The 57,671-nt window shown below is 42.5% G+C and carries 53 protein-coding genes (1 of these 53 running past the window's edge); 9 read left to right on the forward strand and 44 right to left on the reverse strand.

Annotated elements, in window-relative coordinates; genetic code table 11:
• Positions 1–260: 260 nt before the first annotated feature.
• The 5 genes from CSV79_RS08330 to CSV79_RS08350 form a co-directional block, all read right to left on the reverse strand.
• A complete protein-coding gene (locus CSV79_RS08330) occupies positions 261–1,511 on the reverse strand; it encodes a Y-family DNA polymerase (RefSeq protein ID WP_099688588.1) in 1,251 nt (416 codons plus the stop codon).
• Positions 1,512–1,728: 217 nt separating this feature from the next.
• A complete protein-coding gene (locus tag CSV79_RS08335; protein WP_099688589.1) occupies positions 1,729–2,814 on the reverse strand; it encodes a LolA family protein in 1,086 nt (361 codons plus the stop codon).
• A gap of 22 nt (positions 2,815–2,836) precedes the next feature.
• Positions 2,837–4,285: a sensor histidine kinase gene (locus CSV79_RS08340; RefSeq protein ID WP_099688590.1), complete on the reverse strand. Its 1,449-nt coding sequence runs from the start codon at positions 4,283–4,285 to the stop codon at positions 2,837–2,839.
• Positions 4,282–4,986 carry a response regulator transcription factor gene (locus CSV79_RS08345; protein ID WP_099688591.1) on the reverse strand — a complete coding sequence of 235 codons (705 nt, stop codon included), beginning with the start codon at positions 4,984–4,986 and terminating at the stop codon, positions 4,282–4,284. The genes CSV79_RS08340 and CSV79_RS08345 overlap by 4 nt, the downstream gene beginning before the upstream one ends.
• Before the next feature lie 316 nt (positions 4,987–5,302).
• A complete protein-coding gene (locus tag CSV79_RS08350; protein WP_099688592.1) occupies positions 5,303–6,265 on the reverse strand; it encodes a helix-turn-helix transcriptional regulator in 963 nt (320 codons plus the stop codon).
• Positions 6,266–6,366: 101 nt separating this feature from the next.
• Here CSV79_RS08350 and CSV79_RS08355 point away from each other — a divergent pair, with 101 nt between their 5' ends.
• Positions 6,367–6,846: a GyrI-like domain-containing protein gene (locus CSV79_RS08355; protein WP_099688593.1), complete on the forward strand. Its 480-nt coding sequence runs from the start codon at positions 6,367–6,369 to the stop codon at positions 6,844–6,846.
• 229 nt (positions 6,847–7,075) lie between these two features.
• Complete coding sequence (locus CSV79_RS08360; protein WP_099688594.1) at positions 7,076–7,531, forward strand: YoqH family protein; 456 nt, start codon at positions 7,076–7,078, stop codon at positions 7,529–7,531.
• 399 nt (positions 7,532–7,930) lie between these two features.
• On the opposite strand, the gene CSV79_RS08370 is transcribed toward CSV79_RS08360, so the two are convergent.
• The 7 genes from CSV79_RS08370 to CSV79_RS08400 all read right to left on the reverse strand — a co-directional run bounded on the left by CSV79_RS08370 (position 7,931) and on the right by CSV79_RS08400 (position 16,075).
• Positions 7,931–9,475, reverse strand: coding sequence for an acyl-CoA carboxylase subunit beta (locus CSV79_RS08370; protein ID WP_099688595.1), 1,545 nt, complete (start codon positions 9,473–9,475; stop codon positions 7,931–7,933).
• 26 nt (positions 9,476–9,501) lie between these two features.
• Positions 9,502–10,284 (reverse strand): enoyl-CoA hydratase, encoded by a 783-nt coding sequence (locus tag CSV79_RS08375; RefSeq protein ID WP_099688596.1) that lies wholly within the window; start codon positions 10,282–10,284, stop codon positions 9,502–9,504.
• Positions 10,285–10,297: 13 nt separating this feature from the next.
• Positions 10,298–11,203 carry a hydroxymethylglutaryl-CoA lyase gene (locus tag CSV79_RS08380; RefSeq protein ID WP_099688597.1) on the reverse strand — a complete coding sequence of 302 codons (906 nt, stop codon included), beginning with the start codon at positions 11,201–11,203 and terminating at the stop codon, positions 10,298–10,300.
• Between the two features lie 23 nt (positions 11,204–11,226).
• Positions 11,227–11,439, reverse strand: a complete 213-nt coding sequence (locus tag CSV79_RS08385) for an acetyl-CoA carboxylase biotin carboxyl carrier protein subunit (RefSeq protein ID WP_199171893.1) — start codon at positions 11,437–11,439, stop codon at positions 11,227–11,229.
• A gap of 17 nt (positions 11,440–11,456) precedes the next feature.
• Positions 11,457–12,824 (reverse strand): acetyl-CoA carboxylase biotin carboxylase subunit, encoded by a 1,368-nt coding sequence (locus CSV79_RS08390; RefSeq protein ID WP_099688599.1) that lies wholly within the window; start codon positions 12,822–12,824, stop codon positions 11,457–11,459.
• 101 nt (positions 12,825–12,925) lie between these two features.
• The gene (acs, locus tag CSV79_RS08395; protein WP_099688600.1) at positions 12,926–14,893 is read right to left on the reverse strand and encodes an acetate--CoA ligase; all 1,968 of its coding nucleotides are present in this window, start codon (positions 14,891–14,893) and stop codon (positions 12,926–12,928) included.
• Between the two features lie 42 nt (positions 14,894–14,935).
• On the reverse strand, positions 14,936–16,075 hold the full coding sequence (locus tag CSV79_RS08400; protein WP_099688601.1) for an acyl-CoA dehydrogenase: 1,140 nt from the start codon (positions 16,073–16,075) through the stop codon (positions 14,936–14,938).
• A 239-nt stretch (positions 16,076–16,314) separates the two neighbouring features.
• Here CSV79_RS08400 and CSV79_RS08405 point away from each other — a divergent pair, with 239 nt between their 5' ends.
• The gene (locus CSV79_RS08405) at positions 16,315–18,123 is read left to right on the forward strand and encodes a helix-turn-helix domain-containing protein (protein WP_099688602.1); all 1,809 of its coding nucleotides are present in this window, start codon (positions 16,315–16,317) and stop codon (positions 18,121–18,123) included.
• A 486-nt stretch (positions 18,124–18,609) separates the two neighbouring features.
• Here the strand turns inward: CSV79_RS08405 and CSV79_RS08410 are convergent, their stop codons facing one another.
• Together CSV79_RS08410 and CSV79_RS08415 are read right to left on the reverse strand one after the other, a co-directional pair.
• Complete coding sequence (locus CSV79_RS08410) at positions 18,610–19,023, reverse strand: pyridoxamine 5'-phosphate oxidase family protein (RefSeq protein ID WP_099688603.1); 414 nt, start codon at positions 19,021–19,023, stop codon at positions 18,610–18,612.
• 66 nt (positions 19,024–19,089) lie between these two features.
• Positions 19,090–19,842, reverse strand: a complete 753-nt coding sequence (locus CSV79_RS08415) for a DUF2087 domain-containing protein (protein ID WP_099688604.1) — start codon at positions 19,840–19,842, stop codon at positions 19,090–19,092.
• 263 nt (positions 19,843–20,105) lie between these two features.
• Here CSV79_RS08415 and CSV79_RS08420 point away from each other — a divergent pair, with 263 nt between their 5' ends.
• Positions 20,106–20,885, forward strand: a complete 780-nt coding sequence (locus CSV79_RS08420; RefSeq protein ID WP_099688605.1) for an NRDE family protein — start codon at positions 20,106–20,108, stop codon at positions 20,883–20,885.
• A 69-nt stretch (positions 20,886–20,954) separates the two neighbouring features.
• On the opposite strand, the gene CSV79_RS08425 is transcribed toward CSV79_RS08420, so the two are convergent.
• From CSV79_RS08425 to CSV79_RS08445, 5 genes are all read right to left on the reverse strand, one after another.
• On the reverse strand, positions 20,955–21,413 hold the full coding sequence (locus tag CSV79_RS08425; RefSeq protein ID WP_099688606.1) for a helix-turn-helix transcriptional regulator: 459 nt from the start codon (positions 21,411–21,413) through the stop codon (positions 20,955–20,957).
• A 194-nt stretch (positions 21,414–21,607) separates the two neighbouring features.
• Positions 21,608–23,065, reverse strand: a complete 1,458-nt coding sequence (locus CSV79_RS08430) for a carbon starvation CstA family protein (protein ID WP_099688607.1) — start codon at positions 23,063–23,065, stop codon at positions 21,608–21,610.
• 131 nt (positions 23,066–23,196) lie between these two features.
• Positions 23,197–23,922, reverse strand: a complete 726-nt coding sequence (locus CSV79_RS08435) for a LytR/AlgR family response regulator transcription factor (protein ID WP_099688608.1) — start codon at positions 23,920–23,922, stop codon at positions 23,197–23,199.
• On the reverse strand, positions 23,915–25,639 hold the full coding sequence (locus CSV79_RS08440) for a sensor histidine kinase (protein ID WP_099688609.1): 1,725 nt from the start codon (positions 25,637–25,639) through the stop codon (positions 23,915–23,917). Before CSV79_RS08440 ends, CSV79_RS08435 begins: the two co-directional genes overlap by 8 nt.
• Before the next feature lie 36 nt (positions 25,640–25,675).
• Positions 25,676–26,506 carry a squalene/phytoene synthase family protein gene (locus tag CSV79_RS08445; protein WP_099688610.1) on the reverse strand — a complete coding sequence of 277 codons (831 nt, stop codon included), beginning with the start codon at positions 26,504–26,506 and terminating at the stop codon, positions 25,676–25,678.
• Positions 26,507–26,933: 427 nt separating this feature from the next.
• Between CSV79_RS08445 and CSV79_RS08450 the strand changes: the two genes are divergently transcribed.
• Complete coding sequence (locus CSV79_RS08450) at positions 26,934–27,602, forward strand: hypothetical protein (protein ID WP_099688611.1); 669 nt, start codon at positions 26,934–26,936, stop codon at positions 27,600–27,602.
• A gap of 258 nt (positions 27,603–27,860) precedes the next feature.
• On the opposite strand, the gene CSV79_RS08455 is transcribed toward CSV79_RS08450, so the two are convergent.
• A complete protein-coding gene (locus CSV79_RS08455; RefSeq protein ID WP_099688612.1) occupies positions 27,861–28,436 on the reverse strand; it encodes a uracil-DNA glycosylase in 576 nt (191 codons plus the stop codon).
• A gap of 83 nt (positions 28,437–28,519) precedes the next feature.
• Positions 28,520–29,677 carry an Rpn family recombination-promoting nuclease/putative transposase gene (locus CSV79_RS08460; RefSeq protein ID WP_099688613.1) on the reverse strand — a complete coding sequence of 386 codons (1,158 nt, stop codon included), beginning with the start codon at positions 29,675–29,677 and terminating at the stop codon, positions 28,520–28,522.
• Between the two features lie 378 nt (positions 29,678–30,055).
• Here CSV79_RS08460 and CSV79_RS08465 point away from each other — a divergent pair, with 378 nt between their 5' ends.
• On the forward strand, positions 30,056–30,739 hold the full coding sequence (locus CSV79_RS08465; RefSeq protein WP_099688614.1) for an MOSC domain-containing protein: 684 nt from the start codon (positions 30,056–30,058) through the stop codon (positions 30,737–30,739).
• Positions 30,740–31,002: 263 nt separating this feature from the next.
• Positions 31,003–31,689 carry an urease accessory protein UreH domain-containing protein gene (locus CSV79_RS08470; RefSeq protein WP_099688615.1) on the forward strand — a complete coding sequence of 229 codons (687 nt, stop codon included), beginning with the start codon at positions 31,003–31,005 and terminating at the stop codon, positions 31,687–31,689.
• A gap of 432 nt (positions 31,690–32,121) precedes the next feature.
• Here CSV79_RS08470 and CSV79_RS08475 read toward each other — a convergent pair whose 3' ends face one another.
• From CSV79_RS08475 to CSV79_RS17090, 3 genes are all read right to left on the reverse strand, one after another.
• Complete coding sequence (locus CSV79_RS08475; protein ID WP_099688616.1) at positions 32,122–32,334, reverse strand: alpha/beta-type small acid-soluble spore protein; 213 nt, start codon at positions 32,332–32,334, stop codon at positions 32,122–32,124.
• A 207-nt stretch (positions 32,335–32,541) separates the two neighbouring features.
• Positions 32,542–32,871, reverse strand: coding sequence for a winged helix-turn-helix transcriptional regulator (locus tag CSV79_RS08480; protein ID WP_099688617.1), 330 nt, complete (start codon positions 32,869–32,871; stop codon positions 32,542–32,544).
• A 174-nt stretch (positions 32,872–33,045) separates the two neighbouring features.
• Complete coding sequence (locus tag CSV79_RS17090) at positions 33,046–33,300, reverse strand: uracil-DNA glycosylase family protein (protein ID WP_233201405.1); 255 nt, start codon at positions 33,298–33,300, stop codon at positions 33,046–33,048.
• Positions 33,301–33,989: 689 nt separating this feature from the next.
• On the opposite strand from CSV79_RS17090, the gene adhP reads away from it, so the two are divergent.
• A complete protein-coding gene (gene adhP, locus CSV79_RS08490; protein WP_099688651.1) occupies positions 33,990–35,003 on the forward strand; it encodes an alcohol dehydrogenase AdhP in 1,014 nt (337 codons plus the stop codon).
• Between the two features lie 143 nt (positions 35,004–35,146).
• On the opposite strand, the gene CSV79_RS08495 is transcribed toward adhP, so the two are convergent.
• The 20 genes from CSV79_RS08495 to CSV79_RS08590 all read right to left on the reverse strand — a co-directional run bounded on the left by CSV79_RS08495 (position 35,147) and on the right by CSV79_RS08590 (position 55,923).
• Positions 35,147–35,515 carry a spore germination protein GerW family protein gene (locus CSV79_RS08495; protein WP_099688618.1) on the reverse strand — a complete coding sequence of 123 codons (369 nt, stop codon included), beginning with the start codon at positions 35,513–35,515 and terminating at the stop codon, positions 35,147–35,149.
• Positions 35,516–35,682: 167 nt separating this feature from the next.
• Entirely contained in the window at positions 35,683–35,973 is a 291-nt protein-coding gene (qoxD, locus tag CSV79_RS08500; RefSeq protein ID WP_099688619.1) for a cytochrome aa3 quinol oxidase subunit IV, read from the reverse strand.
• 1 nt (position 35,974) lies between these two features.
• Positions 35,975–36,571: a cytochrome aa3 quinol oxidase subunit III gene (qoxC, locus tag CSV79_RS08505; protein WP_099688620.1), complete on the reverse strand. Its 597-nt coding sequence runs from the start codon at positions 36,569–36,571 to the stop codon at positions 35,975–35,977.
• Positions 36,568–38,514, reverse strand: a complete 1,947-nt coding sequence (gene qoxB, locus CSV79_RS08510) for a cytochrome aa3 quinol oxidase subunit I (protein ID WP_099688621.1) — start codon at positions 38,512–38,514, stop codon at positions 36,568–36,570. The genes qoxC and qoxB overlap by 4 nt, the downstream gene beginning before the upstream one ends.
• Before the next feature lie 32 nt (positions 38,515–38,546).
• Positions 38,547–39,419: a cytochrome aa3 quinol oxidase subunit II gene (qoxA, locus tag CSV79_RS08515; protein ID WP_199171894.1), complete on the reverse strand. Its 873-nt coding sequence runs from the start codon at positions 39,417–39,419 to the stop codon at positions 38,547–38,549.
• A gap of 449 nt (positions 39,420–39,868) precedes the next feature.
• On the reverse strand, positions 39,869–41,302 hold the full coding sequence (locus CSV79_RS08520) for an S-layer homology domain-containing protein (protein ID WP_099688622.1): 1,434 nt from the start codon (positions 41,300–41,302) through the stop codon (positions 39,869–39,871).
• A 399-nt stretch (positions 41,303–41,701) separates the two neighbouring features.
• Positions 41,702–42,400, reverse strand: a complete 699-nt coding sequence (locus CSV79_RS08525) for an ABC transporter ATP-binding protein (RefSeq protein ID WP_099688623.1) — start codon at positions 42,398–42,400, stop codon at positions 41,702–41,704.
• Positions 42,393–43,187 carry an ABC transporter ATP-binding protein gene (locus tag CSV79_RS08530; RefSeq protein WP_099688624.1) on the reverse strand — a complete coding sequence of 265 codons (795 nt, stop codon included), beginning with the start codon at positions 43,185–43,187 and terminating at the stop codon, positions 42,393–42,395. Before CSV79_RS08530 ends, CSV79_RS08525 begins: the two co-directional genes overlap by 8 nt.
• Complete coding sequence (locus CSV79_RS08535; RefSeq protein WP_099688625.1) at positions 43,180–44,220, reverse strand: branched-chain amino acid ABC transporter permease; 1,041 nt, start codon at positions 44,218–44,220, stop codon at positions 43,180–43,182. Before CSV79_RS08535 ends, CSV79_RS08530 begins: the two co-directional genes overlap by 8 nt.
• 13 nt (positions 44,221–44,233) lie before the next feature.
• Positions 44,234–45,100 carry a branched-chain amino acid ABC transporter permease gene (locus CSV79_RS08540; protein WP_099688626.1) on the reverse strand — a complete coding sequence of 289 codons (867 nt, stop codon included), beginning with the start codon at positions 45,098–45,100 and terminating at the stop codon, positions 44,234–44,236.
• A gap of 11 nt (positions 45,101–45,111) precedes the next feature.
• Positions 45,112–46,272 carry an ABC transporter substrate-binding protein gene (locus tag CSV79_RS08545; protein ID WP_099688627.1) on the reverse strand — a complete coding sequence of 387 codons (1,161 nt, stop codon included), beginning with the start codon at positions 46,270–46,272 and terminating at the stop codon, positions 45,112–45,114.
• Positions 46,273–46,683: 411 nt separating this feature from the next.
• On the reverse strand, positions 46,684–48,102 hold the full coding sequence (locus CSV79_RS08550; protein WP_099688628.1) for an aspartate ammonia-lyase: 1,419 nt from the start codon (positions 48,100–48,102) through the stop codon (positions 46,684–46,686).
• Positions 48,103–48,191: 89 nt separating this feature from the next.
• Positions 48,192–49,436 carry a Zn-dependent hydrolase gene (locus CSV79_RS08555; RefSeq protein ID WP_233201406.1) on the reverse strand — a complete coding sequence of 415 codons (1,245 nt, stop codon included), beginning with the start codon at positions 49,434–49,436 and terminating at the stop codon, positions 48,192–48,194.
• A gap of 12 nt (positions 49,437–49,448) precedes the next feature.
• Complete coding sequence (locus CSV79_RS08560; RefSeq protein WP_233201407.1) at positions 49,449–50,981, reverse strand: sodium:solute symporter family protein; 1,533 nt, start codon at positions 50,979–50,981, stop codon at positions 49,449–49,451.
• A gap of 4 nt (positions 50,982–50,985) precedes the next feature.
• Positions 50,986–51,198, reverse strand: coding sequence for a hypothetical protein (locus tag CSV79_RS08565; RefSeq protein ID WP_099688630.1), 213 nt, complete (start codon positions 51,196–51,198; stop codon positions 50,986–50,988).
• A 198-nt stretch (positions 51,199–51,396) separates the two neighbouring features.
• Complete coding sequence (locus CSV79_RS08570) at positions 51,397–52,080, reverse strand: DUF1028 domain-containing protein (RefSeq protein WP_099688631.1); 684 nt, start codon at positions 52,078–52,080, stop codon at positions 51,397–51,399.
• A 46-nt stretch (positions 52,081–52,126) separates the two neighbouring features.
• The gene (locus CSV79_RS08575) at positions 52,127–52,579 is read right to left on the reverse strand and encodes a RidA family protein (protein ID WP_099688632.1); all 453 of its coding nucleotides are present in this window, start codon (positions 52,577–52,579) and stop codon (positions 52,127–52,129) included.
• Entirely contained in the window at positions 52,576–53,178 is a 603-nt protein-coding gene (locus tag CSV79_RS08580; protein WP_099688633.1) for an FAD synthetase, read from the reverse strand. Before CSV79_RS08580 ends, CSV79_RS08575 begins: the two co-directional genes overlap by 4 nt.
• Before the next feature lie 71 nt (positions 53,179–53,249).
• Positions 53,250–54,710 (reverse strand): 4-hydroxyphenylacetate 3-hydroxylase family protein, encoded by a 1,461-nt coding sequence (locus CSV79_RS08585; protein ID WP_099688634.1) that lies wholly within the window; start codon positions 54,708–54,710, stop codon positions 53,250–53,252.
• Positions 54,711–54,747: 37 nt separating this feature from the next.
• Positions 54,748–55,923: a flavin reductase gene (locus tag CSV79_RS08590; protein ID WP_099688635.1), complete on the reverse strand. Its 1,176-nt coding sequence runs from the start codon at positions 55,921–55,923 to the stop codon at positions 54,748–54,750.
• 707 nt (positions 55,924–56,630) lie between these two features.
• Between CSV79_RS08590 and CSV79_RS08595 the strand changes: the two genes are divergently transcribed.
• Positions 56,631–57,671 carry the 5' portion of an amidohydrolase gene (locus CSV79_RS08595; RefSeq protein ID WP_099688636.1) on the forward strand. It continues 291 nt past the right edge of the window, so the window shows 1,041 of its 1,332 coding nt (coding positions 1–1,041); its start codon is at positions 56,631–56,633; its stop codon lies beyond the right edge, outside the window.

The following is a 57,671-nucleotide window of genomic DNA, read 5'->3' on the forward strand; positions in this document are numbered from 1 at the left end:
GACTCCGGGAGGATCAGCGGGACAGGTGAAACACCTAGCGAGCGAAGCGAGGAGTGTGGTTCACCGCCCGCCCTCCGGAACGCGTCCGGCTGCAGCGCAGATCAACGGCTTAGAACCACTATCCCGTTAACGGGTGCGATTATTGAACAGCCTTCATCAACTAAAGTGGACACTAGATGAAGGAGATTGGCGAAAAAAGGACTTATTTTCAGGTCCTTTTTTCTTATTTAATCTTTTATCAAAATATCATCTAACAAAGCCTATTTATAATGTCCACCGATTAACTTGCTTCGTCTCGCAGCGGTTCCGCCACGTGTAAGGGAAACTGCACGCAAAATAGCGGTAGAACCATACGTTTGGCGAAGTTCATCCATTACTTGACCGAGTTTCTGTTGTTTCCAGTCTGTTGGTTCAAATAGATTCAACTGGAAACTGTTCGCTTCTTCCAAATTGGAAAGATTAACGGAAATGTGGCGAACCGGCCGCCCGTCATGAAACGTCTCAAATAATTCCAAGCACACACGATAGATCGCCAATGTTTCATTCGTCGCTTCGGGGATTGTCTTTCTACGCTGAAATCCGCCACCGTGCACATGCTTCGAATAGCCAAACGACAGCTGAATCGTCCGTGCTCTCTTTTTCGCCAAACGCGCACGCATCGCCGCATCTTCGCACATTTCAAGAACAACTGCCAGAATTTCATCAGTCGTTACATAGTCACGAAGCAACGTCTGCCCTTTGCCATAACTGACCTGACCATCGATTAAGACAGATCCAAGCGTAGAGTAATCGATGCCATGCGCATGATAATATAGCTGATTGCCCATCACGCCAAACTTTTTCTCCAGTCGCTCAAGTGAAGCATGCGCGATATCGCCTACTGAATAAATTCCCATATCTTCTAATGTCCGCTCCACTTTCCGTCCAATGCCCCACATTTTTCGAAGGGGCGAAACAGGCCACAGTTTTTCGGGAACATCTTCATACGTCCAATGCGCTATGCCTGTTTTCTTCGCTTCCAAATCAAGTGCCAGTTTCGACAGCAACATATTCGGCCCTATTCCACAAGCCGAGCGCAACTGAAACTGCCGATAAAGTTCGTCCTGTATGCGGTAAATCGTCTGTTCCAAAGGTCCCCATAACTTTTCCGTTCCTGTAAAATCCACAAAGCTTTCGTCGATGCTGTAGACGTGAATCGCTTCTTTCGGTACGTAGCGATTCAGTAGCTTCGTCAACTCCATCGAGACATCTATATAAAACTGCATTTTCGGCTCAATTAAATGAATGCTTGGATCGTCCGGGATTTCGTATAGTCGCATGCCCGTCTTGATGCCAAATTTCTCTTTCAGTGGCGGTGAAGCCGCAAGCACTACACCACCTTTGCGTTCAAGATCCCCAATAATCGCAATGGGTGTCTCCATCACATCAAGCCCTTCCATCGCGGCTGCACAACTCGCGTAAAAACTCCGCATGTCCAAACACGCAATCTGTCTATTCGGCAACTGTTTCATATGCCTTCCACCCTTCGTTAGAACAAGTGTTCTTGTGAATAGTATACCCGATAATCAGCTGTGTAATCAATGGAAATTCGAGGAGATAAAAGACAAATATACGTTGAAGCTTTGGGGTAGAATACACGAATTTTGAAATTTTGTTGTCATGATCAAGTAACTTGAACCCAAACTAAAACGGTTGTATCCACTAAATAGTAGACACAACCGTTAGATATCACTCCACCAATTCCATAGCACTAGCCCATTCAGTCACTTCTTCAAACGTCACTTCCGGATCATTCAGCAAAATAGAATAGCTCAAGCCATCTTCCTGCCAAAACAAACTTCGGAACCCTGCCATTTCAATCGTAGCCCCTTCCACTCCGCGAATCTCAACCGCCTTTTCACCTGGCATCTTTGAATCCGAATCATCTAGATCCGTCGGTGTTTTAAAGAATGAAAGAGACAACAGTGGTGCATCATCTTTCACATAGTTTATAGTAATCTCCACGCGATCTAGCGCATCTGTTAAGTCATTCATTTCGACCAATTCTATTTTCCTTCCTTGTTCTTCCGTGAAGTAAAGTACAGGTTGACCGACATGTTGTGCAGCTTCTTCTATAGATACTTCGGTTGATTGATTCATTTCATCCAAGTTTTGAATCTCAACACCTTCTGGAAGTTCTATCGTAAACGTATCATCCGGGAACTCTTTCCCAAATTCAATTTTTGTATACTCTATAGCGATTCTGTCGTCTCCCGAGGTAGAAATAGATTTTAAGACAAACCAATTCTCCTTATCCACACATAGTTCCTGATCGCCGAATAATGTATCTTTTTCATCGGCCTTCGCTACGAGGTGATAGGCTGTACGACCTGCGATTTTTTCTTCGTCGTCAATTGAAATCGTGTGCGTATCGCCGATGATCTTCAATAATTGTTTGGCTTGTTCCTTTGGTGAAGGTGCCATAGCCGCCAGCATTTCTCCATCTTCACTGACGAGCGCTTGATTCATACTTTCTTGATACATCGTCATCGTCTGACCATCATTGACTGTCACTCCGCGTGCTTCTGCGATACCACCATCCATATCCATTTTGAATTTCCCATCTTTCGTGCGCCATTCTTTGAAATGAAGTTCCTCTTCATCTACAATCATCGTCGCTTCCCCGTAATAGGACAACGGTTCTTCCGTTTCTTTCATCGCGTTATTGATCACTTGTTCCGGTGAATACTGATTGTCTTCTGTTGAACACGCGGCCAACCCTAGCGATAGAAAGGCAATCGCTACTCCACTCATCCATTTCTTTCGACTATTCATAACTCTCAACCTCTTTCTAGTTTTATAGAACTTTCGGTAACCGGCAAATAACACATGTGCCCACTGACTCTTTAGAAAATAACTGTACGTCTCCGTGATGTTTTTCCATTAGTTGTTTCGCGATACTTAACCCAAGGCCCGTACCGTGTGCAGTTTGTTTACTCCTTGCTTCATCAGCTTGGTAGAGCGGATTGAAGATCAAAGGAATCTGGTCGTCCGCAATCCCTTCCCCTTCATTTTGCACGATGACGTAGACGTTTCGTTCAAAATGAAACGTATAAGCAGATTGTACGAAATCGTATAGCCAATCCACATCTAGTGCAGATAAAGCCGCGAGCCAAATCCGCCCGTTTGTTTCGGTATGATAAATCGCATTGGTCATCAGATTATCGACTACACGCATAATCTGTTTCGGATTCACTGCGTACTCGCCCGTGACATTCGTTGTTGTTGCAAGTTGAATTCGTTTCTTCTGGCATAAAGGTTCATAACCCGAAACGAGCATGTCGAAAAATTCACTGCCATCTACTTCGGTGCATTTCATTTCATAAGCAGGCGACTGGAGAAGCGTGAACGTCAGCAAATCATCCAGCATTTGTTTCATAAAATTCGACTTTTCCATGATGACTTGATGATACTCACTTCTTTCCTCACTCGTCAGCTGTTCATTTAATTCCAGCGATTCAGCATAAGCACGAATGGACGTGAGCGGTGTTTTTAAATCATGGGAAATCGCCGCAATCATATATTCTTTTTCCTGTTGCTCCCGGTCAATCCGTTTTCTCGCTTCGAGTATGCTCTGCTGCATGTCATAAAAATGGGACTGTAGCTGACCGATTTCATCCGGACTCGTTGCTCGTTCTTTGACAGTGTGCCGTCCTTGCGCAAAAGCCGTCATATCGTTTTGTAAACTCGTCAATCTACGGTTTACTTTTCGATTTACGAATAGCGCAACCGCGACATACAGGCAGATTAGTAACGCGGCAAAGCCAACTAGTGTCCACGATGTCCTCTTGGATACAGCTTGCACCCACCCCTCACGAGCCAGTTCAACCTGATAAAATCCGATTAGCTTATTTTTCTCAAATACGGGCGCTTTGTAGCGGTGTGAACGGAATTCCTGACGCAATGCATACAAATCTTCATAGAGCACTTCCCGATTAATAGGAAGCGTCGCGGTCTGTACAGGATTTGAGGAATATAGCACCAATCCACTTTGATTAAACAGCTGAATCGAAACCTTATCATTTACAAGACGCTCCAACTCCTCACGTGTCCCACTGATTTCATAGAGCGACGGATCATCCAACACCCGTTGAATATTCTTCATCTCAACAGCCGTCGTAAAAAACTCTTTCACTTTCTGATCTTCATTGTAGTCATTGATCCAGGCGAATAATAGATACGCCAGGAGTAGCGGCAAAATCATGACGAGTAAATAAGAAGATAGTAACCACGTTTTCAGTTTCATAGACGTTCTCCGATAAATCGATAGCCTGTTCCCCACACCGTCTGAATGAAAAGTGGGGCTTTCACAGGATCTCCTAGTTTACTTCGTAGCGATTTGATATGAACTGTCACCGTATGCGCATCATCAGCATCCACTTGATTCCATACATGTTCATACAATTCCTTCTTGGAGAAAATTCGTTCCGAGTTACGCGCAAGCACCTTCAACAAGTCAAACTCTGTGGTTGTGAGCTTAATCTCTTTTTCTGCCTTCAGTACTTTTTGCTGATCCCAAAAGATTGTTAATTCCTCTGTGTATGCCGTTTTATTGTCGACAATAGAATCATTGCCATTATATCGCTTCCATCTTCTAAGTTGCGATTGAATGCGGGCACTTAACTCGACTAAACTAAACGGTTTTTCGACATAGTCATCTGCACCGAGCTGTAATCCTTCAACTTTATCTCGGTCTTCTCTTCTCGCACTGATGATAATAATCGGCAAATCACTTTCCCAGCGAATATTTTTGCATAATGTAAAACCATCCATTTCAGGAAGCATTAAATCCACAAGCACCAAATCATAACTCCCTTGCTGGAAATCTTCCCACCCTTCTAGACCCGTTGTGGCCCAAGTAACTTCATACCCTTCCGCACGCAACATATCTTGGATCACACGAGCAATTTCAGGATCATCCTCTACTACTAATAAACGTGCCGCCATGGTGAACGCCTCCTGTATTCATAATGTATCATGTAATCGTTTCGTTTCTTGAAAGTTTATAATTTCTTTACTATTCCTCTTATCTTATCGGAAGACGGCTTTGTGGGACAAGAATCATAGGAAAAAGCCCTAACGAGAAGAAATGTTTTCTTCTCGTTAGAGCTATTACTATTCTACTATTATAAAGGATACCTGCATTTATTCGCATATAGGTATTTCATTTACATTCAATAGCATGCCACTCTGGAGTTTTTTCATTACTAAAATATGAATAATTATGAAGTGTTCATTAAATGAACGTTAAGTCACTGCTAATTTAGTGGCGGTAGAAGAATAACCTCTCCCTTAGATTTTCTAAGACTTCTTCCGGCACCTTTGTGAATTTGATATCCTCTCCTAGGAATAGCAGCCAATTTGTTATATCATTCAATTCTTCGGGCATATTAACATGGATAAAAGTCTCCAGAATGGCTGTGGCTTGATAGGGATTCGTATAGGAGAGTGAAAAATTCAAAGGATGGTATTTTTTGAATTGGGCAATGGCTTTTGGACCAAATTCAATCACAAGGTTGATGGCCTCTACTTGCTTACTTAGTCTTTCTAGGACCATTTTTCGATTTACTCTTTGTTTTGTGGAGTATGGTTTTACGTCGGTGAGGTGGTCAACAGGAAACATTCTTCTCTTTTCTTTCTTTAAGTCAAATCCTTCAATATGCCATATGCTTTTTTCACGATAAAGTTGCAAGAGATACATTGGATAAGACTTTCTTGCTATCCCTTCTTCGACAGTAAGTAATAAATGGGGATCCACAATAAAAAGTTGGATTAGCTTTTCTAACATAGGGTGAGGAAGGTCTGACATATCAAGTAAATCAGGATTATTGGGATTGGTACCTTCGAAAAGCAAGAGTTGATTTAATAAAACTAGGGTATCTTGTTGGTTATCCGAGATAAGGCCTAGTAATTTCTCGGATAAAGATTGCCGACTTTTCAGATAGGGTAGTTGTTGATTTCTTGAGGCCATAAAGGCAATAAAAAGCGCTTTAACTTCATTATCAGTAAAGCGAATAGAAGGTAGGACAGAGTTATTCATGACAGAATATCCCCCATCCCTTCCAACCTCTGCTTGAAGTGGCATCCCCATCGCTTCAATTTCCCGGATATCCCTAATAGCGGTTGAACGAGAGATGTTAAATTCTTGCATTATTTCAGAGATTGTAAAGAAAGAGCGGTTATTGATATACCGCATAATGGTATTAATCCGTTCAACTTTTTTCATTGGCCCCTCCTAAACAGTATCAATTTTTGACATGGTTTAATGCTATCATAAACTTAACAAGAGAAAAACAAGTCTTTTGTTAAAAAAGGAGGAATTTTGAAATGGCAAACTATACTTTAGAAGAAAAGGACAGTTTTACTGTGTTAGGTTTTGGACTAGAGATTAAAAGCGATTACACAGACCAAGCGGGTATTAATAAAGAAAAAGCGGACTTTTGGCAAACCGTTACTCAAGATGGAAGGTTCGATCAACTAAAAACCGTTGCAACAAATGACTACATGTTTATTGTTAACGAAGCAGTGAATAATAAGATGATGCATTACGCTGGGGTTATGACGGAGAAATCTTTACCAGAGGCAACTAGACTTATCCAGTTTCCTAAAGGGGAATACATCGTTGTTAAGGGGGAAGCGAATACAGATGAAGAGTTAAGTAACAAGCTGACTGGCATTGCCTTTGGTGAAGTCCTGATGGAAGTAACGGATGTTTCTTATGTTGGCGGTCCAAATGCAGCGGTTCTGATGGGACGGGAAGACGGCTTAGTTTATGGTGAAATGTGGATCCCCGTTGTCAGAAAATAAATAGAGAAATGATAGCGTAGAATCTTTCTACTTGCTAAATGGATAATTTAAAAAGGACAGTATAAAACAGGCCACGAATGGTTTTTCTACCATTGAGTGGTCTGTTTTGTACTTTTGTTGGTTAAAGAAGATAAAGAAATAAGTTTTTTCAAAATAACAAACGATGAAAAAATAATAAGTAGTGTGTTTTAGGGAATAATGATATTAACAAATTTAAGGAGAATCAGAAATGAAAAAGTTACTCTTTAGCCTGATCTTCGTTTTAGTAATTCTTCCTTTACAACCACACTCCGAGAATAAAGTTGATGAGTTGCCACCTTGTTCAGCAATACTTGAACCAACAAAAAATATACCTAAAAATGCCAGAGGAGTAGCGCTGATTTATACTATTGAAAGAAAGTTCAATGATGAACGAACAAGTCTTAGTGTTCACGCACTTCATTTACCAAAACCATCTAGTTTCGGGGATTATGATGGGTATGAAGTATTAGCATATATTCCCGAGGAAATAACTTGGACCTTCTCTTTGTCCCCAATAACTAACTATGGGGAAACTACTTGGGTTGGGAATTTGGATGAAATTTCTCCTACGATGCGACCTACCCGTATCAAAGTTCGGACAATCAATACAGTAACAAAGAAAACGGGTCCTATTGTACTAGAAAAAATAGTAAAACCTTGTTGAACTAATGGATGCGATTGGGAAGTACACATTTTTACGTTTCGCCACGAGACGTATTTGAATACACCCGTCTTCCTTGGTCATCTTATTGATATTCCGAGACAATTTCCCCTTCATTTTTCTCGTGCGGATCATCTGCGGAAGGCATACGCTTGATGATAATAAATAAAGCTGCACAAACCTAATCGTAATGGATCAGCTCATTCCATTGAATTCTGAACAAGCCTTTAGTTGCGCTGTATCCGAGTTGTGCAATATCATCTGAGGCCGTGGCATATAAAAAACCCCAAATGGAGTCACTTTTTAAAGTGTCTATCATTTGGGGTTCAGTTCACGTTGACGCGGGAATCGTTCCCTCGGCCCTCTCAACAAAAAAGGTGACAGGGAGCCTGTCACCTTCTATCACACCGGATAAACCGGATGCTTGCGGTCTGTACACTGGATATATTTCGTCGCATACGCTTCGTAGCGAGTAATCAGCTCATCGCGCAGTGCGTCTGCCGGGACAATGCCGTCGATAATCATTTCGGAAGCTAAACGGTAAATGTCGATATCTTCGTTGTATTCGTTTCGCTTCTTTTCAATATAAGCTGCGCGCTCTTCTTCAGGTAGCGCGGCGATTTTGTTTGAGTAGACCGCGTTGACAGCTGCGTCCGGCCCCATGACCGCGATGGAAGCGGTTGGCAGCGCCAAACACGTGTCCGGTTCAAATGCCGGGCCTGCCATGGCGTACAACCCTGCGCCGTATGCTTTGCGGACGATGACGGAAATTTTCGGCACTGTCGCTTCTGACATCGCAAAAATCATTTTCGCCCCGTGGCGGATGATGCCTGCGCGTTCTACTTTTGTTCCGATCATGAATCCAGGCACGTCGACTAAGAACAGCAGCGGGATGTGGAATGCGTCGCAAAGGTTGATGAACTTTGCTGCCTTGTCGGCAGAGTCGTGGAATAGCACGCCACCTTTAACGCGCGGCTGGTTCGCGATAATGCCGACCGCTTTTCCGCCGATGCGCGCAAGGCCAGTAATGAGTTCGCCTGCAAACAGTTTCTTAATTTCAAAAAATGAATCTTCATCGATAATCCCTTTGATCAAGTCGTGCATATTAAACGGAGCGTTTTCATTTTTTGGAATAATTTCTTCCAGTGCCTTATCCAGCTGTTTCGGCCCCACTGCATCACGTACAGGCGGCTTTTCCGAGAAATTTGCCGGGAAATACGATAAATATCTCCGCGCCGCTGCGATTGCTTCTTCTTCGTTTTTCGCGAGCACATCGCCGCATCCTGAAGTTGTGCAGTGCATGCGCGCGCCGCCCATTTCTTCAAGCGTTACTTTTTCGCCGATAACCATTTCCGCCATGCGCGGCGATCCAAGGTACATCGAAGCGTTTTTGTCGACCATAATGACGATATCGCAAAACGCCGGGATATACGCGCCGCCAGCGGCTGATGGGCCGAACAAGACGCAGATTTGCGGAATGCGGCCGGATAATTTCACTTGGTTATGGAAAATTTTCCCTGCACCGCGACGACCCGGGAACATTTCGACTTGATCTGTAATCCGTGCGCCTGCCGAATCGACTAAATAAACGAGCGGCACATTCAATTTTTCAGCGGTTTCCTGGATGCGGATAATTTTTTCCACTGTTCGCGCGCCCCATGAGCCTGCTTTGATTGTGGAATCATTCGCCATGACACAAACAACTTGGCCGTTAATCTTCCCCATGCCTGTTACAACACCGTCAGCAGGAAGATCGCCCACCATGCAGTTCGCGAATTGGCCGTCTTCGATTTCAATATCTGAATCGAATAATAATTTCAAGCGGTCTCTGACGAACATTTTCCCTTGTTCCGCATTTTTCTCTTGGTATTTCGGCGCGCCACCTTTTTTAATCTGCACTACCCTTTCATTCAATGCTTGCTGCAAAGATTTCGTATCCGTTGTCATAGTCTTGCCTCCCTTATGATCATTCATCATTCGCCAGTATATACAGGCTTGCGTTTTTCCTTGAATGCCTGCAGACCTTCGAGCCGGTCTTTTGATGGAATCGTCACTTCATAGGCAGTCTGTTCGATTGCGAGCCCTGTATGCAATTTGACGTCATAGCCGTGGTCGATCGCGAACTTCGCCTGCGCGACAGCAAGCGGACCGTTCGCTGCGATTTGTCCCGCGACAGCAAGCGCTTTATCCATCAGCTGATCAGGCGCCACAATGTATTCAACGAGCCCGATTTCCGATGCTTCTGCCGCTTTGACTCTGCGCGCTGTGAAAATAAGCTCTTTCGCCCGTCCTTTGCCGATCAATCTTGGCAGACGCTGCGTACCGCCAGCTCCCGGAATAATACCGAGCGAAGTTTCCGTCAATCCGAACGTTGCCGTCTCTGCTGCAATGCGGATGTCGCATGCCAGCGCCAGTTCTGTCCCACCGCCGAGCGCAACGCCGTTGACTGCGGCGATGACCGGCTGCGGCAGTAATTCAATTCCGTTAATCGTCTGGCGGATCAATGAAACCGTCTTGCGCACATCGACCGGATTCATTCCTGCGCGTTCTTTTAAATCAGCACCCGCACAAAAGGCTTTTTCACCGGCGCCCGTTATAATAACAGCGCGGATTTCCCGGTCGTAGCGGCATTCCATCAGCGCATCGTAAAGCCCGTTCAGCATCTCGACTGACAATGCATTCGCCGCTTCCGGACGATTCAATAAAATGACCGCAATTCCTTCGCTGCGCCTCTTTAATACCACTTTATTCTCCATTCACTCACGTCCTTCACTGATCATGCTTACCGGCAGCCTGCAAGCTTTTACTTGGAAGCGCCTGGCCGATTTTTTCTTGAATAAACGCGGACGCCATTAAAATTTTCTCTTCATCGACGCCGGTATGAATGCCCATGCCGTGCAGCATATACAATAAATCGTCTGTCACCGCGTTGCCTGAAGCACCCGGTGCGTACGGACAGCCGCCGAGCCCACCAACTGAACTGTCGAACACCGTAATGCCCATATCAAGCGACGCCAGGACATTCGCTAAAGCCGTCCCGCGTGTGTCATGGAAATGCATTGCCAATTTGTCTGCCGGAAAACGTTTCAGTAGCACGTCAAGCACTTCCTGGACTTGCCGCGGATTCGCAACACCGATCGTATCGCCCAGCGACAATTCGTCAATGCCCATGTCAAACAGCGACTCCGACACGCGGACGACCGCTTCCGTATCGACCGCGCCTTCGTATGGACAGCCGAACACTGTAGACACATAGCCTCTCGTCTTCTTGCCTATCGCATTCGCGTCTTGGACAATTTCTTTTAATACAGGCAGTGTATCCGTAATTGTTTTATTAATATTTTTCAAATTATGTGTTTCGCTCGCTGACATGAACACCGAAGCTTCATCGATATCCGCCGCCAAAGCCCGTTCAAGCCCTTGACGGTTCGGGACGAGCGCCGAGTAACAGACGCCCAGCTCCCGATGAATACCTGCCATCACTTCACCCGCGTCCGCAAGCGCTGGAATCCATTTCGGATTGACGAAAGACGTCACTTCAATCGATGTCAGGCCGCTTTTAGACAGCCCATTAATCCAAGCGATTTTGTCTTCTGTCGGAATGAAGATTTTTTCGTTCTGCAGTCCGTCGCGCGGTCCGACTTCTTTAATCGTAATCGTTTCAGGCCATTTCATCGTTTCATCTCCTTCTACAGGAATTATTCAATGATTGCGATGACGTCTCCTTCGTTGACGAATTCGCCTTCGTTCACTTTTACTTCTTTTATGAAGCCGTCAAAATCAGTAGCAATTGGTATTTCCATTTTCATAGATTCCAAGATGGCGATGTCTTGATCTTCTTCTACCTCGTCGCCTGCTTTCACGAGTACTTTCCAAACGTTTCCTGCCATACTTGCTGTAATTTCTGTCATAATAGTTCCTCCCAAAGTCATTTCGTCTGTTTGTGTTTTTTCTTTTTCTTCGTCAAATACTTTTCTACGAATTCCGTCGTCGTATCCCCAAAACGGAATGCTTCATGCGCTGCTACTTCCTGAAGCATCGGAATATTTGTCTTGATGCCTTCGATATGGTAGTTCAAGAGCGCTTCCTGCAGCCGGTCGATCGCTTCGTCGCGGTCTTTACCTTTGACGATGAGTTTTGCGATCATCGGGTCGTAAAACGGTGTGACGACCGACTCGCCGTGGACAGCCAATTCGTGGCGGATGCCCGGTCCTTCCGGTAGCTCCAGTTTCGTGATCTTCCCCGGTGATGGGAAAAATGTATTTGGATCTTCTGCGTAAATCCGCACTTCAATTGCGTGCCCATCGCGTTTGACGTCTTCCTGCGCAAATGAAAGTGTTTTCCCCGCTGCGATATCGAGCTGCTCTTTCACTAAGTCAAGCCCCGTAATTTCTTCCGTAATCGGGTGCTCTACTTGTAGCCGTGTATTCATTTCAAGAAAATAGAAGTTTTGATCTGCGTCGACTAAAAACTCGATTGTTCCGGCGTTTTTATAGCCGATGGACTTCGCCGCTTTAACCGCCGCTTCACCCATTTTTCTTCGTGTCTCTTCTGAAATGAATGAAGACGGTGCTTCTTCTACGACTTTTTGGTGGCGGCGTTGAATTGAACATTCGCGCTCCCATAAGTACACTAGATTTCCTTCATTGTCCGCTAAAATCTGGATTTCGATATGGCGCGGCTTTTCGATGAATTTTTCAATATACATCGCGCCGTCGCCGAAGAAATCAGCCGCTCGTTTTTGATTGCCTTCGAATGCTTTGCAGATTTCGTCGGCGCTGTAGACGACTTGCATACCGATTCCGCCACCGCCTGCAGACGCTTTCAGCATAACCGGATAGCCGATGCTTTCCGCCGCTTCGATCGCCTCTTCCGCGTCCGCAAGCGAACGGGTGACACCCGGCACGACTGGAACACCGGCTTTTTCCATCGCCTTGCGCGACGCAATTTTGCTGCCCATTTCAGAAATGACTTCAGGCGGAGGCCCGATGAACACGAATCCTTCTTCTTCGCAGCGGCGCGCGAATTCGGCATTTTCAGAAAGCAGACCATAGCCCGGGTGGATTGCTTCTGCTTTCGACTGATGCGCCGCTTCCAAAATTTTATCAATTTTCATATAACTTTCCGTTACACGCGGTCCGCCGAGCAAATATGCTTCATCCGCCTGCTTGACGTGGACAGCTTCCGCATCCGCTTCAGAATAGACACCGACCGTTTTAATGCCAAGTGCCCTGCATGTACGTATGACACGGGCCGCTATTTCCCCACGGTTCGCAATCAAAATCTTTTTAAACATGATGTTCACCCTTTCAATTTATCATGTAATCAAGCTTTCGTTTGTGCTTCAAGTTAGGAAAAAAGGAGGCCGGCCGCAAAAAGACCGGCTCCGCTGTTCATTTATTTGCCCACAGTTTTCGCTTCCACGGCGCTCTGAAGTTCCGCAACTGTCGACGGATCTTCAAGCCCCGTCACATCGCCCGCAACACTGCCTGTCGTAACGATTTCTTTAATCAAGCGGCGCATAATTTTTCCGCTCACCGTTTTCGGCAGAGAGTCGGTTATGACAATTTCTTTCGGCTGGGCAATTTTTCCGATCTGGCGGATGATGTTTTCTTTAATCCGCTCTGCGACTTCCTGCCCGTCTGCTACATTTTCAGAAAGGCGGACGAAAACGAAAGGCACTTCTCCTTTAATTTCATCCGGCACGCCAATGACCGCACATTCCGCTACGCCTGCACATTCGAGTACGGCGCTTTCCATTTCCATCGTGCTCAAACGGTGGCCTGCGACGTTGATTGCATCGTCGGAACGGCCTACTACCCAAATATATCCATCTTCATCGACCAGCGCGAGATCGCTTGCGTAGTAGCTGCCGCCGACTTGGCTGTAGTATGAACCATAGTAACGTTCCGGCTCTCTCCAAATCGTCCGGCACAGCATCGGGAACGGCTGTTTTATGATCAAGTTGCCGAGCTGCCCGGCTTTCACGGATTCGCCGGCTTCATTGACGACATCGAACACAGCGCCTAAAAACGGCGTGCCGGAAGAGCCCGGTTTCATCGGTGTCAGCCATGCTGCTCCTGCAATCGGCGAGCCGGCTGTTTCGGTCTGCCCCCAAGTGTTGTTAATATAGACTTTTTTCTTGCCGAGCACTTCATATGTCCAGTGCCACGTCTCCGCATCGAACGGCTCGCCGACGAGTGCGATTACGTCAAGGCATGATAAGTCAAACTGCTCGATCGGCTTCTGTCCCATGCTTTTCAACATGCGCAGCGCTGTCGGAGCGGTAAATAATTTATTGACACGGTATTTTTCAATGATTTGATAAAAACGTGTCTTCTCGGGATAATCGATCGCCCCTTCGTAAACGACTGTCGTGACGCCGTTCGCAAGAGATCCGACGATGCCCCAAATATGCATCGTCAGCCAGCCGATATCCGCCGTGCACCAAAATACGTCGTCATCGCGATGGTCGAGATGGTATTTTGCGTAGACATAGTTCTGCACGACGAATGCCGTCCCTGAATGCACGATTCCTTTTGGCTTGCCCGTCGTCCCGCTCGTATAGAAAACGATGCCGCTTTCATTCGCTTCAAGGCGCTCCGGTTCGCAATGGATGCTCGCTTTTTCCGTCAGCTCATGCCACCAATAATCGCGGCCTTCCTGCATATCAATATCAATACCCATGCGATTGACGACTATGACCGCTTCAACTGACGAAGTAGATGACGCCACTTGATCGACTTTTTCTTTCAAGCGGATTTCTTTGCCGCGGCGCACTGTCGCATCCGCTGTGACGATGACTTTCGGTTCAAAGCTAGCCAGCCGGTCGGACAAAGAATGCTCCGAATAGCCGGAAAAGACTGCGTTGTAAATCGCCCCAACACGGAAACACGCGAGCACCGCTATGACCGCTTCCGCCAAGTTCGGCAGATAAATTGCGACACAATCGCCTTTTTTCACACCGAATGAACGAAGCACATTGGAAAAACGGTTCACTTCCGCAAGAAGCATAGAATACGTGTAAAACTTCGAATCGCCGTTCTCGCTTTCCCAAATGAGCGCTGTCCGGTTACCGGCACCGTTATGTATATGCCGGTCGAGTAAATTGATACTTGGATTCGTAATGCCGTCAACGAAAAACTTGAAATCAGGGAGCGTGCCGCTGATTGTCTCTGTCCACGGTTCATACCATTCGAGCTCACGGGCCTGCTGATCCCAAAATGCAGCCGGATCTTCCTGAGACTGCCGGAGAAGTTCTTGGAAAACTTCTGCGCTTCCGATCGAAGTCGAGCGCGCCTTTTCTTCACTAGGATAAATAAGTTTACTATTCGCCGCTACTTGTAAAACTCGTTCAATATCCATTCAATCGCCCCTTTGTCAATTCATTGAAGACCCTTTCAAAAATCAGCAGCCGATCTGTTTCGCAATGACCATCCGCTGGACTTCGGACGTGCCTTCGCCGATTTCCAAAAGTTTCGCATCGCGGAAGAAACGCTCGACTTGGTATTCTTTAATATAGCCGTAGCCACCGTGAATCTGCACTGCTTGATCGCAGACACGCATGCACATTTCAGAAGCGAATAATTTCGCAAACGCCGCTTCTTTTTTGAATGGGCGGTCTTGATCTTTCAGCCACGCTGCTTTATACACCATATTGCGTGCCAGTTCGATATTCATCGCCATATCCGCGAGTTTGAACTGAATCGCCTGGAAGTTCGAAATGCTTCTGCCGAACTGCTTTCGCTCTTGCGCGTAATTCAGCGCCTTCTCGTACGCACCCTGCGCTACGCCGACAGCCATCGCGCCGATGCCGATCCGTCCACCGTCAAGCGTCGCTAAAAACTGTTTGTAACCGCTTCCAATTTCGCCGAGGAGATTTTCTTGTGGCACACGGACGTTTTCCAAAATCAATTCCGTCGTGTTAGAAGAATGAAGTCCCATTTTTTCATAGTTTGCGATGACCGTAAATCCTGGTGCATCAGTAGGCACGATAAATGCGCTGATGCCGTTCGTTCCTTTCGATCGATCTGTAATCGCCGTCACAGCAAGATGTTTCGCATAGCTCGCATTCGTAATGAAACATTTCGAACCGTTAATGACCCACTCATCGCCTTCAAGAACAGCTGTCGTTTCTGTACCTCCCGCATCCGATCCTGCATTCGGCTCCGTCAATCCAAACGCCCCGAACGATTCGCCCGTACAAATCGGCGTCAAATATTTCTCTTTTTGCTCCGGTGTGCCGAATAAATGAAGCGGCGCTCCGCCAAGAGAAATATGCGCAGAATACGTGATGCCTGTCGATGCGCAGACACGGCTCAATTCTTCCGTGACGATCGCAAAACTCGTCGTATCCGCTCCGCTACCGCCGTACTCTTCCGGGAAAGGCAGCCCCATCAAGCCAAGCACCGAAAACTTTTCAAAAATCTCTTTCGGGAATTCCCCTGTACGATCACGCTCATCCGCACCCGGCGCCACTTCCGCTTCCGCAAACTCGCGAACTAGCTTGCGCACCATTTGTTGTTCATCCGTCAAATCAAAATTCATATCCAATACCCTCCATTCCTCTTTTACATTCCGTCATTGCCGTAAATCGTTCTGCCAACACTCAAATTGCAAACGCCTTCATTTATCGATGTACTTTCAAACGACCCACTTTCATTTTATTTCCAACTCACCTATAATGATAAACAATATAAAAATTCAATTCTATGTGTAATTTTCCGAAAGAATTTGTGTGTTTTACACAAAAAATACAAAATACTATAGAGTTAGGATGATAGATTATGCAAGACACGTTAACTCGCAGGCAGCTCAAATCTCTTGTACATGTTTCCACCGTCATTAACTCTTCGTTAGATATCGAAACGATTTTCGATTTGATTATAGGTGAAGCAATTTCCGCAGTAGACGCAGCAGGAGGCGGTTCGATTTGGGTTTTCGACCAGCAGAAACAGCGCCTGGTGGCCAAATCCGCGCATGGCTTGTTTTATCCGCAAATCTTTAAATCGATTGAATTAAGCAGCGGCGAATCTATGACGGGCATGACGTTTCAAGCGGAAAAAGGGTTAGTGTTTAAAAACGAAGAAGAAATCAAACAGGCGCTCGATACACTCACTCCTTGCAACCGGACGCTGCTCGACGAATCAATTTCTAATAGTTTCCATTTCACTTCGGTCATTTCATCTCCGATTTTATTGAAAGGAACGTGCATCGGTGTCATTACGCTTGATTCATTCGATAAATCGCTTCATTTCAAAAAAGAGGATATGCAACTGTTAGAGGCGATCGCGCAGCAAGCCGCCATCGCGCTGGAAAAATCGAATATTTATGATAAAGAGAAAAAGACCGTCCAACTGTTGTCCCGCTCGATTGAAACGCAGCGCAACATCGCCAATCTCGTCGTCAACGGTGAAGGAATCCAGTCCATTATCAATTATATTTACAAAACGATCGGTGGGCATATTTTCTTATTCGATGAATTTGACGAACTGACCGCTTCTGCCTGCCGCGCGCCTGTTTCAGAAGAGATGAAAAGCGAACTGCTATGCTTTGCGAAACAGAACGACCAGTCGCTCAACAGCACGTACAGCATCTCTGAAATCACACTAGGCCTCGAAAACTATCAATTCATCGCGCTGTCGCTGCAATCGAAAAAGAAGCCGCTCGGCACGCTCATTATCATCTCAAAAGACCCAATCGAGGAAGCCGGTATCAACGTTCTTGAACACATCTGCACGGTTATCACGCTCAAGCTCGTCAAAAAACTAGCTGTCTACGAAACACAGCAGCGTCTCCAGGGCGAATTCGTGACAAAAATTTTATCCGGTCAGGCAATCGATGAAACATTAATGAAGCAGGCAAAAGATCTACAATTCGACTTGAACCGTAACTACATCGCCGTCAGCGTCAGTGTCGAAAACAAAGACAACTTGCAGCGCGGAGCTATCAGCGAAAACGTCATCAACAACCTGCTCCATATGACGAATAAAAACTTTCTGGGAAAGAACTCACAAGGCGCTGCGCTCATCGACCAAAACAAGCTTGCCGCCTTATTCTCCTACCCTACCAAACTGCAGGCAGCAAACCCGGCAGGCAGCATTAAACAACTCGCCTTGCACTTGCAGCAGGAAATCGAAAAAACATACAGTGAACTCGACATCACCATCGGCATCGGCAGAATGAAACCAAACCTTGCCGCCGCTCACGAATCGTTCAAAGAAGCTGAAAAATGCATCACATTCATGAAAAACTACCATTTCGAAGAACGTGCCCTGTCCTACACAGACCTCGGCATCCAGCGCTTCATCTTACGGAATTCAGAAGAAGAGCTGCTCGATTTCGTCCATGAAGTCATCGGCCCGCTCATTCAATACGAACAAGCCCGAAAAGGGGACTTGCTGCAAACACTACTTACCTATTTTCGTCAAAACCAAAACATCAAACGAACCGCCCTCGCCCTTCACGTCCACACAAACACGCTGAACTACCGCCTGAAACGGATTGAAGAAATTCTTTCAACCGATCTGACAGATGGCCAGCAATTATTTAACATTCAGCTGGCAGGGGATATTTACCACTGTATTAAACGGTGACACGGGGATAGGCTCCTTGTCACCGTTTTCATCCAAATAGCTGAAGTTCTTGTGCAACTTGCTTTATAGAGTACACACACTCGGCAACATCACCCTCGTAAAATTTTCTCCCGATTATTGTTTGATAAATCTCAGGCGTGCTAATCGCTCCAATCCGATATTTGCCTTGTCGAATAATGGTCTTTATAAATATTGAAATTCAGCTCTACTGTAATCAAGTCGTTTAGCGGCCTGATCCACTTTTTTCACTACAATGTTTCTTACACCCCTCTCTATATTTTATTTTCAATAAATAATAAACGCACTTAACCTAACAATCGCTAAATAAATGCGTTTAATTTATCATTACTACGCTTGGCCACTTTTAAGCCCCGGAAAACACGATAATGAATCGAAGCGGCATACCCTTGACTCTCCGCCCTTTTCTTACAAACTAAAAACAGCCAAACAAAATCGTTTGGCTGTTCCTATTTAATATATCCGCGATTACAATGAAATGTCCTGTGGCGGTTGCCCTGTTTTATTCATCAACCGAATCGCCTGTGGTTCAATCTTCAAAATAACTAAGTTCGGATCTTCTGGACCGTCGAACCAATGCTTCATCTGATCATTCCATATCTTCTTTTTCAACCCTTCATCCGAAGAAATGGAAACGCTGCCTGAATACTCAACAAATGCATCGCCGAATCCTTCGCCCTCATATCCAAGTAGAATATGCGTGTGCGGATTGTCTTTTAATTCATCGACCTTTTCCGTCTTTTTATTAGTCGCCGTATACAACGTCAAGCCATCATTCATAAATGTCATGTAGCGGCTATACGGTTTATTATTGTCCACCGTCGCCATCGTTCCTACCATACTTTCATCCAAGATTTTCTGTACAGTTTCTTTTGCAGACATAAAAGTTCCGCTCCTTTCGCGATTACTCTTACTCTTCCCAACTGCTCATTTTCTAAACATGACGAATCACTTCAACCAATATTGACTACCGTCGCGCGTATGACCGACTAAGGCATACTCAATTAACGACTTTTTCACTAAATCGACGTCTGCATAAACCGTTTGTAGAAGCTGTTCGATTTCCCGTTCGCTATACGTAATCTCGCCATTTAATCGTTTGGCAATTTCCTGCATGACGATCAATCGTTGTTTCTCTGTTGCCGGAAATTCATTCAACGGTCCCGCCACGCCGTCCGGAAAAAAGCGTTGTATAATTTCACGTTTCTCATTTTCTTCTAGACCCGATTCATCATGCAATAACTGGGCGGCTTTTTGAGGCGTTAAAAATGCCGACGTTTGCTCGTCTCGCTTCTTAATCAATTCCATCATAGCTAAAAACGTCTTCGCCTGACGTTCTTTTTCCTTCAACGCAAATCGATGATGTCGAACCGTCACCGCGCTGCCGATTTCTAACTCCTCTTGAATTTCCTTATCCGTTTTCCCTTGATAAAAGAGCCGCAGTAAATCTCCTTGGTGATCCGTCAGCCCCGTTAACTTCTTATCCAAATCAATCAAATAAGAAAATACGGATTGATGCGTATGCTCAATATGGACCCGCACAAACCGCTCCGCTTCATATAAAGCATTTTCATACGGATAAATAATTCCTTTTTCAATCGCTTTGTCGCATAATAAGCAACGATACGAATCTTTTTCTTCTATATACCCTTGCTTTAACTCATCCAAAGTAGCTTCCCAAAACCGTTCCGGAGTCTCCATGTTTACACATCCTATGTATAGTGTAGGTACTTATAAACAAAATATACTTTCGTTTGTTTGTTATCTACTATGATACCCCGTATATTTTGAATCTTCAATAGAGAAACAAACAAAGGGTTAATTTGTTTAATTAAAGACAAACAAGACGATGAATTGTTTATACTTATAGTTAGCAATCCGTATGAAACTCCAACACGCTGTACTCGCCTAACGATAAACCGCATGATACACTAGTGAAAATACATAGAAACGAGGCGCTCACGATGTGCTTACTAGCCTTTGAATTACAAAACCACCCAAACTATAAGCTCGTCCTTATGGCGAATCGGGACGAAGAATACAAACGCCCGACAGCTCCTGCTGCCTTCTGGTCTGACGATCCTACTATTCTAGCCGGACGCGACCTGGAACAACTAGGCACATGGCTCGGCATCAACAAACAAGGGAAAATTGCCGCGCTAACCAATTACAGAGACTTCACGCTACCGATTAAAGGTGAAAAATCACGCGGACATATTGTCTCTTCATTCCTACAATCAGACATCGCACCGCAAACCTTTATGGAAGAGTTACACGCCAACCAAGCGCAGTACACAGGTTTTAACGTACTCGCAGGATCGAGCGAGGAGCTATTCTATTACTCCAATCTCGAACAATCGATCAAACAAGTCACACCAGGAATACACGGACTGTGCAACGCCTTACTCGACACGCCATGGCCCAAAGTCGAAAAGTCCAAGACACTTTTACGCGCGTATATGAAACAAACAGAAACCGTCGATCCAGAAGTGTTATTTAGTTTCATGCAGCGCGCAGAAACATTTCCCGCAGAGCAACTACCAGATACTGGCGTCGGCAGTGAATTGGAGAGTTTACTGTCTTCTATATTCATCGCTTCAGAGGAATACGGCACACGTTGCACAACCGTTGTTACGATCGACAAAAACAACGATGTGTATTTTGAAGAGCGGACATTCAAGAACGGTATCTTCGCAAGCGCACAGAAATACGTATTTACGATCGAAAAACCAGCTAACTCCTAAAAAGAGTAGCTGGTTTTATTTGGTTTAAAACAGGTTTAAAGCCAAAAAACACAAACTATTTTCAAATAACTACATCATTATATCCATATACTTCTTAAATTCTAGCAAGGCTTTTTCTTTATCCGCAGTACTAAATAACCGCTGATTCCCTTCACCAACAATGCGATAATGTCCGCCAGCTGTGTGTTGCTGCAACTTATAGTGTTGCCATTGCCCCACATCTGTCCACCATGTAACCGCGCCACCCACAAGCATACGCCCGGAATGAATCTCAGGATGCACGGCCATCTCGACTAACTCAATCGGATCATCTCCCATAACCGAACGCAATAACGCACTTTCGCGATATATCGCACAAATCGCCACCGTAACTGTCCAACTCAACTCTTGGCGCCCTTTTTCCAACTGCACCAACGTCTTTTTCGACACACCTATACTATCCGCCATCTGATCTTGCGTATAGTTCATTTCGGTGCGGATTAACTTTAAGCGCGGAAGCACTAAATCAGTGATCTGTTGTTTATTCACTCATATACCACCCTTGCCCTAAAGTTGTATTATTACACTTTTATTGTATTAAGTTTATATTATGAACTAAAGTAATTTTTAAAGGATTACGAAATGAATCCTATGCTATACATAGTCTACCATAAATCTACAGTAAAAATCGACAAAAATCCCGTTGAACGATTACACGCTCAACGGGTTAGTCATATTGCTATTTAGATTGTACGAGTAGAATCCCATCCGGTAATATCTTCTTCCAATGGAATCTGTGCAGCACGAGCTTTCACTGCGGCGAAGAAGAATAATGTCACTAAGAAAATCGAGATCACGGTTGCGCCGATATAGGATACATTCATTGGTAAACCAAATCCAATCGCGGCATTCAATATATATGTTGTCGTAGCCATCAGCATGAATGTTCCAGGAATGAGAGCCACCCAGTAATTTTTGCCTGCAATGAATAGATACATTGCACCTACGAATAACGCAATGACAGCTGTTGATTGGTTCGCCCAAGAGAAGTATCTCCATAGCATGTTGAAGTCTACTTGTGTCAACGCAATCGAAATAGCGAACATCGGAAGGGCAATCCATAAACGACTTAAAACTTTCGCTTGTGGATACTTGATGTAATCCGCGATAATCATCCGCGCACTTCGGAATGCCGTGTCGCCAGATGTGATAGGTAGAATGATAACACCTAAAACTGCTAACGTTCCACCAACAGCACCTAGCATCAATGTAGACGCTTCGCTAACGATCAATGCCGGACCACCCGCAGCAAGTAATTCATTCAAACCGACTGGACCATTGAATAACGCCATACCAGCAGCTGCCCAAATCATCGCAACAATCGCTTCTGCAATCATCATGCCGTAGAAGATTTTGCGTCCTTGGTTTTCTTTCTGTGTCGTCCGAGAAATAATCGGTGACTGTGTCGCATGGAAGCCTGATAATGCACCACATGAAATCGTTAAAAATAATAGTGGGAAAATAGGTAATTTATCAGGATGTAGATTCGCAAACGTTAATTCAGGAATCGGTGCACCTGTAACTACCATCATGCCGCCAACTCCAAGCGCACTAATAATAAGCAATGCACCGAAGATTGGGTAGAAGCGTCCGATAATCTTATCAATCGGCAGCAACGTCGCTAAAATATAATAGATGAAAATAAGAGCTATAATAATACCCATCGCCATCCAGCCGTTCATTAAGTTGTACAGAAGGCCAGCTGGAGCGGACACGAATACCGTACCGACTAAGACTAATAAAAGAAGGGCAAACGCATTGACGATATGCTTCATCACTTTCCCTAGAAACTTTCCTGCGAGTTCCGGTAAATGTGCACCGCGGTTTCGGATGGAGATCATGCCCGTTAAATAGTCATGTACCGCACCTGCGAAGATCGCGCCAATGACGATCCAAATGAAAGCGACTGGACCATATAACGCACCCATAATCGGTCCAAAGATTGGTCCGACACCCGCGATATTCAGTAGCTGGATCAATGAGTTTTTACTTGTGCTCATCGGCACGTAATCTACTCCGTCGCCGCTTGTATAGGCCGGAGTCGCACGTTGTTCTTTCACACCGAACATTTTTTCAATATACTTGCCATACGTAAAATATCCTACGACTAATAAAACGATAGAAAATAAAAATGTAATCACAGCTTATTCCCCCCTTAAAATGATAACGCTTGCACTCATTATAAGGGAATAACTCGTTCGCTATGAGGTTTTCCCGCAACATGTCAAAATAGCAGAGTAAGATGCACTGCTAGACTGCTAACATGCAGCGGTCAACCTTCCAAACGGTGCCGCAATTCTTTGACATAGTTTCTACTGACTGGAAGCGGTTCTGAACGATTGAGTAGTTCGAGCTGATAGGCTCCGTTAAACCAAGGGGTTAAGCGGATAATATAGGCTAAGTTTACTAAAATACTTTTATGAATACGGAAAAATGAAAACGAAGTAAGTTTGCTTTCAAGTTCCTTTAACGTCATTCTCGTCTCGTACTCTCGCGTAAGGGATACAATTTTCGTCCATTTTTCCTCCCGATGAACAAATAAAATATCTTGTATCGGCACATAATGGATTTCTCCTTCTGTCTCCACCGGCAAGCGATCGATGCGCATCGGTTTTGTTTCGGTCGGCTGCAGTAGCGTACCTATGCGGGCAATCGTTTGACGCAATTGCTCTTCATCATACGGTTTGAGTAGATAATCCGTCGCGTGAATGCGAAAGGCTTCTGCCGCGAATTGTGGATACGCTGTCGCAAAAACGATAAACGGTACATTCTTTAGCGCACCGAGCGACTTTGCGACTTCCATGCCATCCACTTTCGGCATCTCAATATCAAGAAACACGACATCCGGCTGTAGCTGAATCGCTTTAACAATCGCAGCTTCACCAGAGTCCGCTTCTCCGATAATCTTCACCTCGTTAAATTGGCCTAATAAATAGATCAACTCTTCCCGTGCATAACGCTCGTCATCTACGACTAACGCACGAATCATTTCACTCATCATTCATAACCTCCGACTTCGGAATGTGAAACGAAATAGTCGTTCCTTCATCCGGTGCACTTTCAATCTCTATCCCCGTATCAAACGACATAATCAAGCGTCGATTGACGTTGAACAAACCTAATCCTGTCCCTTTTTCAGATACGACTTGCTCATTACCTACTAAAGGCAAGCGCTCCGAAGTAATCCCTTTCCCATTGTCCTTCACCGTAATCTCAATCGCCTGCCCACTATCTTTTATCGAAATATGGACGAGGGCATTCGTAGCTAGATCTTTAATGCCATGTGTAATCGCGTTCTCTACAATTGGTTGAAGGGTCAGTGGCGGGATTTTCTCACGCATAATCGTCGGATCCGCATCGATAGTGATCTTTAATTTATCAATGAAACGGGCTTCTTCAATCATTAAGTACGCTTCGACATGAGCGAGTTCCTGCTGCAACGTCACCATTTTCGCCGTCGTCCCTTCTAAATTTTGACGCAAGAAGTAGGACAGTGAAGATAATAGTTTACGCGCTTCATCGGGATTTGTCCGGATCAGTGAAATAATAATATTCATCGAATTAAATAAAAAATGCGGACTAATTTGTGCTTGTAACGCTTGGATTTCTGCTTCCTTCGCCAACTGATACGCACGATCTGCTTCTGCAATTTCTAATTGATTACTCAACAGTGCCGCGAGACCTGCGATCAATTCAATCGTTACATCGGTAATCGCTTGGCGTGATGGATAATACAGTTTCAACGTCCCAACCGTTTCAGACCGCGTCTTCAACGGTGCAATGACTACCGCACCAAATGAAGCGTGGTACAAATCTAACTCAAGCGCATCGGATACAACCAGTTCACCTTGCGCAATTACTTGTCGCGTAATCTCTGACTGAATAGGTCCACTGGCACGACCCGCAGGACCAATAAACGCCAGAATATCGGTTTTATTCGTCATCGCGACCGCATCTGGACGCAATTCATTGAGCAGGATTTTACATACTGCCTCCGCAGTTTCCTGTTTCATACCTGTCCGTAAATAACCAAGCGTCTGATCGGCAATACGCAATGATTTCTGCGCTTGCAGTGCTGTCGCCTTTTCTTGATCACCAATGACGTTATAGGCGATGAGCATGAACAATGCTGTACCTAACCCATTAGCAAGAATCATCGGCAAACCAATTGTCTGAACCAATGCAAGCGCTTTTGGGAATGGATCCGCAATAAATAAAATCAACAACATTTGCAGTGCTTCAGCTAGTGCACCAATTAAGAAAGCAGCGAGCGGACTCGTATGCTTGCCCTTCTTATAGAAGTAACCCGCCACAAACCCGGAAATAATCGTCGAAACCCCACAAGAAATCGCCGTGAATCCACCTAAAGACATCCGATGAATTCCCGCAATCAACCCCGCACCGATTCCTAGTCGATAGCCACCAAGTAATCCAGCAACTACGACACCAATGACGCGAGAATTCGCAATCGCTTCATCGGTAGTCAATTGCCACGACATATTTTCAAAATGAAGCGTCTGCATATCAAGCGCTACACCGAAATAGGTCCCGAAAATACCAAACAAACCGAAAAACAAAATGGCTGTGAGTTCTTGTCTACGATCTAATAAATCTTGATGAACCATGTTTTGGAAAAAGCGAAAACGAGTCAGAAGGAAAGCGACTGCCACAATCATCCCGACTCGTTCGAACATAATAATAAGCAAATCTACCATCGCAATCCTCCATCCATTCGAATATTAACTAGAGAACTACTGCCTCGCTTTATTAACGACCGCCAGCACTTCAAGTCGAGACATCTTCTCGCGTCCTTCTTTTAGCGCATCGAGTGTACCGTGTGCAAGTGCCAAAGGTATATTACAGAAATTCAGGATGGTCTTCGTCTGAATATCTTCAATATACTTATCAGCTAAAGCCAAGTTCTCTTCTGCATAACTAAACATTTCAGGCAATTTCCAATCATTCGGGAAGAAGTTTACGTCACGTACTGCGTCTTCTTTATAATTGCGCAAAATATTGACTGATTGCAAACCGCGGCCGAATCCAATCGCCAATTCTCTATCTGTTTCCGTACCATCATACCAGCGCCAAATGTCGGCTAACATGACGCCGACTAAACCTGCAACATAGTACGTGTAATCGTCGAGGTCTTCACGCGTCTCTACTACCCAACCCTTCCCTGCCCACTCCGCCATTCCTCTACCCATAATGGCAGTGGATTCTAGCACTTTGTTTGTAACAGTGCCGGGACAGAAGTCTACCCAGTCTGCTAGACGTAATGTAACTTCTGGAAGTTGGTCGCGGTACGGTGCGAATAGTTCGTCAAGTGCACCAGCGATTGGTTCTTCTGTTTGAATTTTATGTTCAAGAATATCGCTCACTTTATTGAGTAAGTCAATCACAATGGTCACATCTAGTTGTTCATGGTCTTCGATTTCGTCGATTGCGCGCATGCATAGATAGGCAGATGCGACAGCTTCTCTGACGTTTGGTTCAAGAAGTTTGATTGGAATATAGAATGTACGGCTTGTCTCTTTTAAGACTTTCATTGCTTCTTTTTGTAGTTTGGTATCGGTTTTCATTTGGGATTCCCTCCATCAATCAACACATACGTTGGTAAGTTATATAGAATGTGTTTATTATAGCATGAAGACGACTTACAAGGAAAAACGAGCTTATAACTTGGATAAATGAAAGCGCGTAAAAGTGACAAAAAGATGGGGATTGACAACTTCAAAGTATACGTTCGTCCAGAATAGGAGATGAAGCGTATCTATTTGGATAACGAGAGCTACTTTTTTGTCCTATTTCATTGCTTTAGTAAGCTTCTATCTTCATCGTTAAATTACCAGTTTTCAATGATTTTTTGAACCGTGTTGGAAGCAGATGCCTTCTTAAATAGGACGACTTTCTTTTTTTAAACCACATAAACCACAGGCCTACCAATGTGTACGTTAGCTTGAATACTATAGCTTTGAAAGACAAATAGTATTAAAGGAGAGAGATTGAATGAAAAAAGAAGTTCGCAATGAGGAAGTCCAGGAAGAAATGGGATTAGACTATATGGAAGTTGGGGTAAATCAAGTGGTTGCATGCGGTACAGTTAACAAAATCGTTCCTTTTTGTTGTGTGTCAAACGTACCAAATGGTTTTTCACTACCATCCACAATTCAGAGGCTTGATACTCGTTTGGCATATAATCAAGATGGGTTATGTGTTGATGTTGAAGAATGTACTGTTTCAACTTCAATTTGTGGAGTTTCCACTCCTATCCCCGTCTTTCAAGTTAGAGTAAGAGGATATATCCCTGTAATGTTTAACGTAGCCGTAACAACTCCATGCGGTATTGATAATGAACCTCCAGCTAACCCTCCTGGTTTACCTAGATGTACGCCGGGTGAATCAACAGGTAGTGCTTTCATCTGTTGTCATGATACAATTTTCGTTGATAATATCATTTTTTGTTCTGCTTCTGAAGATGAAGCCTATGCAGCAGCAGAAACAATCGCTTGTAATATAGCGGCAAATTGTATAACCATACGTTCGTTTAATGTACTGAAATCCTCAGTTTCTAGTTCGTTTACGTGTGGTAATGTAGGAAATACAGCTTGTACAAATAATGTCGCTCATTTTATTGGCTCGTTTGATCTTTCCAGTCTTCTTAATGTTTGCCCATAAGTTCCGAATAGGCAAATAAAAACCAAGTAAACAGGTTCCTATACTAGACAAGTTATAGAAATACCTGCGCAGGAAACTTTCGTGTCTGGATACACATTCACGATTATTTCCCACGCAGGTACTTTTACTCTTCATTCATGAAGCATTTTTCTTGGCATACCACCTGTGATTAATAGTTGATGTGAGTATGATGGATTCCATTATATAAAAAGAGCGTGCTTTCTAGGTTAGTAAGTTGCCTAGAGGATACGCTCTTTATTAGTGCATTTCACGAAACGCCTCCGCCACAAACGATAAATCCTCCTTAAACATAGCCGCTAGATTCGGCCGCCGCCTTACCGCAAGTGGATGATACGCCACAGTGGTTTGAAATCCCCTCACCTTATGCCATTCCCCGCGTAACCTCTTGACATCTACTTCAGGATTTTGAAAAAATGATTGAACCGCCACATTACCTAAACAAACGACAAGTGAAGGTTGTTGCTGTTGTAATTGCGCTTCTAGATGATGAATGCAAATCGACCGTACCTGCTCTTTATCATATGTACGAAGCGGTCGCCTTTTCAAAACATACGTCACATAAATCAACTCTTCATCCAAACCAACCGCGGATATAGCGTGTCGCAGCGTTTGCCTCGTTCCACAAACTATCCGGTTCCCTTCCCGATCTTCACGTGCACCCGGATTATCAAGAATGATCATAATCGGTGCTTTTGGATTTCCTTCCCCCCAAATCATTCGGGAACCTTGAAGGTACAGCCCACACTCTTGGCATGCTTGCTGACTTTCTGGCGTCGGATCTTCACGCCATCTTTCTGAACAACTAGAATTCATCACGTTCAGCCTCCTAGCTATTCAGTATTCCCTGCACCATTGCAAACATACTGGTAGACAATGAGATGGACATTCATTACTCGTCACGCATGATCCATGTCTGCTTGGATAGCGAGAATTACTTGCTGATCAAGTTCCATCGCTTCAGCGATCTTCTCCACTTCCACACCCATTGCTAAAAAATTACGAACGGTTTTAATTCTCTCTTCTTGAGCCATACGCTTTTCTTCTTGCACCTCACACGTCGCTTCTTGTACCTTCGAGTCTGCTTCTTGTACCTTCAAGTCTGCTTCTTGTACCTTCAAGTCTGCTTCTTGTGCCTTCAAGTCTGCTTCTTGTGCCTTCAAGTCTGCTTCTTGTGCCTTCAAGTCTGCTTCTTGTGCCTTCAAGTCTGCTTCTTGTGCCTTCAAGTCTGCTTCTTGTACCCTTAATTCTGCTTCTTTCATTCGCAATTCAGCCTCCCGCACAGCCGCCTCCTCATCTAGTACCCGCTTCAATCTAGATTCATATGCAAAAACTTCCGCCGGTGTGCCACTTAACGCTTCCCAACTTTCAAAAGCCGAACGAAGTGTTTCATCATTCATGGCGATTTCCTCCAATTCCTTAAAAATATCATCATAGACTTTCCCTTTCCGTTTATCCACAGTTCCAAGCAGTAACAACCACTTTGCCAACACATCGTCCCAAGGATTCAACTTCTCTTCTTTCCAATCACGTATCAATTTGTCCATTTCAATAAAATGAAATTCCATAATATTCGTCAACTTGAACCGTTCTTCATCTTCATATAAATGATACGTCGTATGAAACTTTTCGGTCTGATCGAACAGACCGAAATTCAAGATATTAATCGCAATGACAGGATTCAATTCCTTATAACCCATTCGATGTTTCATCGGCTTCCGATAGACATCCGCCCAATAATAAATAGAACGATTCACCATATCATATTTATTGGTAAACTGCATTTCGACATTGATCCATTCTCCTGCATCTGTCACAACTAATAAATCCAGCCGTGATTGCTTATCCTCTTCATGTTCCCCACCGGCCTCAGTCGTAGTGAACGAAATATCCTTGATCCGATTCCTACCTGTTCGCTTCAAGATTGCATTCAGAAAGACGACCGTAATTCTTTTATTGCGTTCAATTCCGAACAATTGCTTGAATGCATAATCTACTTTTAGGTCCATCAAACGTGCCAGTGGTAACCGTTTCAATACACGTGAATTAGAATCCATACGCTTCTACCTCGAATTCTGTTAATTTTATTGTATCATTTTTTTATTCCAGACGAGTGAATAACACTCGTTGTTTCCATGAGTGTAGTGGAGATGGATTCGATTCGTCAAAACAGGAAAATTCAATTTTTCGGGAGTGCAAAGTGGATAGGTATCACGCTGTGGTTTTTCAAAATTGAATTTAGTTGGTGTTTTAGAGGGTGATTTTCAATTTTTGTAGTTTTTTATTTTGGATACGTATTTCTGCAAATACTGGATTCAAATACTTCGTTTTCAGAGAATAGGTTCGCTCGTTTGGTTGCTAAGAAGGAGTAAAAACAAGGTTAATGGTACACTTGAATTCAAACAAAAAACGCAGAAATTTTGGAGGTGAATGCTATGAAAGGTTTTAAAATTCTTTCATTGAATGTAGGAACACCCAAAGATATGAACTTTGGAAAGAAATCCGTGACGACTGGATTTTTTAAAGAGCGAATACATGAACCAGTTTTTTTATCTGAAGTGAACTTCACGGGAGACGGTCAAGGGGATTTAGTGCATCACGGAGGTGTTCATAAAGCGGTTTGTGTCTATCCTTTTTCGCATTATGCCTATTGGGAAAGTACATTGGAAAGGAAACTTCCCTCCAGTGCATTTGGTGAAAATTTGACGTTGCAAGGATTGACAGAAGAGGACGTCTGTATTGGCGATTCATTTCAATTAGGTTCAGCAATTGTCCAAGTAAGCCAGCCGCGTCAGCCATGTTTTAAATTAGCGCTCGTCTATGAACGAAAAGACATGCCGCTTCTCGTACAAAACACGGGTTATACGGGATTCTATTTCCGTGTGCTACAAGAAGGAATCGTCTCTCCACTAGATACGTTACTTCCATTAACACGCCAAGCACAAGCGATTACGGTTGCCGAAGCGAATCGCTTGATGCATCATGATAAACAAAACGTTGACGGCATCCGTCGCTTACTAGAAGTAGATGAATTGTCTCCAAGCTGGCGTAAAACATTTGAGAAACGATTGGCTGGTCAGGAAGTGGATAGTAGTGAACGAATTTCTGGGGAAAAATAAGGTGTGTGATCAGAGGATTGTGCTAGTTCTTCATCGGGCCGCCATGCGATCTCACCGGTAGGAGCTATAACCTTCCTCCTTTGTAACTGCTGTATTCACTTAAACGAACTATTTCAGTACTCTTTTCGCTTCATCTCACCAGTGTATAAAGAAAAAATATTCTAACATCATGTAAATAAATTATGTTAGAATGTTAAAGTTCTATACACAGTTCAAATGGTGTTTAGAATCGCAACGTGTAGCGTATTTAAGGAGGTTTATTAATGGAGGTAGGTTTTCTATCTATACTATCTTTAGGATTTGTTCTTGGAATCAAACATGCAATTGAGCCAGACCATGTAATTGCTGTATCTACGATTGCTAGTCAAAGTAAAAAGTTATCACGTTCCTCGTTAGCTGGAGTATTTTGGGGCATTGGTCATACTGCAACATTATTTATTGTAGGTATTATCCTTATTTTTTTGAAAGGTGACATACCAGAGAAATGGGCTATGTCCTTAGAATTTTTAGTAGGAATAATGCTTGTTTATCTTGGTATTACAACTATCCTTTCTCTCAAAAAAATCCATACACATGGGCATGCTGGGGAAGAACATAAAGGCCAACATGGGCATAATCACCAACATAAAAACGTTTCATATGTAAAATCCATGTTGATTGGCTTGGTTCACGGTCTAGCGGGAAGTGGTGCTATGGTTCTACTAACGATGAGTACCGTTAAAAGCGCATGGGAAGGCGCAATTTATATCCTGATATTTGGTGCAGGAACAGTTATTGGTATGCTTTTCTTTACTACAATTATCGGGATTCCATTTGTATTTAGTGCTAAAAAGCTAAACCTAAATAAAACACTCACCCAAATTATTGGGGTAATAAGTGTATCGTTTGGGGTTTATTACATGTACAGCTTAGGGGTAGCAGAAGGATTATTTAAACTTTGGATACAATAGCATCAGTTTACTAACGCTTGATTTTTTCAAGTGTTTTTTTAACCAAATGAAATGTAATCTTAAGTGCAATAATTGTATTTTGTACGTAGTGTTGTTGACATTTTTCTATCTGAACAATCACTTTATAAGTAGGACCCGAAAGCACGTATTGAAGGCAATGCCGCGCCTGGAAACGGACAAGCTTCCGAACGCTGAAGTAGCAAAGGTAAAATCTTATTTATGTTAGAATCCTACGCAATGAATCAAGCTCAACTTATAGAACATGCCATCCTGACTTTTGTCGGAATGGCATGTTCTTTTGTAAAAACAACGTGTTCACTATTTGATGCTTACGTTGAGTTTAAAACAAGAAAATCCTCAAACCTAGAAATCAGGTTTGAGGATTCCTTTTCATTGACCAAACGGTATAATGCATAGCCGTTCAATGAAAACTTACTTTGTATAACCGTTCATTTGTTGTTGAGCCTGACGCACTAATCGCTTAGTTATTTCTCCGCCGACGGATCCGTTGGCACGCGATGTGGAATCAGGTCCAAGTTGTACGCCAAATTCAGATGCAATTTCTTCTTTCATTTGGTTAATTGCTTGTTGTACACCTGGAACTAAAAGTTGATTTGAGTTGTTACCACTGTTGTTGTTTGGCATGTCTTTCACCTCCTGTTACCTATAGAATGGTCATTTTTCAAAAAATCATGCAGATAAATTTTTCAATGGCAAATCGGTAATTAACATCATAGCAATAGCGATTACATATGTAGAAAACCTATAACGAAATTTTTAAAAAGTACCCCTACAAAAAAGCCTTGTGTTTGTTTTCCACATAGGTACCGTCTTCTTACCCTCCTCTTTTCTTTAGACAGCCACAGGCAAAATCACATAAATATTTGCCCCTAAGCCGCTTAACTCGGGTTTTACAAACGGGATCCGCTGAATGATGCGTAATTTCTCTAGCTTTCGGAGCGTCCGTCGCACAGTTGAATTCGACATTTTTAATTTTTTTTGCATCTCCTGATGACTTATATGTGCTGCTAAATAGTCAACGGAACAACTATGAAGCAATTCCAATACCGTGCGATCCGTTTTGTTAATAGCTCTCCAGTGCATATCGATATGCTCGTGTACTGCTGCATGTAGTTCTATTTGGTTTGTAAATCTTGCGTGCTTCGTTAAGTAGTGTGTCATTTAGAAAACCCCTTTTTCTTTCTATATAGAAGGTTAGGGGTAAAAAGTGGACAGAGTGAGAATAATAATTAAAGCTACCTGCGCAAGAAATTTTCGTGTTTGTTTAAACATTCACGTTTGTCCTTTACACAGGTAGATATAGTTGATAGTGTACAGTGGTATCCCAACTGCGCTTTATTTACGTTTACCATTAGATGTATCTACCTCACGAAACATCTCCGCCACAAACAATAAATCTTCCTCAAACAGAGGTGCTAAATTCGGCCGGTGCCTTACCGCAAGCGGATGATAGACAACAGCAGTTTGAAATCCTCTTATTTTATGCCACTGCCCACGTAATCCTTTGACATCCACTTCCGGATTTCGAAAAAACGATTGAACCGCTACATTTCCTAAACAGACTACGATAGAAGGTTGTTGCTGTTGCAATTAGACTTCTAGATGATGAATGCAGATGGAGTGAACTTACTCTTTATCGTATGTACGAAGCGGTCGCCTTTTCAGAACATAGGTCACATAAAGCAATTCTTCATCCAATCCAACTTTCGATACAGTCTTTCGCAACGTTTGCCGCGTTCCGCAAACTAGTGGATTCCCTTCTCCTCAAACCCTCCTAGATGCTTGCTGACTTTCTGGCGTCGGATCTTCTTGCCAACTTTCTGAACAACAAGCATTCATCACGTTCACCCTCCTATTCACTTAGCATTCCCTGCACACATGCAAACATACCGGCACGCAATGAAATGAAAAAAGCACGGAGACAGAAATCGCGTACACAAATGTCGATTTATGTATATTTTGGATAATAGTTTACAATTATTTAAAGCCTTGCTATACTCAGAGAGTCCTGTTTTGAGGGATAGTTAACAACGCTAGTGTCCAGCGTATAAAGCGCCCTTATTAAAAGGGTCCGCACGTCAAATGATTGGGAATGTTTAAGCTATCACGTTTGACGTAACATCATGATTGTTTTTCAAACAAACACCCTATAGTAACGCGCTTTCATAATCGGCATGCTTCTTGCACTATGTAAAGTTGTACACAAGAAAAGGGAGGAATCATTCATGAAATCAGCTATCGAAAGTAAGAACGCACAAGGAACAGTAGAACAAACGACTATGAAAGCAGCAATCATTAAGGAATTCCAAACGGAGTTACAAATCGAGGATACGCCAAAACCAATACCAGGTATCGGTCAAGCCCTAGTTAAATTGGAAGCTTGTGGCGTCTGTCATACTGATTTACATGCAATCAACGGCGACTGGCCTGTTAAACCAAAACTTCCCTTGATTCCAGGCCACGAAGGTGTCGGTGTGGTAGAAGCGATCGGACCGAATGTAACATCCGTGAAAGTTGGAGACCGTGTGGGGATTCCTTGGCTATACTCTGCATGTGGTGAGTGTGATTATTGTCTAGAAGGTAAAGAGACACTTTGTCACGCGCAAGAAAACGGTGGGTATTCAGTCGATGGTGGCTACGCGGAATATTGCCTCGCTGCTGCGGATTACGTAGCGAAAATTCCTGATAATTTAAGTTCTGTTGACGCAGCGCCGATTCTTTGTGCAGGTGTGACGACATATAAAGCGTTGAAAGTATCGGAAGCGAAGCCAGGAGACTGGGTTGCTATTTACGGTATCGGTGGACTAGGTCACGTCGCACTGCAATACGCTAAAGCGATGGGCTTCAATGTCATTGCCGTGGACATTGCAGATGAAAAGTTAGAACTTGCTAAGAAACTAGGAGCCGACATTACGATAAATGGCAAAAACCAAGATCCTGCCGAAGCGATTCAGCAACAAGTCGGTGGCGCACAAGCAGCTATCAGCGTCGCGGTTGCAAAAGTACCCTTTGAGCAAGCATACCGTTCCGTCAAGCGCGGAGGCACGTTGGTTGCAGTTGGACTGCCAAATGATGAATTACCAATTCCTATTTTCAACACAGTTTTGAACGCGGTCACAGTCAAAGGCTCTATCGTCGGTACGCGAATCGACATGAAAGAAGCACTGGATTTTGCTGCTCGCGGAAAAGTGAAAGCTCAAATCGAAACTGCTCCTCTTTCCGAAGTCAATACAGTGCTTGATAAAATGGCTAAAGGCCAAATTAACGGACGAATTGTTTTGACGTTTGATTGATCGTTGATGTAATTGGATAGATTCCCTTCTATTATATAGTTTCATAAAAAGGGCGTGTCTTCTAGGTTATTATACACTAGAGGACACGCTTTTAACGTTCTGATTTTTGTACAGCCAACCTTTGAATTTCACAAATCTATCGTTCATTTTCCCTTCCGAAGCGCCCATAATCCTAAAATACCACCAACCACCACTGTCCACACGGTTAGTTTTTTCGCATCCCGAGTAGGCTCAAACTTCACCTGGTCTGGTGTGATAACATATACGCCAACGGGTTTAATGGAAAAACTACCGCCACCACCTTCCCCACCGCTACCGTCACCACCACCGCCAACTGAATATTTAACTTTTGCCACAGGTACTACCTTTTGCAAACCATGTTCAATTGGTTCTCCGTATATAAGAGACACGTCTTTTTGGTTGGCAAATTTCTTAAAAATCGTTTTAAGGGATGTTTCAATATACTCTTTCTTCACAGCATTCCCGTTCGGATGTTCTTGTCTACTATTCATGTGCATTCCCTCCTTACCTTACTCATTCGCTTTTCATCCTAAATCACCTTCTATCTATATGCCTGAGTGAATCCAATCAGGCATTTCATACACAGAACGCTGTCCAATGAACTTTCCTATAAATCATCATTAGAAAAGCACCATGCGTTTGCATGGTGCTTTTTCATTCAAATCATTTGATATCCCCACATCATCGCAAACAGTGTACCAAATATGGTAACTAGGCCGACAAACAAGGCATAACCGATATTCGTAAGCAATGCAGATTTGTTTTCATTCTCATTTACGTGCATGAAGAGAAATAACTGCAATGCTGCTTGGATTAGTGCTGTCACACCTAATATCGTCATTCCCATCGTAAAAGATAGATGGAACTTGACAACAATAAGAGCAATTAGTGAAAGGAGTAAGGAGGAAACAAAACCAATCACATGTGGAACGGGAAACAGCTGTTTCATATTACATCATTCCTTTCAAATAGACGAAGCTGAAAATGAAGATCCAGACTACATCCAAGAAGTGCCAGTACAAGGAAAAGATAAATGATTTATTTGCCGTTTCCGGTGTCAACCCGCGTTTTTTGACTTGCATCAAGATCGCACTGCCCCACAGCAAACCGAATGTCACGTGCATCCCGTGTGTTCCCAACAAAGTGAATAAAGCGGATAGGAAGGCGCTCGTCTGCATAGTCGCACCTTCGTGTATATAGGTAACAAATTCTGTAATTTCCACACCTAAGAACACCAATCCTAAAAGAAGGGTAATTCCAAAGAACGTCATCATCGCTTTCTTATTCCCTAGTCGCATCGCGTGAACACCAAGTCCAATGGTAAAACTACTGGAAAGTAATACAATCGTCTCGATCATCACAGGGGTAAGTTCAAAAATATGACTACCTGCAGGCCCATTTCCGACGTTATGTTGCAACGTAAAGTAGACCGCAAAAAGTGTAGAGAACAATACGATTTCCGCACCCAAAAAGATCCAGAACCCTAAAATTTTCAGCCTGTTTTCTTCTGTACTATATTCAAGCGGCAAAGAGTGATCTATTTTCATTCCTTCTCACCTCTCAAAGCATTTTCAGTCCGTTCAATTTCCCCAACAGAGATATAGTGTCCGTGATCTTTTTCGAATGAACGATAAGCCATCGTTCCTAAGATGAACAGGCCTGCAATGATCGCAGGAATCCACCAGCTAAAGACCATGAAGAATCCAAAGAAAAAGAAGAACACACCCATGATGAACGGCTGACCATTATTGTTTGGCATATGAATAGGTTCATAATCGTCTTCATCAGTCAACGGTTTGCCCTCTTTTTTCGAGTACCAAAACGCATCTAATGTATCGATTACTGGTACTTTTGCAAAGTTATATTCCGGTACCGGACTAGGTGTACTCCATTCCAATGAACGAGCATCCCAAGGGTCACCAGTTACTTCACGTGGCTGATATCTTGTACTCCAATAAATATTGTAAACAAGCAAGATGAAACCAATCGTTAAGCCGAGCGCACCGACCATTGAAAGCATATTCAACGGACCGTAACCTGTACTTTCAGAATAGGTATACATTCTGCGCGTCATGCCGTTCAACCCGAGAATGAAAAGTGGGAAGAACGTGACATTGAATGAAATGGCGATAAACCAAAACGACCATTTACCAAGTCTTTCATTTAATTTAAAGCCAAATAGTTTCGGGAACCAATAATGGAAGCCTGCAATTACGGCAAATACCGTACCTGGAATCAATACATAATGGAAGTGAGCGACCAAGAACATCGTATTGTGATATTGATAGTCGGCACTCGCCATGGCTAGCATAACGCCCGTTACCCCACCAATGGTAAAGATCGGTATGAATGCAAGCGAATAAAGCATGGGCGTGGTAAAACTGATTTTCCCTTTCCGCAATGTGAAGAGCCAGTTAAATATTTTGACACCCGTAGGTATCGCAATCGCCATCGTCGTAATCGAGAACACGCTGTTGACCATGACACCATGTCCCATCGTATAGAAATGGTGAACCCATACAAGGAATGACAGTAAAGAAATAGCGACCATACTGTACACCATGGATTTATAACCATATAAATTTTTCTTTGCGAACGTCGCAATGATCTCGCTGTAAATACCGAACGCCGGCAAAATTACAATGTATACTTCCGGATGGCCCCATACCCAGAACAAGTTTGCCCAAAGCATGTCCATCCCGCCATTTTGCATCGCAAAGAACTGCGTCCCAAATTGACGGTCAAGCATCATCAGTGCAAGGGCTACTGTTAATACAGGGAAAGCGAAAACGATGATGATACTTGTGATCAAAATTGACCATGTAAACATCGGCATCTTCATTAACTTCATACCCGGTGCACGCATTTTCAAAATTGTTACGAGGAAGTTAATGCCCGTCATCAGCGTTCCTATTCCTGCAATTTGCAAGGCAAGTGAATAGTAGTTATTCCCGACAGTTGGGCTAAATTCTACACTAGCAAGTGGGAAATACGCCGTCCAACCCGCATCAGGAGATCCTCCGATAACGAATGAAATATTCAAGAGCATCGCTCCGAAGAAAAAGAGCCAGAAGCTGACGGCATTTAGACGTGGGAACGCCACATCACGCGCACCAATTTGAAGCGGAATTACAACGTTCATTAACCCAATAATGAAAGGCATCGCCATGAATAAAATCATAATAATTCCGTGTGTAGTGAAAATTTCATTGTAATGCTGTCCGTCAAGCAATCCATTATCTGGTATAGCCGTTTGGGCTCTCATTAACAGAGCATCCACGCCACCACGGAACAGCATGAGCAGGGCAGCAATAATATACATAACACCGATCTTTTTATGATCAACTGTAGTCAGCCAGTGACGCCACAAATATCCCCACTTTTTAAAGTATGTAAGACCTACTGGGATTGCGATGGATACGAGTACAATGCTTACCATCGCTGCGTAGATCATCGGCTCACCCGTGACAAAAAATTCATCCCATTTCATAGCTGTTGACTCCTTTCGAGGTTATAGTTCAATTACTGTTCACCATGCATGTCCATGTCATCCCCGTGATGATGTCCTGCGTGTTCTCCTTCAGGCGCTGGGCTGAACTGTAAATGTGTAGATGAATACGTTTTACGTCCCAATACACCAGGTTCAAGCAAGTGAGTAAACTCTTCTTCTGTTAATGTAGGTGCCGTATCTTTCACATCTTGCACCCATTCGTCATAATCTTTAGCAGTTAGAACTTGCGCCTCAAACTCCATATGCGCAAAGTCTTTCCCACTAAAGTTCGAGTTTTTCCCCATATACGATCCGGGTGTATCAGCCACTAGATGAATAGTAGTGACCATATCACTCATCGCGTATTTTTGACCGGCAAGCTGAGGAATCCATAAACTTGTGATCGGTCCATAAGAATACAGCTTAAATTCTATTGGACGGTCTTCTGGAATATTGACATAGTTTACTGTCTCAATCCCTTCTTCCGGATAGCTAAAGTGCCATTTCCAGTTAGAAGAAGATGCATAGACAATCAATGGTTTTTCATGTGCATAGGCTTTTGGTGTACTTTCTACATCTATAGTAGAGCGCACCGTTACGACAGATAAAATCACGACGATAATCACTGGAATGGTAATCCACGTAATTTCTAGCCATTTACTACCTTCTTCATATGGCGGCTCATACTCATCATCCGTTTTGGAGGCTCGGTATTTCACAAGCATAAACGTAAAAAGAACATAGACAACAAATAAAACCACCGCCATCACGATGATGGAAAAGATAATCGTATCTGAAATCGTTTTGGCCTGTGGTCCCTTGGTGTCAAAAATCAGCAACGGATTATCGCAACCGGATAAAATCATAACGAGAAAACTAGAAATTAATAACCACTTCTTTTTCAATGGGTACTCCCCTCTTTCTATTCGTATGTAAAGAGCTCACACTTCTTTTATTATTGTAAAATAATAAATCGAGTTACTGTTTATTACATTTAAAGTAAATGAGCGCTTTCGTGAAACCTATATTATTCTTCTCGTATGTAAAGGTCAACACTTAACAATCGTTGTCACAAAAGGTTCTTATAATCATTTTAAATATTAGAACCTTATTAAAATATTAGAATTTAACCCAAATATAAGGAAAAATGGATTGTGAATTAATTGTGAAATACTATATTTAAAACACGTATTACTTGACTTTTTTACAGAAAAAGGATTGAGTTTCACAAATAAAAGAATGTGTAGTCTGTTAATGAGGGGGAGGCTGAAGTATTTGAACGTCATACGAAAACCCTTCGAAACGAATCGAAGGGTTTTCGTATTTTGCTATTTATTTTATAGACGTTAGACGATTAAATATCCGTCGAATAGCCATCACTGTGTATTTCAATATTCATAATGGAGCCTATTTTACGAACATTAATCCTAAGGCCCGTTTGCTGGTAATATTCACTACGTTCCCCGCGCTCGAATTCAACCACGACCGAACCTACGTTATCGCCAGTGAGTCGTGCGGTAAACAAGTTGGTACTAGGATCTCTAGTGATCGTTGCAATCTGCTCATAATCTTTCGTTAGGATTTTATGTTTTCCTATATCGAAAGTCGTTCCTTGTGCATACGTCGCCATATGCTGTTCTTTTAACGTTGCCACTTCATAAAAAAACGTACTTGTAGGGTTCACTTCTATTCCATAGCGTATTTCTTCTCCGTCCGTCAAACGAATCGTCGCGATGTACTGACCCACCTCGTTCATTTGAATACATGTTCCGTAGCCACTTTTGCATGTTGAATACTCTACATTGTCAGATAGCTTCTTGCCATCCATTGTAGTAAGGGAAATGTTTTGTATATCTTGATCGATAGATATTCTTGCTTCTGTTGGAAAATAATCAGTCGTCTGTTCTAAAGTCAACTTCAACTCACCATTTACATCTGTGACTTTTACATAATACTTTTTAAAATTTTCAGGTTCGTTGCGATAGCCATACCCCAAGCTGATAGCACCCGTCCCTTCCTTCATCGGAATCAATTGGACTCGATCGCCTGTGTAGCCGTTTGGTGTATTCTTCCCGTTTAGGAGTACCGCTTGGAATACATCCGAATTCATCTGATTAGCGTTTATCCAATGGATCCGCTCCCACCCCAAATCACTCGGTTTGATCGTAACCATTGGTGTTTTCACTTCTTCAGCAGCTTTCATCATTTTAGCCGCTTGTCCTCTAGTGATCGGATGTTTTGGGCTGTATGTGTCTGGAGTCGTACCCGTCGTGATACCGAGTGTATAAATGATTAAAATATTATTCGCGTGTGAAGGATTCTTCACATCTGTGAATGGGTTTTTCATCGCTTGATAACGCGGCAGATCAAAAGCTTTCACTAAAATAGAAGCCATTTGTTCGCGAGTAATGGGATGATTAGGACCGTACCGCCCATCTTCGTAGCCACCAATTACATTTGCTTGCGCCAAGGCTGCGATTGCTTTGTAGTAACCATTTGCTGGTGTGATATCTGTAAATCCTGGGTTCCTAACATTCGTCGTGTCTAATTTCATCAGCTTTGTGATAATGGCAGCCGCTTGTCCGCGCGTGATGGAGTTGCTTGGCTTATACGTACCATCGGGGTAGCCACCGATTATGTTACGTTCTGCAAAATTATTCACCGCCTCCGCAAAGTGCTTCGTTGGTGGCACATCTGAAAATCGCTGTTCGCTTGCTGCTGTGCCAGATATAGGTAGGCTGCATGCGAGTACAAGTGCTCCTAGTACTGAACATAGTTTCTTCTTCATTTGATCTCTCCCTCTCTGAATCTGGTAGACATTCCTTCATTGGTATTGAAGTATCGTACAGACGGTAGATTTTAGGAAAAGTTTCAAATGATTTTAAACTTCTAGAAAAATATCATTACACAGTAACTAACTCACGAAACGTCGACGCCTAACTGCAAGCGGATGTTACGCAACAGCCGTTTGAAATCCTTTCACCTTATGTCATTCCCCAGGCAATCATTTCAGGATCAGTCTACCCCTTAAATCAAGGGTAGTAGTTTAGAGAGTTGATTACGTAATAAAAATAGTAAACTTGTAGTGCGCTTCCAAAAAAATAACCTCACATGCCGATTTCAGATCGACTTGCGAGGTTGCGATTCTATTAAAATATTCCTTCTACTATTTTAGCATGTTTGTCATTTAACCTAAGTAGGATTTTTGCACAATTTCCGTATCTTTCAATTCTTCCTTTGTCCCTTCACCTACGAGGCGTCCCGCCATCAAAACATACGCACGGTCACAGAAATCAATTGCCATTTCAGCATTTTGGTCGACTAGTAAAATGGTCGTTCCTCGCTGGTGCAGTTCTGTTATTTTTTCATACACTTCATAAACGAGCCTAGGTGATAATCCCATGGATGGCTCATCAAGCAATAATAGTTTTGGACTTACCATCATTGCCCGGGCAATTGCCAACATTTGTTGTTCTCCACCGGATAATAACCCAGCCATCTGATTTTTTCGATCTCTTAAAATGGGAAAGGGCTCCGACACTTCTTCAGCCATTTGTAATCGTTCTTTAGTACCTAGCGTATAGCCGCCTAAAAGTAAATTATCCCAAACAGATAAGTACGGAAATACTTGCCTTCCCTCAGGAACTAATGTCATCCCATGATTGACTAAACGAAAAGTTCTTGCGTTCGTAATCGTTTTGTCGGCCAATGTGATTTTTCCGCTTTTAGGACGAACTTCTCCCATAATACTTTTTAGAAGAGTGCTCTTACCCGCCCCATTTGCACCAATGACGGAAACCGCTTCCCGTTCTTTCACATGAATGTTCATATCTTCTAAAGCACACACTTGACCATAATACGTGTTTAACCCTTGTACTTTAAGCATCTACCTTCACCTTCCCCATATAGGCTTCAATAACTGCAGGGTGTTTTTGAATCACATCGGCAGTCCCTTCTACAAGCTTCTCCCCAAAGTTAATTACTGTAATATGGTCTGACAATGTGTTCACTAAGTTCATATCATGTGCAATAATCAGAATCGTAATGCCTTCATTATTTACAGCCGTAAATAAATCCATTAATTCCTTTGTTTCTTTTGGATTCATCCCTGCAGTCGGTTCATCGAGCAGTAAAAGTTGTGGTTGCGTTGCTAACGCCCTAGCAATTTCAACCCTTCTTTGATTACCGTATGACAACTGCGCTGCATACTCATCTCGCACATCCCATAGCCCTACGAATTTCAAGATCTCTTCAACACGTTGTTTAGCGACCCGTTCATTTTCCCTAAATGCTTTCGTTCGCAATAAGGCAGGAGCTAGCTTCGCGCCAGTTAATAAATAGGTTCCAATCAAAACTGTCTCGAAAACTGTCATATCCGGGAATAGGCGTATATTTTGAAAGGTTCTAGAAACACCATGCTTGGCAATCTGATCCGATCTCAATGAAGTGATATCCGTTGTAAAAAAACGTACCTCTCCTTCATCAGGAGGTATAATTCCGGTAATCAGGTTAAATAACGTACTCTTACCAGCCCCATTAGGACCTATGATGGCATGTATGTGGTTTTTTTTCACTGAGAAGGAAAGGTCATTTACTGCCTTGACCCCTCCAAAAGATTTGGAAAGGCCCGCTACGGTTAAGATCGCTGTATCCGTCAGATTCTTTTTATTCATAGCCTAACCCCTCTTTCTTTACATCTACAGTTGCTTTTCCACCTTTCAACTTCTTTAATAGGGCTCGTTTTTCAATTAATTTCCTATAAAAACTGATAATCCCCATAATGCCTCTTGGGAAAAACATCATCATGATGACAATTAGCAATCCATAGATCAGCATGCGTAACTCTGGTGCTGCACGTAATGCTTCAGAAAAGATTGTCAGAAGCGATGCCCCTAATACCGCACCGATGATTGATCCTTGTCCACCGATCATGACCATTGTTAAAATGGTGACGGACATTGTGAAGTTGAATGTCTCAGGACTAACAACATGAATGAAGTGGGCATATAATGTACCCGCGGCTCCACAATATGAAGCAGAAATAGTAAACATAATCACTTTCGTTCGAAATACTGGAATCCCCATTGACTGTGCAGCTAATTCATCATCCCGAATGGCTGTACAAGACCGTCCAAAACCAGAGTTGATCAGCAATTTCGTAATAATGATTGCTACAATTACAAAGAACAGTAACAGCGGGTAATAATCAGCGTACTGAGTAAATGAAAGTGTAAACAAACCAAAATTCATTTCGGGCGGTGGTGGAATCAATGCAATTCCCATCGGCCCTCCTGTCACGTCTGTCCAATTCAGAAAAACTAGCCAAATAATTGTTCCGAATGCGAGTGTAGCCATTACTAAGTATTCTTCAATCAGTTTTAGTCCAATAAATCCGATGATGAAGCCGATGATGGCAGTTGCCAAAATCGCGATTGGTAACGTAAGCCAAAAGGACAGACCGAGTTTTGTAGAAAATATAGCCGCTATATATGCACCTATTCCAAAAAATGCACCATGACCTATGGATACTTGACCTGTATAACCGACGAGTAAATCTAATCCTAGTACAAGAAGTATATAAATCAGGATTAGATTAATGACATACATAAAGTATGGATTCGTTATTCCGAGGGGGATCATAAGTAAGGCAAGTACTCCGATGAGCAATCCTAGCCTGCGATATCCCAACTTTCTGATATGTTCCATGTCCTCTACTCCTTTATACTTTTTCTGCTACGACTTTACCGAAGATTCCTTGTGGACGAGCCAGTAAAATGACTAATAAAATGACCATAGCAACCGCATCTCGATAGCCCGAAGAAATAAAGCCAGCAGCGAAACTCTCAAGCACACCTAGCATTAAACCCGCCACCATCGCACCAGGTATATTACCCATTCCACCCATAACGGATGCTGTAAAACCCTTAAGTCCAGCAAATACACCCATTGTTGGGTAGACAAGGAATACAGGACCGACGAGTATACCAGCAAGCGCACCAACGCCCGATCCAATGGCAAATGTAATCGAAATAACTTTGTTCGCATTTATACCCATCAATTCAGTCGCTTGAATGTTTTGGGATGCTGCTTGCACGGCTTTCCCCATTAATGTACGATTCATGAAAAACTCAAGAAGGAACATGACAATGATCGTTACAATAATGATGAAAATATAATGTTGATTGACCATCATCCCACCGATATTAATATTGTTTGAAAGAAAAGGAGAGGCTAGTCTTTCAGGTGAAGCCCCCCAGATCAGTTGTGCGGAGTTTTGTAGAACAATCGCAATACCGATAGCCGCAATAAGTAAGTTTAATTTTGGAGCGCTACGCATTTTCTTATAAACCAGTTTCTCCATTAAATAACCTAATAGAGCACCCGCCAACATACCACAAGTATAAGCCAACCAAACTGGAGCACCTAGGTACATAGTGGTAAGGGCAACAAATGCCCCTCCCATATATACCTCACCATGTGCAAAGTTGATGAATCGCAAGACATTCCAAACCATCGTATAGCCGATTGCCATTAATGCATAAACGCTTCCCAAGACAATCCCATTTATTAATTGATCGACAATCATAAATAATCACCCTATTCCTGGATTATTATAAACTTCTGGTCTTTCACTTGCATGATCATTGGGGCATTTGAGCGTTCGCCATCTTCGTCAAATTGAATTAATCCTGTCGTCCCTTCTAGCTGAATATTCGCCAATGCGTCACGGACCTTTTCAGGTGAATCTCCGCCCTCTTCAAAGGCTTTTGCAATAGTCATTGCAGCGTCATAGGCGATTGCTGTATTCGCTTCAGGCTGGATATTATTCTCTTCACTTAATTTAATAAATTCATTCATTGCCTCTGTATCCATTTCCATGTTAATCATAGATGCAAAGATATGATTTTCAACTGCATCTCCACCTAATTCAATCAACTGTTCAGAATACATTGAGTCATCAGGTGAGAAAAACTGAACATCTAATCCCGCTTGTTTTGCTTGTTGTGCAATTAAAGCCACTTCGTTGTAGAGACCTACAATCATCACGGCATCTGGTTTCAATTTTTTTATTTTAGATAATTGGGAAGAGAAGTTTTTATCCCCTGGGTTATATGTTTCCGTTGCAATAAACTCAACACCTAAAGATTCCGCTGCTTTTTTCGCAGACTCGGACATGGTGATTCCATAATCAGTATTTTCATACAGTGATGCAATTTTCTTGATTCCCTTTTCTTCAGTCATATATTTTAATGCTGCTGGCACATACACTTGACCAGTTAAGATGATACGGAATAAATAGTCATTATCTAAAGTAGTGAATTCCGGACTTGCTCCCATGTGAACATGAAGTGCCTTGGCATTTTTTGATACCTCTTGAGCCGCTAAAGTGGGTGATGAATTATAGCCGCCAATTATCGCTTTAACATTATCATTCATTATCATTTTGTTCACAACGGCAACTGCTTCTGATGGTGTCGCTTTATCATCCCCAACGACTAACTCCAACTTTTTGCCGTTTACTCCACCTTCTGCATTAACCTTTTTAAAAGCAAGATCAACCCCATTTTTCATATCTTGTCCATATTGGGCATTGTCCCCGGTCATTGGAGCTTGCAAACCCACTCGAATGGTTTCACCTTTGTCAGATGCTTCAGCTTTTGAAGATGTCCCTTCTTCCGATGAACACCCTGCTAGAATTAGTGTGAGTGCCATGAAGATAGCAATAAATCCATGGAACTTAGTTTTTCCGAATGTCATTTTCATTCCCCCTAGAATTATTTAAAACAATCTGGATTGCAAAAGTAGAACTTATCCGAAGCAAGTGGTAACATCGTTGATTTTTTGTATCCCTCCTTATTTCCTGCGTAATATTGCTAAAAAAAATTAAAGAAGATACCCACAGATTGTAAGCGCTTACCTCAATTGCTACACAATCAATTAGGAAATTATCCTCAAATAACCCTAAAATGAACTTACAACTACGAATATAGTGTTTTTTCTGATAATTGTCAATGTATTTTTCTTTATTTTATCAGAAAAGGTGAATATGATAGTATGTTATATTTTTATACAAAACCCACCAAAGTTCTACATTTTTATATACTCTTCGTCTTTTCTAAAAAAATCCCCACAAAGCAATTTCACATCGTTTTGCGGGGTGTTCTTATTTTATGATATGCCCACTGCTTTTTTTAGTAGAGCTGAACCGGCAATGCCGGGTTCAGTCATTTCCTTTGCATCCAAAATGATATCAAGTTCTTCTGAGGTCAGATATCCATGACGTATACAAATCGACCGTACTGACTGCCCAGTAACAAGTGCTTCCTTCGCAACTTTAGATGCAATTTCATAACTGACGTGCGGATTGATTGCAGTTACAATCCCAACACTTGATTCTACTAACTCTTTACAACGTTCAACATTTGCCGTAATTCCTTTAATTGCATACTCCGATAGTACACCTACACCATTTGTAAGCATCGTGAGGGATTTTAATAAATTTGATACAATAACTGGTCCCATCACATTAAGTTCTAATTGACCTGCTTCAGAAGCTAGCGAAATGGTATGGTCATTTCCGATAACCTGGAATGATATCTGATTAATGACTTCTGGAATAACAGGGTTCACTTTTCCTGGCATGATGGATGAACCTGGTTGTCTGGCAGGTAAATTAATTTCATTGAATCCGGTTAACGGGCCAGATGATAGTAAACGTAAATCATTTGCAATTTTGGATAGATTGATAGCTAGGATTTTCAAAGCAGAAGAGATTTCTGTATAACGATCTGTATTTTGTGTAATATCCACTAAGTTCTCTGCTTTTTCCAATGGATAGTTTGTTTCTTCTATTAAATACTCCATCACTTTTTCGCGATAATCAATTCTAGCATTCAGACCCGTTCCTATCGCAGTTGCCCCAATACTAATTTTATTTAACTGCCGTACAGATTGTTCAATACGATGTATATCGCGTTGGATGACACAGGCATAAGCACCAAATTCTTGACCCAATCGTATGGGGATGGCATCTTGCAAATGCGTGCGCCCCATTTTGATAACGTTTTCAAACTCCTCTTCTTTAATGACTAACTGTTCATGCAAGGCGTTCAAACCTGCGCATAAGCCTTTTGCTAATTTTAGCAAGGTAAGATGGACTGCTGTGGGGATAACATCATTTGTTGACTGGGACATATTGACATGAGAGTTTGGGCTAACAGAGACATTTGAACTTTTCAATATCTCCATTGCACGATTGGCAAGTACCTCATTAACATTCATATTCAATGAAGTGCCAGCACCTCCCTGAATCGTATCCACTACAATCTGATTATTCCACATACCCAATTCCATTTCCTGAGCGGACTTTCCAATGGCTACTGCGATGGATTTATCCAACAGTCCTATCTCCGCATTGGCTTTAGCAGCAACTTTTTTAATGATTGCTATAGATCGAATCAATTCAGGATGTGGTTTCTCCCCCGTAATCGGAAAGTTATCTAGGGCTCTAGCTGTTTGTATACCATAATAAGCGTTTGCAGGAATCTGTTTCTCTCCTAAAGAATCACTTTCTATACGATATTTCACATCTATCCATCCCTTTCTAGATTGATTTCAACAATTGATTATCTATGGTGAATCAGAGCATCTGTTCACCACAAGCGAAACCAGATCATTTAATCCATCTGCTGATCAATCGCAAGAATACCATGTAACATGACATCACTCGCAATTTTAATATCTTCGGGTGTACTGTATTCTTCGGGACAATGACTCTTCCCATCGATACTTTTCACAAAAATCATCGCCGATTTCGAAATGAGGGACATATGGGCAGCATCATGTACCGCCATGCTCGGCAACGTCATATAAGGAACAGACATTCGCCCTGTAGATTCTTGTAAAATAGAGACAATTTCTTCATCCAACATAGTAGGCTTTTGCTGCTGTAAAATGGATTGGCTCATTTTCACTTCACGTCGTTGCGTCACTTCATTCCACTTCGTTTCAATCTTGTCTACTACTTGGTCCATACGCTCTTGGCATTCTCCCCTAATCTCCAGTACGAAATCTACTTGGCCGGGAACGATATTTACAGCATTCGGCAATACGTCCAATTTTCCTACCGTACCAACTAGATCCGTTTCATCTTCTCCGCAAATCTGTTCCACTGCAAGAATCATCTCACTAACAGCGGCGAGTGCATCGTGACGATGTGGCATCATAGTCGTTCCCGAATGATTTGCTTCACCGATTACGGTTACTTTACTTCTGTAAACGCCGACCAGACTGTTAATGATTGCCACTGATTTATTATTTGACTCCAAGCGCTTTCCTTGTTCGATATGCATCTCCACGAAGACTCTCTTCTCTTCATGCATCGATGCCATTTCATGTATCCGTTCGATATCCCCATCTACTTTCTGCAAAGCATCACTTAATAGAAGACCTGTGGAATCAGTAGCCATACGTAGTTCATCCCCTGACAGTTTACCAACAAATGCACGGCTTCCTAGCGTGGATAAACCAAAGTCATTTGACTCTTCTGCAGTGAAAGAGACGATTTCCAAGTCGTGATCTAAAGTTATATCGTTTTCGATTATGGTTCGAATAATCTCTTTTGCAACAAGTGTACCAAGGGCCCCATCATATTTCCCACCGTTCGGAACTGTGTCCAAATGAGATCCAATGACTATACTTCCTTTTTTCTTTCCATTTCCTTTTAACTTTCCCCAGATATTCGCAATGCCATCAATTGTTATGTCTAACCCTAGATCTTGTAACTCTTTAATGAAGCGTATCCGAACTTCCAAATCTGCCGGTGAAAAACTTGGTCGTGTAATTCCACCACGTTCATCACGACCATATTCTGCATAGCTATCAAGATCATTAACTAATCGCGGCAACTGAATCTGTACCATTATTTGTCCTCCCTATGACTGATAAGTATCTATCGACGCGTCAGGTGTCATACTGTGGTCTTTCGTTTGTTTTGTCTTTTTTTGATCATTCACATAACTTTCAACTACAGAACTTGTGTCTGGTTTTGTCACATAACTGATCCCGACCATTACTATCGTATTAGCAATTAAACCAATAAGGCCAGGATGTATTTCAAACGGTGTAGTCGACGCAAATAATTGGAAGTATAAATTGACCGCGAAGCCCACTATTATACCTGTAAATACACCTTTAGTAGTCACGCGTTTCCAATACAATGCACTTAGCACACCTGGCGTAAACTGAATGATCGAACCATAGGCCCCTAATAATAAAGCTACTACGCCTTGCCCGCCGAATACCGCGATACAATATGCCAGAGCCCCAATCAGTACTACAGCACTTCGCATAATCAATAGCGTCACTTTATCTGATAAATTCGGAAACATGTTTTTAATAACGCCATCTGTAAATTCCATTGATGCACTATGTGTAATGACATCAGCACTCGACATCGCTGCGGCTAATGCTGCTGCACCTACAAGGCCATATAGCCAGCCTGGCAAGGATAAAAATGTCGTAATGAGGTAAGGCAATATTTGATCGGATGCACCAACTGCAGCAATATCAACAACCCCAACTGCGGCAAATCCTGCAAGTAATAATGGGATAATTAACAAGGCAAATAACGGATAAGCGATGACCGTCTTTTTTATCGTCACTGCATTTGATGAATAAGATCTTGCGAACATATGCGGCCACATAAGAAACCCGATGACGGAAACTAATATGACCGAAGTAAAGGCAGTAGTGGACATTGTTGAACCCTCTACTCCAATACGCAGGAAATCAGGATCAGCTGCTGCAAGTTTTGAAAACATTTCGCTCGTCGTCCCGTGCATTTTCTTTACAATCATGATTCCTACAACCCAAGATACCGTAATCATTAATGCTCCTTGGAACACGTCAGACCAAGCGGCTGCACGTAATCCGCCTGTTGCCACATACGTAACTACAATAGCGTAAGCAACCAAAGCTCCAAACCAAAAAGCAATTCTGCCTTCCGTCATGATATTGAAAATAATAGCCATTCCCCGTAATTGTGTAGCTAAATACTGAATACAAGCAAAGAAGGCAATGAATCCTACAAGAATGCCAAGTGCTTTACTTCGAAAGCGTGTCTGTAGAAAACCGACCAACGAATAGAGATTGAATTTACGTCCAATTCTTCCGATCTTTGGACCGAGAATATACCAAGGCAAAAGCGAAAATGCTAAATATGCCAGTATGTAAAATGCAGGAGCTCCACGTGTAAATGCCCATCCTGGTGCACCTAAAAATGAAAAGGCGCTAAAAATGGCACCCCCCATTAAGAACCACGTTAAGAATAACCCTAAACCTCTACCTGCAGTAGTAAATTCTTCTAATGAAGCTTTGTTCGTACCTCTACCGGCCAATACACCTACAATAAGTGCAATAGCTAAATACAACACCATAATTAACATCGATATTTGCCAATGTTCCATATACTTATACCTCCTCTTTATCTGGGTCGATGAAATATAGAATGAGGACTGCTATAAAAGTAATGACAATCCATAATATGATCCAGAAAAAACTGTATGGAAGCCCCAGTATTAATGGATATGCTTTATTACCAATGGTAAATATCGGAAACAGAACCGTCGAAAACAACAATGTGCTAATAATGATGTAGTACGTACGAAAACTTCGAACACTCATATATGCCACCTCTTTGTATCGTATTGATTGTTACATCAGAATCTTTTAACTTACTCCTGATACAACAAGAATTATCGCTGATTCCATGCTACTTTACATGATTATTTCTACACTATTACGGGCATCTGTAAAAAAAATATGTAGCCTTAGATTGTTATGTCTATGACTACATATGTTATTTACTGTTAATCTTGTAAATTATTCATCGCCTAGAACGCCATATGACGGAGCAATTTCGGGTGTGATTGCTCTTATTCGATACTCTTCAGCTTGTGGGCCATAAATTTCCCACGCTCTTTTCAAATCCTCAAGTGGTTGGTCACTGTAATCCACTCGTAAATCTACAAATGGGAAAGCATCCTCTTGATAAACTAATAAACCGATGGAATGTTCTTGATCCAGTTCTCCACCCATTTCAAACCCTTTAGAAATAGCAGCAATTAACCGGTCGGCCAACGTGCCTGATGCGTCCAAAAAGGTTTTACCCATCTGTTCTGGAATGTCAGGATCACTTAATAAATTCCCGATACTTGCAACGTTTTTAGCGGCAAATTCTCCATGCACCCCTAAAGCTTTATTACCTGTAAAAACGGCCGAGTTCCCGCTAGCATCAACGACGGCTAATTGACGATATTCTCTGAAGGGTGTCGTTTCCTTCATTGCATTAATTGCTGATTCCGCGTCAAAACCATTTTCCAATACGTTCAAACCGATATTGGCTAATCTTGGGTCCGTCACGTTTTGCGTTAAAATCGCTCCAACGCCTTGCTTCGCCCACGGACATCTTGCACCTACAGAGGGACTGCTCGATGTAACAATAACCCCTAGTGCGCCTGTTTCCTCACATCGACCTGCGACTGAAAATGTATTCGTAAATTTCATGATTACCCTCCATTACATCTTGTTCAATAGTTTTCTTGCCTATTATTTATTCGCTAATAACTGCTTCAACGTCAATTTCCATCAACATTTCCGGCATTGCAAATCCGCTAACAATAAGTCCCGTACTACATGGATAGACATCTTTGAAATGCTCAGCGATGACCGGATATACTTTGCTGCGGTCCTCACGCTTCAAAATATAAACTGTCATTTTACAAATATCCTTAACCGATCCACCGGCCTCTTCAATTAACTGCTTTACACAGCGGCAAGCCATATCTGTCTGTGCAGCTACATCATCAATGCCGTGGAAGTTACCTTCTAAATCGAAGCCTGTTTGACCACGAAGAAAAATACGATTACCTGCGCGGACAGCCATACTTAGCTCATTGACAATATGGTGTTCAGGCTTTCCTAGATCTGAAGGATAATATTCATCCGTTTTAAACTTTCTGAAACGTTGGATCTCCACTTTTTTTGTATCTTCATAAATTGTCATTTGTATCTTCCTCCACTTTTTAAGGTATTTGTAACTAATCTTTTCTCGTTCTGTTGAACAATTGGCTTAAGATGATTCCACCCTAGTAACCGATTGGCTTCATCAACTTCTCCTTTTAAGAATAATTCACGAATACGTGTAGATGAAATGGTTTTTCCTGCACTACACAGCACCGGATCCAAAATGAACACTTCAAAATACTTTCGTAATGTATTCACATCACCTTCACGTCCTCTTCCAAAACGAAAATCATGCCCCTCGAAAATTTCCACTGGATTTAAATTTATCAATTCCTGTAGAAATCGCTCAACACCCTGTGATATATAATCCGCATTGAATTGCGCAACAACCACGTGATCTACACCCAACTTTTCAAGCATTGCTAATTTCTCAGGCAGTGAAGTTAGTAATTTCACATGCTGGAAGAAAACTTTTGGCGGCGGGTCGAATGTATACACGACAAGTGGCACACCCAATTCCACAGCCTGCTTACGAGCTTGCTTCACTAATGTTTGGTGGCCAATATGTAGTCCATCTAACGCACCGATAGTTAGGACACACTCCGAAAGCTTTAATGTTTTGGATTTATGAACTTGCATGTATGACACCTCTTCCCTTTAGTTTTTCTTACACTAGTTGTGCTGTCCCACACTCGCGGGACAGCATATCATTAGGGTTGGAGTACTAATGAAGACGATAGGTTCGCTGCTTTCATCACCATTTCACGATTTGGAGTCAAATCGTAATTGTTAAAGACGGCTGCATGTTGCGCGAATGGCGGACTTTGTGCAAACAATTCAAATGTAATTTGGTGACCTGCATAGGACGAGTTCAGCATGTCTCGTGCAAAGTAAAGCAATTTCGCACGTTCTTCTGCACTCCACTCACCAACAGAATAAAATCTATCAATATATTCCTTGATTTGTGGATCCTTCATAGTTTCCATGTCAGGTGTCACAGCCAATTGTCCACCTACCAACTCACGTGCCAAATGGGCCATTTCAGGGAAATGTTTTAGTGCAAACACACGACCTGTATATAGAAGAGACTGGTTTGGCATCATTAATCCGCCTGATGATAATTGTGCTTCCGAAACAGCAGCTGTCAGGTGGGCATTAATCGTTTCACGATAGTTGATCAGCTCGGAAAGTTTTTGCTGAACTGCGGGGATCTTCGTCAGACCCGTTTGTTCGACATTTAGTAATGCAGCACCAATTAGATAATCCGCTCTTCTTAAAATTCGTAGTACATAGTTGTAAGAAGAATAACGGTGTACCGTTTCACGAATATATTTCGCTGACTCCAAATTACGGTGGAATAACACATTCTCCCAAGGTATTAGCACGTCATCAAAAATCAACAACGTATCAATCTCTTCAAACTTACTAGACAATGGATAGTTTACTGGATCTTTTCCAGCTCCAACAGGAGATCGGCAAATATGTTTCAAACCTGGGGATCCCATATCACAAATGAATCCAACTGCATAGTTTTCCATATTGACACTGGAATTTGACCAGTTGGAAATCGTCGGTTTTACGAATGCTTGGTGTGCATAAGCAGCGGCTGTTTCAAACTTTGCACCACGCACGACAATTCCTTTATCATTTTCAGCTACGATATGGAGAAGTGTTCCACCATCTTCACCGTTGATTAACTTACTGCGGTCTCCTTTTGGGTCCGTGTTGGCTGAAACGTGGAATAAATCTTCTTTCGCCACACGCGCAACATGATGTTTAATATTTTGTGCATAAGTCGGGTCAATTTCATTCAAACGGTCTTGTGCGTCATATAGTGACCACATTTCACCAATTGTTTCATCCCCTACACGGTAGACAACACCACCAAGATCGTCCAAAACGGTTTCTACATACGTACGAATACCTTTTAGATCATCCTTTGTTTTTGGTAGTTTAAATGCACGGCAAATTTCATCACCATCTGAAAGCTTAACAGTCAATTTGTCCTTGTACTTCGCTTCATGGTTCATATCATACATACGCGCTTTTACATCGATGATTGGCTTGAATGCCGGATGATTTGCAATGTCATATACTCTTTCTCCGTCAATATATACTTCTCTGCCATCATTAAGTGATCTGCGGTAATCGTCTCCTGTTAATAAAGCCATTTAAATTCCTCCCTGGGTATCTGATTTTAAAGTGTAATTAAATACTGCCACCTGCGTGACTAATAATGTATTTACCTAGTTTTTTTGCTTCTTCTGTATGCTGTTTGACAATAGATTTAGCTGCTTCCTTATCTCCTGCTTCATACGCTTTCAATAACGCTACATGATCATCGGCCAGTTTATTCAGCTCTTCTCGTGCAGTACTACTATTTTCTTCAAATGCTACTCGCAAAGCACTGCTCATAACCGCTTCAGCCGTCAGGCGACGATAGGAGTCTAGCAAAGTAGCATTATTCGTTAAAGCAATCGTATAATCATGGAGCGAAATATTCGCCTCGATATATTTGTCAATATCTGTAATCCCATTTTCTTTATCTGCTAACGTTTCTTCTACACGACTTCTGAAATCAGACAGTTCCTTAGTAGTTAGATTGCCAACTGTCTTTTCAATCGCCGCAACTTCTAGTGCACAACGTGTTTCCAAAGCTTCCGTTAACATCTCAATACTGAGCGGAGTAACGGAGAAATCGCCAGTTTCACTTCGTTTAATTAATCCTTCGCCTTCTAATTTGGTAAGGGCGTAATAGATTACTTGTCTTGGAACTTCTAATGTTTCTGTCAAACTCGCAACACTGAATGGCTCCTTTAGTTGGAAATCTCTTTTTAACACTTTACTTCGTAGATCTAAATAAACCATTTCATCATTGTGTGAAATGAAGCGCCCGAACTTTCCACGGTAGTAGGTTAATGGATTACGTTCTTCAGAATCTGCATGTATAACTTCTGCGAGGAACACAGAATGTGTACCGCCTGTCACTTCTTGTACGACCCTGCACTCCAGATGAGCAAGTGTATCTTTTAAAATTGGCTCACCCAGTTTTCCTTCAACCGTTTCAATACCTTTGAATTTGTCTGATGACGGTCTAGCAAACTGTAATGCAATGTCTCCCTGATCTTCATGCAGTATGTTCACACCAAAAACCTTTGCTTCCGAAATTGCATTACAAGTTCCAGTCGCTTGGTTGATACAAACTAACAACATGGGAGGATCAACCGATAATGAGGAAACCGCACTTGCTGTCACCCCGTAATTGACCCCTTCATGCTTCGTTGTAATTACCGTAACACCGCTAGTAAAATGTCCGATCACGTCCCGAAAGACTAAGTTATCGACCTTTTCTAGCTTTCCGTTTCCACTAATTTTTGTTCCCATCTTAATCCCTCCTAAACTAATATACGGACATAATCCTTAATTAGTCCTTTATTGGCTAAAAAAATATAAAGTCTACATCTCTCTTTAAAAGTAAAGCGGATCGGGTTTCCTCAATGTGGAATAATTACCGTATAACGCCTTAAAAATAATATACTGATTACTTAAAATATTGTCAACAGTTATTTTAGTTTTTTTACTTTTAGATTCCACTAATAGCGAGCTTATTTGAAAACGGTTTCATTTATTCCCAAAATCAATAGGATAATTCAAACGATTCTATTTACAATTGTAAATAATATCATATGACACAATGAGTTTTGACTAGTATACATTCACCCCTTAAAAGCCAATGTCCTTAAGTAGACCGTATAATGGTCATAAAATAGAGAACTTTTAAACTGGCCAATTGAATAAATACCAGTCACTGAACTCTCTTGTTACTAATATACAATACTATTTTTAATTGTCAACAACTTTTCACATAATTAAGAAAATTATATTAATACAAATAAACATACAGTTACCAACAATTCTTTTTCCCCTTAACAGACTAGTCCAAGTAATTATTTTCATTTGATTCTTATAGTATCTTACGTGTATTCTTGTAGTAATGCGAATGTCCTTTTTACAACTATTAAGGAATTCACCTTAAATAATAGTAAAAAAATGGATACGGATTGCTTGCAAATGATGAATGGAGGGTATCTATGAATAATCGACTTTCGGAAATGGTTGAGGACATAAAGGATCTATTGATTGAATGGCGTCGTGATTTCCATACATACGCCGAAGCTGGATGGGTTGAATTTCGGACAGCTTCTCTGATTGCCTCACGACTATCTACTTGGGGGTATGAAGTACGTGCAGGACGTGAGGTAATGGATGAAAGTACACGAATGGGCGTTCCTGACCAAGCCTATTTGGAACAACAATTTGATCGAGCCCTTCAACAAGGGGCTGATACAGAATGGGTTTCACAATTACGCTTTGGCTTTACTGGCGTTGTCGGCACTTTAGATACAGGTAGGCCGGGTCCAACCATTGGATTACGTTTTGATATGGATGCCCTAGACCTGCAAGAGTCCTTTGATGAAAGTCATTTTCCAGTAAAGGAAAAGTTCACTTCCGTTAACAACCGAATGATGCATGCGTGCGGTCATGATGCACATATGGCAATAGGACTTGGCATCGCTTCCCTTTTAGCCGAATTAAAGACTAGTTTGAACGGTAAATTTAAACTTATTTTTCAACCTGCTGAAGAAGGAGTTCGTGGAGCAAAGTCGATGGTTGAAGCTGGAGTTGTTGACGACGTAGATATTTTCATTTCCCAACATATTGGTCTTGGTGCTGAACTAGGTGAATTCGTTTGCAGTGATCTAGGATTTCTAGCCACTACAAAATTGAATGTTAGTTTTCTAGGAAAAGCCGCACATGCTGGAGCAAATCCTGAAGAAGGCAAAAATGCTTTATTAGCCGCAGCAACAGCGACCTTAAATATGCATGCCATCTCTCCCCACAGTTCAGGAGAATCACGAATCAATGTTGGGGTTTTACACGCAGGCACCGGACGCAATATTATTCCAAATAAGGCAGACCTTCAAGTAGAAACTCGTGGCGCAACAACAGAAATAAATGAATATATGTATGAACGCATGAGAAAAATCGTGCAGGCTGCCGGAGATATGTATGAGGTCGAAACGAATATAGAAGAAGTCGGGTCAGCACCAACATGTACACCTAGTGAACAT

This window comes from Sporosarcina sp. P13, assembly GCF_002743055.1.
GTDB lineage: Bacteria > Bacillota > Bacilli > Bacillales_A > Planococcaceae > Sporosarcina.

Excerpts from the sequence above, each read along its gene's own strand:
- CSV79_RS08330 (WP_099688588.1), bottom strand. The coding sequence starts at position 1,511 with ATGAAACAGTTGCCGAATAGACAGATTGCGTGTTTGGACATGCGGAGT.
- CSV79_RS08335 (WP_099688589.1), bottom strand. The coding sequence starts at position 2,814 with ATGAATAGTCGAAAGAAATGGATGAGTGGAGTAGCGATTGCCTTTCTA.
- CSV79_RS08340 (WP_099688590.1), bottom strand. The coding sequence starts at position 4,285 with ATGAAACTGAAAACGTGGTTACTATCTTCTTATTTACTCGTCATGATT.
- CSV79_RS08345 (WP_099688591.1), bottom strand. The coding sequence starts at position 4,986 with ATGGCGGCACGTTTATTAGTAGTAGAGGATGATCCTGAAATTGCTCGT.
- CSV79_RS08350 (WP_099688592.1), bottom strand. The coding sequence starts at position 6,265 with ATGAAAAAAGTTGAACGGATTAATACCATTATGCGGTATATCAATAAC.
- CSV79_RS08355 (WP_099688593.1), top strand. The coding sequence starts at position 6,367 with ATGGCAAACTATACTTTAGAAGAAAAGGACAGTTTTACTGTGTTAGGT.
- CSV79_RS08360 (WP_099688594.1), top strand. The coding sequence starts at position 7,076 with ATGAAAAAGTTACTCTTTAGCCTGATCTTCGTTTTAGTAATTCTTCCT.
- CSV79_RS08370 (WP_099688595.1), bottom strand. The coding sequence starts at position 9,475 with ATGACAACGGATACGAAATCTTTGCAGCAAGCATTGAATGAAAGGGTA.
- CSV79_RS08375 (WP_099688596.1), bottom strand. The coding sequence starts at position 10,284 with ATGGAGAATAAAGTGGTATTAAAGAGGCGCAGCGAAGGAATTGCGGTC.
- CSV79_RS08380 (WP_099688597.1), bottom strand. The coding sequence starts at position 11,203 with ATGAAATGGCCTGAAACGATTACGATTAAAGAAGTCGGACCGCGCGAC.
- CSV79_RS08385 (WP_199171893.1), bottom strand. The coding sequence starts at position 11,439 with ATGACAGAAATTACAGCAAGTATGGCAGGAAACGTTTGGAAAGTACTC.
- CSV79_RS08390 (WP_099688599.1), bottom strand. The coding sequence starts at position 12,824 with ATGTTTAAAAAGATTTTGATTGCGAACCGTGGGGAAATAGCGGCCCGT.
- acs (WP_099688600.1), bottom strand. The coding sequence starts at position 14,893 with ATGGATATTGAACGAGTTTTACAAGTAGCGGCGAATAGTAAACTTATT.
- CSV79_RS08400 (WP_099688601.1), bottom strand. The coding sequence starts at position 16,075 with ATGAATTTTGATTTGACGGATGAACAACAAATGGTGCGCAAGCTAGTT.
- CSV79_RS08405 (WP_099688602.1), top strand. The coding sequence starts at position 16,315 with ATGCAAGACACGTTAACTCGCAGGCAGCTCAAATCTCTTGTACATGTT.
- CSV79_RS08410 (WP_099688603.1), bottom strand. The coding sequence starts at position 19,023 with ATGTCTGCAAAAGAAACTGTACAGAAAATCTTGGATGAAAGTATGGTA.
- CSV79_RS08415 (WP_099688604.1), bottom strand. The coding sequence starts at position 19,842 with ATGGAGACTCCGGAACGGTTTTGGGAAGCTACTTTGGATGAGTTAAAG.
- CSV79_RS08420 (WP_099688605.1), top strand. The coding sequence starts at position 20,106 with ATGTGCTTACTAGCCTTTGAATTACAAAACCACCCAAACTATAAGCTC.
- CSV79_RS08435 (WP_099688608.1), bottom strand. The coding sequence starts at position 23,922 with ATGAGTGAAATGATTCGTGCGTTAGTCGTAGATGACGAGCGTTATGCA.
- CSV79_RS08440 (WP_099688609.1), bottom strand. The coding sequence starts at position 25,639 with ATGGTAGATTTGCTTATTATTATGTTCGAACGAGTCGGGATGATTGTG.
- CSV79_RS08445 (WP_099688610.1), bottom strand. The coding sequence starts at position 26,506 with ATGAAAACCGATACCAAACTACAAAAAGAAGCAATGAAAGTCTTAAAA.
- CSV79_RS08450 (WP_099688611.1), top strand. The coding sequence starts at position 26,934 with ATGAAAAAAGAAGTTCGCAATGAGGAAGTCCAGGAAGAAATGGGATTA.
- CSV79_RS08455 (WP_099688612.1), bottom strand. The coding sequence starts at position 28,436 with ATGAATTCTAGTTGTTCAGAAAGATGGCGTGAAGATCCGACGCCAGAA.
- CSV79_RS08460 (WP_099688613.1), bottom strand. The coding sequence starts at position 29,677 with ATGGATTCTAATTCACGTGTATTGAAACGGTTACCACTGGCACGTTTG.
- CSV79_RS08465 (WP_099688614.1), top strand. The coding sequence starts at position 30,056 with ATGAAAGGTTTTAAAATTCTTTCATTGAATGTAGGAACACCCAAAGAT.
- CSV79_RS08470 (WP_099688615.1), top strand. The coding sequence starts at position 31,003 with ATGGAGGTAGGTTTTCTATCTATACTATCTTTAGGATTTGTTCTTGGA.
- CSV79_RS08475 (WP_099688616.1), bottom strand. The coding sequence starts at position 32,334 with ATGCCAAACAACAACAGTGGTAACAACTCAAATCAACTTTTAGTTCCA.
- CSV79_RS08480 (WP_099688617.1), bottom strand. The coding sequence starts at position 32,871 with ATGACACACTACTTAACGAAGCACGCAAGATTTACAAACCAAATAGAA.
- adhP (WP_099688651.1), top strand. The coding sequence starts at position 33,990 with ATGAAAGCAGCAATCATTAAGGAATTCCAAACGGAGTTACAAATCGAG.
- CSV79_RS08495 (WP_099688618.1), bottom strand. The coding sequence starts at position 35,515 with ATGAATAGTAGACAAGAACATCCGAACGGGAATGCTGTGAAGAAAGAG.
- qoxD (WP_099688619.1), bottom strand. The coding sequence starts at position 35,973 with ATGAAACAGCTGTTTCCCGTTCCACATGTGATTGGTTTTGTTTCCTCC.
- qoxC (WP_099688620.1), bottom strand. The coding sequence starts at position 36,571 with ATGAAAATAGATCACTCTTTGCCGCTTGAATATAGTACAGAAGAAAAC.
- qoxB (WP_099688621.1), bottom strand. The coding sequence starts at position 38,514 with ATGAAATGGGATGAATTTTTTGTCACGGGTGAGCCGATGATCTACGCA.
- CSV79_RS08520 (WP_099688622.1), bottom strand. The coding sequence starts at position 41,302 with ATGAAGAAGAAACTATGTTCAGTACTAGGAGCACTTGTACTCGCATGC.
- CSV79_RS08525 (WP_099688623.1), bottom strand. The coding sequence starts at position 42,400 with ATGCTTAAAGTACAAGGGTTAAACACGTATTATGGTCAAGTGTGTGCT.
- CSV79_RS08530 (WP_099688624.1), bottom strand. The coding sequence starts at position 43,187 with ATGAATAAAAAGAATCTGACGGATACAGCGATCTTAACCGTAGCGGGC.
- CSV79_RS08535 (WP_099688625.1), bottom strand. The coding sequence starts at position 44,220 with ATGGAACATATCAGAAAGTTGGGATATCGCAGGCTAGGATTGCTCATC.
- CSV79_RS08540 (WP_099688626.1), bottom strand. The coding sequence starts at position 45,100 with ATGATTGTCGATCAATTAATAAATGGGATTGTCTTGGGAAGCGTTTAT.
- CSV79_RS08545 (WP_099688627.1), bottom strand. The coding sequence starts at position 46,272 with ATGACATTCGGAAAAACTAAGTTCCATGGATTTATTGCTATCTTCATG.
- CSV79_RS08555 (WP_233201406.1), bottom strand. The coding sequence starts at position 49,436 with ATGGTACAGATTCAGTTGCCGCGATTAGTTAATGATCTTGATAGCTAT.
- CSV79_RS08560 (WP_233201407.1), bottom strand. The coding sequence starts at position 50,981 with ATGGAACATTGGCAAATATCGATGTTAATTATGGTGTTGTATTTAGCT.
- CSV79_RS08565 (WP_099688630.1), bottom strand. The coding sequence starts at position 51,198 with ATGAGTGTTCGAAGTTTTCGTACGTACTACATCATTATTAGCACATTG.
- CSV79_RS08570 (WP_099688631.1), bottom strand. The coding sequence starts at position 52,080 with ATGAAATTTACGAATACATTTTCAGTCGCAGGTCGATGTGAGGAAACA.
- CSV79_RS08575 (WP_099688632.1), bottom strand. The coding sequence starts at position 52,579 with ATGACAATTTATGAAGATACAAAAAAAGTGGAGATCCAACGTTTCAGA.
- CSV79_RS08580 (WP_099688633.1), bottom strand. The coding sequence starts at position 53,178 with ATGCAAGTTCATAAATCCAAAACATTAAAGCTTTCGGAGTGTGTCCTA.
- CSV79_RS08585 (WP_099688634.1), bottom strand. The coding sequence starts at position 54,710 with ATGGCTTTATTAACAGGAGACGATTACCGCAGATCACTTAATGATGGC.
- CSV79_RS08590 (WP_099688635.1), bottom strand. The coding sequence starts at position 55,923 with ATGGGAACAAAAATTAGTGGAAACGGAAAGCTAGAAAAGGTCGATAAC.